We start from the raw sequence: 56,071 nt of genomic DNA, 5'->3' as shown, positions 1-56,071 counted from the left end.
CTCGTGGAATTTTCGGTAGGGCTCCCGGTTGAGGATCCAGGCGAGGAAGGGGCGGGTGGCGCGGTGGGCGTAGTCGAGGTCCTCGGTGGGGCAGACGAAGACCTTGACGACCAGTTCCTTGCCGGGCGGCTGCGGGCCGACGGCGTCGAGGATCTTCGGTACGTCCTCGGGGAAGAGCAGGTTGGTGATCGCTCCGTCCCCTTCGGTGAAGCCGAGTCGCAGCATGCCGGGCCGCAGTGCGCCGAGAATGACCTTGACCGGGTCGGCCGGTGGATGCGGCAGCCGGTAGCCGGTGATGGAGAAGGTGTCGAAGTCGCCCGCGATGTGTTCGCCGCGCAGCGCCCGGGTCACGAAGCGGAGCACGTCACGGGTCCGCTTGAAGGGGGCGTCGAAGGGGATTCCGTTGATGTCGGTGACGTGCGCGGGGACCGATGCGCCGAGGCCCAACAGCAGTCGCCCTGGCGCGAGTTGGGCCAGCGTGGCGGCGGTCTGGGCGAGGACGGCCGGTCCGCGGGTGTGCACGGGAACGATTCCGGTGGCGATCCGCAGCGTGTCCGACCAGGCGGCGGTGACGGCGAGCGGGGTGAAGGCGTCCGTGCCGCCGCCCTCCGCGCTCCACACGTCGGTGTAGCCGAGGTCGGGCAGGCGTTCCACGAGGAAGCGGTGCCGGTCGATGGTGAGGCCCGGCAGGGGCAGGGTGATGCCCCACTTGGGCGGTTGCCGGTCGTCGGTCATGCGGACGGCCGTCCTTTCGTACGTCGTCGGAGCTGGTCGGTCACTTGTCGTACGTCGTCGGAGCTGGTCGGCCACTTGTCGTACGTCGTGGGGGGGGCTGGTCGGTCACTTGCCGACCCACACGGTGGTCAGGTCCAGGAACCAGGACTGCGGTTGGACGAGTCCGTGGACCGCGGGGGAAAGGGCGCGTGGATTGCGGTCGTTGACCACGAACAGCCAGGGTGCGTCCTGGGTGACCTTGGCGAGCGCCTGCCGGTAGTCGGTCTGTCGGGTGGTCCTGTCGGGTGAGGCGGCGGCCTCCGCGAGAAGTCTGTCGACGGCGGGGTTGCTGTAATGGCCCGTCCAGAAGGGGCTGTTGCTGCCGATGAACAGCGGCAGCAGCGCCTCGGACTGGAAGAGCGTGGTGGACTGGGCGATGGCGTCCGAACCGAGGGCGACCTTGCCCTTGGCCTCGGCGCCGATCAGGGTGGACCAGTCGGTGGTGCGGATGGTCACCTTGATGCCGACGGCGGCCAGGTCGCGCTGCAGGGCCTCGGTGATCGGTACGGGCAGCAGATTGCCGGAACCGCCGGTCGGCACGGTGACGGAGGTGCTGAAGCCGTTCGGGTAGCCGGCCTCGGCGAGCAGCTTCCTGGCCTTGGCGGGGTCGTAGGAGTAGGTGTTGCCCTGGGGGTCGTAGGCAAAGGTGGCGCGCGGGGCGGCCTGGTACGCGGGGTCGGCGGTGCCGTGCAGGAGGTCGTCGGCGATGGCCTTGCGGTTGATGGCGTAGTTGGCGGCCCTGCGCACGTCGGCGTTCTTCCAGGGGCCCTTGGTGGTGTCGAGGATCCAGTACCAGAGGTGGTCGTAGCTGTTGGTGAGGATCTGTGCGCCGTCGGCCTTGAGGCTCGCGAGGTCGTCCGGGTTGGGGTACTCGATCCAGTTGACGGAGCCCGAGCGCAGGGCGGCGGTACGGGCGGCCGGGTCGGGGAGCGCCTTGACGATCAGGCGGTCCAGTTTGGGTGCGCCGCGCCAGTAGTGCTTGTTGGCGACGAGCTCGATCTGCTCGCCGGAGGTCTGGGACTTGAAGGTGAACGGGCCGGTGCCGACGGGGTGTTGGGAGAAGTTCGCGGAGCCCGTCCTGCGTACGGCGGTGGGGCTGGCGATCAGGACGTGGGCGAGGTCTTCGGGGAAATGCCCGTTGGGGGTCTTGGTGACCAACTGGACGTGACCTGAGTCGAGTTGACGGTACGTGACGATGTCTCCGGCGTACTCGCTCGCGGCGGCGCCGAGGACGGTGGTGTAGTAGGCGCTCTTCTTGTTGAGGTAGCGGTCGAGGTTGAAGATCACGGAGTCGGCGTCGAAGCGGGTGCCGTCCTGGAAGGTGACGCCCTTGCGGAGGGTGAAGGTCCAGGTCTTGTGGTCCTGTGCGACCTTCCAGGAGGTGGCGAGGGCGCCGGTGATCTCGGGCGGCGCGTCGGTCTTGGACAGGTCGTAGCGGGTGAGGCCCTCGTACAGCTGGAAGGACACCAGCCGCTTGCCTTCAAAGCCGGCCCCTCCGATGACCGTGTCGGGGTTGGGGAGTCTGCCGGTCGCGCCGATGACGAGGGTGCCGCCGCGCCCGGTGGACGAGCCGGCGGCCTGACCGGCTGAGGACGAACTGCAGCCGACGGCGAGAAGGAGTAGGGCCGCGGACAGTGCGATTCTGATGCGGGGGCGGTGCTTCATGGGGTTCCCGTCGGTTCAGTGGAGCAGGGAGGGTTCGTCGGTGGCCGCGGCCAACAAGGCCTGGGTGTAGGGGTGTTGGGGTGCCGTCCAGATGCTGTCGGCCCGGCCTTCCTCGACGACGCGGCCGTGCCGCAACACCGTCACCCGGTGGGCCAGTTGTCGTACGACGGCAAGGTCGTGCGAGATGAAGAGGTAGGCCAGGCCAAGGCGGTCCTGGAGTTCGGTGAGGAGCTGGAGGACCTGGGCCTGCGTCGTGGGATCGAGGGCCGACGTCGGTTCGTCGCAGATCACGAGCCGGGGCCCGGTGGCGAGCGCGCGGGCGATGGCGACGCGTTGCAGCTGGCCTCCCGACAGTTCGCCGGGGTGGCGGCGGGCGAGCAGTGGATCCAGCCCGACCTGGCGGAACAGCTCGGCCACCACGGCGGGCCGCTCCCGGCGCGGCGTGCCGTGGGTGCGCAGCGCGAAGTTCACGGCTTCCCCGGCCCGCAGGCTCGGATTGAGCGAGCCCCGGGGATGCTGGGGCACGAACTGCAGGCGGGCCCGGACCGCCCGCCCGGCCCGGCCGCGCAGCCGACCGGGGTCGTGCCCGGCGAACCGCACCGTCCCGGCACTGGGCGCGATCAGGCCGAGGGCGAGGCGGGCGAGGGTGGACTTGCCGGAGCCCGACTCGCCCACCAGGCCCAGGGTTTCGCCGGGAGCGACGGTCAGGGTGACGTCGTCGACGGCGACTTGGCCGCGCGGGTAGCGCTTCGTCACATGGTCGAGGATCAGCAGAGGATCCTGGGAGTCGGTCATGGGCTGTCTCCGGGCGATGCGGTGGGCAGTTGTGTTGCCGGGCGGGCGGAACCGGCGACCACCTTCTCGGCCGGCGCCTTCTCGACGATCGGTCCCTCGCGCACGACGGGCACGCGGCCACCGACGCGCCGCGCCGCGGACAGGTCGTGGACAACGAGCGGCACCAACACGGCGATCGACAGAACTCCGAAGACGGTCATGGACGATCCCCCGGCCGTACGGCAAGCACTTCGACGACCGAGCGGTCCGAGCGGCCCAGCACCTTCCCCGCCGGCCCAGCCTCGACGACCCGCCCCACGTGCAAGACAGCCACGCGACCGCCGACACAACACGCCGCGGACAGGTCGCGGGAAACGAGCGGCACCAACACCGCGAGCAGCGGAACCCCGAAAACGGTCATGGACGATCTCCCCGCGGTGCGGCGAGCGCCTCGGCACCAGGGCCGGCCGAGCGGCCCAGCACCTGCCCGGCCGGCCCCGCCTCGACGACCCGCCCCTCGCGCATGACGGCCACCTGACCGCCGATGCGGCGCGCCGCCGTCAGGTCGTGGGTGACGATCAGCAGGGAGATGCCCCGCTCGGTGCGCAGGGTGTCGAAGAGGTCGAGGACGCGGCCTCGGACGAGGGCGTCCAGTGCGGTGGTGGGCTCGTCGGCGATCAGGAGTTCCGGGCCGCACGCCACGGCCAGGGCGATCGCCGCCCGTTGTCTCAGGCCGCCGGACAGCTCGTGCGGGTATGCGCGTGCCACGCGCTCCGGGTCCGTGACGCCGGCCGTGGTGAGCAGGCCGGGGACGGCGGCTCGGGCGGCTCGCCGGTTGGCGGCGGTCCGGTGGCGGAGGAGGACTTCGACGATCTGCGGGCCGATGCGGCGCAGCGGGTCGAGGGCGCCGGTCGGGTCCTGCGGTACGTAGCCGATGCGGCGTCCGCGGATGCGGGACAGCTCGGCCTCGCCGAGCGTCCTCAGGTCGGTGCCGCCGAGCCGGATCCGGCCGGTGAGGTGTGCCTCGCGGCCGGGCAGGCCCAGGACGGCGCGGGCGACCGTGGTCTTGCCGCTGCCGGACTCCCCCAGGAGGACCAGGGCCGCGCCCTCCTCCAGGGTGAGCGACACCTCGTCCACCGCTCGCACCGGGCCGTCGGGCCCGTCGTAACGCACCGACAGGTTCTCGATGTCGAGGATCACCGCGCCCCCTGCGGGAGCCGTGCCGCGCGGTCGCCTACGTGGTGGCGCAGGGCGTCGCCGAGGGTGTTGAAGACCACCGACACGACGAGGACGGTGAGCGCGGGCAGGACCGCGACGTAGGGGTGGGTGAAGATGCTGGGGCGCAACTCGTCGAGCATGGCGCCCCATTCGGCGGCCGGCGGTGAGACGCCGAGGCCGAGGAAGGACAGCCCGGCGGCGTACACGACGGAGAGGCCGACGAGCGAGGACGCGTAGACGAGGACGACCGGTGCGACGACGGGGGCTACTTGGCGCAGGGCGATCGCCGCGCTCCCGGCGCCGCTGACCCGGGCGGCTTCCAGGTATTCGGCGGTGCGGACGCGCTGCACCTCGGTGAAGACCACTCGGGCGACGGCCGGGGTGAGGACGACGGACAGGGCGAGGACGGTGGCGGTGAGACCGGGCCGCAGCAGGGTGGCGACGGCGATGGCCAGCAGGACGCCGGGGAAGGCGTAGAGCACGTCCAGGGTGCGCAGCAGCGCCTGTTCGGTGATCCGGCCGCCGAGTCCGGCGGTGATGCCCAGGACGCTCCCGGCGGTCGTGGCGACCGCCACCGGCAGTAGTCCGCCGGTCAGCGAGGGCCGGGTGGCGAGGATCAGCCTGCTGAGCATGTCGCGGCCCTGGGAGTCGGTGCCGAGCGGATGGCCGGGGCTGCCGGGATCCAGCAGCCGGTGCTGGAGCGACCCGGCGGTGGCGGTGTACGGCGCGAGGAACGGGCCCGCGAGGGCGAGCAGGAGGAGCAGTCCGGCGCAGGCGGCCGGGATCAGCAGGCTCGCGTCGCGGTACAGGGAACGATTCATGCCGTCCTCCGTGCACGGGGGTCGCCGCAGGCGGCCGGGATCAGCAGGCTCGCGTCGCGGTGCGCGGAACGGGTCATGCCGCACTCCGTACGCGGGGGTCGACGAGCGCGTGGGCGGCGTCGACCAGGATGTTGACACCGACGAAGGCCACGGCGACGACCAGTACTCCGCCCTGGACCAGGGGCAGGTCGCGGGCGGTCAGCGCGTCGTAGAGGAGCCGTCCGATGCCGGGCCAGGCGAACAGGGTCTCCACGAAGACCACCCCCTCCAGCAGGTAGGCGAGTTGCAGGCCGCCGATGGTGAGCAGGGCGGGTGACGCGTTGTGCGCGCAGTGGCGCAGGACCGCCGTCCGGCTCAGGCCGCGGGCCCGGAGGCCGTCGGCGAGGTCCGAGGCGAGCGTGGCGGCGAGCGCGGTGCGGAACACCCGGGCGGTGAGGCCGAGCGGCACGAGGGCGGCCGCGGTCGCCGGCAGGACGAGATGCCGCAGCAGGTCCGGTGTGCCGCCGGGGCCGAACACGTCGTGCGTGCCGCCGGCCGGGAGCCACCGCAGCCGTATCGCGAACACGGCGAGGAGCAGCAGGGCCACCGAGTACTGCGGGGCGGACACCGCAAGGGTGCTCAGCGCGCCCGACAGCCGGCCGGTCGCGCCTCGTGGGCGTACGGCGCCGAGTGCGCCCAGCAGGACGCCGCCGGTGACGACGAGGAGGAACGCGCTGCCCGCCAGGATCAGGGTCTGGCCGAGGGCGGGCAACAGCAGTTCCCCGACCGGCCGTTGGGCGGAGATCGAGGTGCCCAGGTCACCGTGTGCGGTGTGCCAGAGCCAGTTGGCGTAGCGCGCGGGCAACGGGCGCCCGGTGCCGAGGCGTTCGGCGAGTCGCTCCCGGGCCTCTGCGGGGGCGCCGGGGCCCAGCAGGGCGGCGACCGGGTCGCCGGGGATCAGGGCGACGGTGGCGTAGACGACGGCGCTCACCCCGAGCAGTGTCGGTGCGGCGAGCAGCAGTCGGCGCAGCAGGAACCGGGTCATTCCGGGGCGCGGTGGTGCGGGGGGCCGGGCATGGGGGTGGTTCCTTCCTCGGCGGGCGAGTTGCGGCGTGAGGAAGGGTGCGGGGCGGGCCGGGGCGGCAACCAGCCAGGCATTCGTGCTGATACCGGAGGTCATAGGATCGCCGGGACCCGGCAGACCGACCTTGACCCGGCACAAATTGGCCAATTACCCTTCCTGTATGGCCCCTTGGCGAACCGACTTCACCCTGGTCGGTATCGGCGGCTCGTGGCACCGCAGGTGCTTCGACGAGATCTGTCGTCCACGCGCACGACGCTGACCGCCCGGCCTGTTCGCCGTCCCGGCAGCGTCCTCCTCAGCCATCCCCGCCGGTCCCGGTCCAGGGCTCGGCGCCGCCGTATCCGAGGGGACCGCGACACGATGCCACGCACCGTCGACGTACCGATCGAACTCCCGGCGCCGCCGCGCCAGCCGGCCGTCCGCAGGGGGCCCGGCACCCTGCGCAGGTCGCCCGGTGCGGCCGCTCTGCACGCCGAGATAGACAATCCGTTGGATCTGATAGCCGGTCACCAGTTGCTGGCCGAGACCGAGCACCGGCGCCCGCAGGCGCCATCGCGGGGCCGGACCGCCTGCGACTGCGGCCACCCCGCGTGCGGGACACCGGCGAGCGGTCCCGCCGCCGGGACCCGGGTGTTCCTGGTGGAGCGGCATCCGGTGGCCAGGGCCGGGCTGCGCAGCGTGCTGTCGACGGTCCCCGGGCTGACCGTGGTGGGCAGCACGGGCGATCCGGCGCACGCCCTGGGCAGCGTGCGGCGGGTGCGGCCCGACGTCATCCTGCTCGGGCAGGGTGACTCCCTCGGCGACGATCTGGCCGCGGTGGTGCGACTGCGCGGTCCGGACGGCGCGCCGGACACGCGCGTGCTGCTGCTGCGCCGGGCCGAGACCACGGCCGAGGCCAACCGGATGCTCCTGGCCGGCGCGAGCGGCTGCTTCCCGCTGGAACTGGCGGAGGACCGGATCATCGGCGCGGTGACACTGGCCGCCGCGGGGGGCTCGGTGTTCCTGCCGGCTCCGCCGGCCGCCCGGGTCCGGGCCGCGAGCGCGGCCGGGCACGCCACCGAGCCGCTGCCCCAGCACTGCGGGCTCACGGACCGCGAACGCGATGTCCTGGCGCAGCTGGCCCAGGGGCTGAGCAACGCGGAGATCGGCCGTGAACTCGCCCTGGCCGAGGCCACGGTGAAGAAACACCTCACGCAGGCCATGCGCAAGACCGGCCAACCGGACCGGCTGCGGGCGGCGTTGTACGCCCATCGGCACGGACTGGCGGGCTGACTCCCGTACGGCCGAAGGCAGGGCGGGCCCCGATCGGGGCCCGCCCTGCGGCGTACCGGGCCCACGGCCGCGGGCGACCTTCGGAGCAGTCCGGGTGCGCCGATGGTCGCCCCCGCCGCATCCCTTCGGGGCTTCTGGGTGATCGGGCCGACGCATAGCGTTGCCGACGACCTGGAACCCGAGGTCAGCACTCCCCCACTGCCGAAGGAGATCCCATGAGCGATGCGCCCGACGCAGGCATCGCACCCGCGGGCGCCGACGTACTGCACGATCCGTACGCGGAACCCCGCACCGAATCCCCCCTGTCCCACTCCCCGTACCGCGGCATGTCCGACGCCGACCGGTCGGCGCTGTGGCAGCAGCGGCTGCACGAGGCCGAGGCGGGCCTGACCCGGCTGCTCGCGGCGCGCGGCGACGAGGTCCACCTCACCGACTGGTTCGCGCTCCAGGCCGAGATCTTCGCCGACCTGCCCGACCCGCTCACCGCCGAACCGCCCGCCTGGCAGCGGGTGTTCTTCCGCGGCCAGGCCCTGATGGAGCGATTCCTGGTGACCCGCTACGGCGAGGAGGTCCTCGCCGACTGGGCGCGCGCCAACGCCGAGATACACCGGCAGGTGGAGCCCGACCACGGCCGGGGCGCCGCCGACCCCATCCACCGGATCGCACGGCAGGCCGAACTGTACGGCTCCACCTACGAGTTCGACGACGCGCCGCCCACCGCCGAGCGGGCCGCGCTGGCCATCACGCACTGCTCCATCTGGGACTACCGCGAGCAGGCGCGCCGCACCGGCGTCCGGATCACCCTCGCCTCCCCGTGCACCTACTGCACCGAAGCACTCTCCGCCAACATCCGCGCGAAGGGCTTCCGGCCCTCGCACCAGTTGCGCAGCGGCCCCACCGGCCACGGCTGCCGCTGGGAGGCCACCGACGAACGGCAGGAGCCCTGATGTGCGGCGTCTCCGGATGGGTCGACTGGGAGACCGATCTGCGCACCCGGCAGCGGACGGTACTGGCCATGGCCGAGACCCTGGCGTGCCGGGGCCCCGACGCCGGCGATGTCTGGCTGTCCCGGCACGCCGCCCTCGGTCACCGCAGGCTCTCCGTCATCGACCTCGAAGGGGGCGCCCAGCCGCTGCCCGACGAGGACACCGACACCGCGCTCAGCTACAACGGCGAGCTGTACAACTACCGTGAGCTGAGGCGGGAGTTGCAGTCCCTGGGACACACCTTCCGCACCCGCTCCGACACCGAGGTCGTGCTGCGGGCCCACCTCCAGTGGGGGCACGACGCACCGCGGCGCTTCAACGGCATCTTCGCGTACGCGCTGTGGGACGGCCGGCGACAGGAACTCCTCCTGGTGCGCGACCACTTGGGCATCAAGCCGCTGTACTGGCACGCCCACCGCGACGGGGTGCTGTTCGGCTCCGAACCCAAGGCGGTGCTCGCCAACCCGCTGTTCCGCGCCGAGTTGGACTCCGAGGGCATCGCGGAACTCTTCGCCCTGCCGGCCGCCCCGACCGCTGGGCACGGCATCTTCCGGGGGCTGCGCGAGCTGCGCCCCGGCCATCTGCTGACCGTCGGCAGGACCATGACGCGTGAACTGCGGTACTGGCACCTCACGTCGGCGCCGCACACCGACGACGCCGCGACCACCCGCGAGCGGGTCCGCGACCTGCTCGCCGACACCGTCGAACGCCAGATGCTCAGCGACGTCCCGCTGTGCACCCTGCTGTCCGGGGGCGTCGACTCCAGCGCGATCACGGCCCTCGCCGCGGCTGCCCGGGAACGGGCCGGGCACTCCAAGGTGACCAGCTTCTCGGTGGACTTCCCCGGCAGTGCCGATCGCGCGCCGGACGCCTGGCGCACCAGCGCCGACGCGCCGTTCGTGCGGGCGGCCGTGGACCACATCGGCACCCTGCACACGTCGGTGGTGGTGCCCGACGACGACCTGCTCGAGGCCCGCGACGCCGTGCTGCGCGCCCGCGACCGGCCCGGCTGGGGCGAGATGGACGCCTCGCTGCACCTGCTCTTCCGCGAGGTGCGACGGCGCTCGACGGTCGCCCTGTCGGGTGAGGCCGCCGACGAGATATTCGGCGGCTACCCCTACTTCCACGATCCCGCGGCGCTGGCCGCCGACACCTTCCCGTGGCTCCACGGCCGTACGACACCCGCCGCCCTGCTGCGGCCCGACGTACGCGCCGACGTGCGTCCCGACGAGTACGCGGCCGAGCAGTACCGCCGCGCTCTCGCCGAAGTGCCGTCGCTGCCCGGCGAGTCGGGCGCCGACCGGCGGATCCGTGAGGTCTTCCATCTGGCGCTGACCCGCTGGCTGCCGCCGCTCCTCGACCGGGCCGACCGGGTCAGCATGTCGGTGGGTCTTGAGCTGCGGGTGCCGTTCTGCGACCACCGGCTCGTGGAGTACGTGTGGAACGTGCCCTGGGCCCTCAAGGCTCCGGGCGGACGCCCCAAGGGGCTGCTGCGCGACGCCGTACGGGATCTGCTGCCGCCGCAGGTCACCGACCGCCCCAAGAGCGGATACCCGTCCACACCCGCCGTCCACTACACCGAGGTGCTGACGGCCCGGGCGCACGAGTTGCTCGCCGATCCGAACGCCCCGGTCTTCGACCTGGTGGACCGGGCCGCCGTCCGTACCGCCCTCGCCGAGGGCCGGCCGCTGCCCAGTCCGCGCACCGCGCCGAACCCCGTGGGCGGCCTCGATCACCTGCTGCAGGTGGACGAATGGCTGCGGGCCTACCGCGTGGGCCTGCGATGAGCGCGCCGGCCCTCGACGCCTTCCGTGAGGCCGCCCGGCGGTGGACGACCGGGGTCGCGGTGCTCACCGCGCGGCACGGCGAGGAGGTGTTCGCGAAGACGGTCTCCTCACTGTGCACGCTGTCGCTGGATCCGCCGTTGGTCAGCGTGGCCGTGGACCGGCGCAGTCCGCTGGTGGGCGCGGTGCGCGCCGACGCGCGGTACGCGGTCTGTGTGCTCGGCGCCCGCCAGGAGGCGCTCGCCCGGCGGTTCGCCGCACCCGGGGCCGGCCGGGCACTGGGCCTGTTCACGGGGGCGCCCCTGCGGATCGCGGCGACCGGGGCGCCGGTCCTGGAGGAGTGTCTGGCCTGGTTCGACTGCCGACTGCACGCCGTGCTGCCCGGGGGCGACCACGCGCTGCTGGTCGGCCGGGTCGTGGCCGCCGGGGACAGCGGGCCGGGCGACCCCCTGCTCTATCACGACCGTACGTTCCGTTCCCTCGCCTCTCTGCCCGCACCGACCCCCACGGGAGTCAGCACATGACCCTGACCGACCCCACCCCCAGGGGCCTGCTCACCGGCGACCGCTACCGCGCGGAGCTGAACGACGGCCGCGAGGTCTATCTCGACGGCAAGCGGGTCAGCGATCCCGTCATGCATCCCGCCTTCCGGCCGGCCGTGGACGAACTGGCGCGGCTGCTGGACCTCCAGCACGAGCCCGCCCACCACGACCTGCTCACCTACAAGGATCCCGAGAGCGGTCGCCGCATCGCGCGCGGTTACCAACCGCCGCGCACCATCGAGGAGTTGCGCCTCCAGCGGCGCAGCGCCGAGTTCTGGCACGCCGAGTCGCTGGGCCAGCACGGCCGTTCTCCGGCCTTCATGTCCTCGATCGCGCTGGGCGTCTACGACTTCCGGCACCAACTGGAGCGCGGTCATGCCGGGTTCGGCGCCAACGCGGAGGCCTGGTACCGGCACTGCGCGGACAACGACCTGGTGCTCTCGCACGCGCTGGGCGATCCGCAGATCGACCGCTCCGCGGACCCGGTCGACGATCCCGACCTCGCGCTGCGGGTGCTCGCCGAGAACGACGAGGGCATCGTCGTACGCGGAGCCAAGCAGCTGACGACTCTGGCGCCGTTCGCGCACGAAGTGCTGGTGTATCTGTCGGCGTCCTTCACCCAGCGTCGCGGTGAGCAGTTCGTGGTGTGGTTCGCGCTGCCGCTCAACACCCCGGGTCTGATCACCCTGTGCCGCGAACCGCTCGGCGACACCCCGTGGGGGCACGCGCATCCGCTCGGCGCCCGCTTCGACGAGCAGGACGCCATGCTGTTCTTCGACGACGTGACCGTGCCGTGGGACCGCGTGTTCCTGCTGCGCGACGGCGCGTTGGCGCGCACCGGGCTCGCCCGGATCAACGCGTGGAGCGCCTACATCGGCCATGTCCGCTACCGGGAGCGGCTGCGCACCCTGCTGGCCACCGCCACCCTGGTGGCCGAGAGCATCGGCGTCGACCAGTTCCGCAACATCCAGGAGGACTTGGGCCGTCTCGCCGGGTACGCGGAGCTGACCGAACTGTTCCTCGACGCCGCCGAGGCCCGCGCCCGGGTCACCGACAGCGGACTCCTCGCCCCCGGCGACACCGCCGCCAGCCGGGTCTGGTCGGCCGAGGTCGCGGGCAGCGCGGTGGAGATCCTCCGCACGATCGGCGCCTCGGGCCTGCTGATGCAGCCCACCGCGAACGACCTCGCCCACCCCCGGCTGCGCCCGCACCTCGACCGCTACATGCGCGGCCGGGGCATCGACGCCGACCACAAGTCCCGCCTGTTCAGGCTCGCCTGGGAACTGACCGGGGACGCCTTCGGACAGCGCCAGCACCTCTACGAGTACGTCCACCGGGGCGACCTGGCCCGCAACCGGATCAACCTCTTCAAGCGCTACGACCAGAGCGGCACCCGGGAGCGCCTGCTGCGGCTGCTCGAGCCGGCCGCCGCCACCGACTCCGCCCAGGAGGCCCGCACATGACCGCGTCCGCCGCCGAGATCCAGGCCCGTACCCTGGCCGGCTACGCCGATGCCAGCAGGCTGCGCCAGGTGCACGACCGGGACTGGGTCCTCGACCAGGTCACCGGCGACCCCCGTGTGCTGCTCGATCTGGGCAGCGGCATCGGCCAGTTGCTCGGGACCGCCCTCGACCGCTTCCCCTCGCTGCGGCGGGCCGTAGGCCTGGAGCGCTCCCCGCACCGGATCGCCGAGGCCACCGAGCGGCTTCGCCCCTACGGGGACCGCGTCGCCCTCCACGAGGCCGACCTCACCGCGCCCCGGACACTCCCCCACCGCCCGGACGTCGTCACCATGACGTCGGTCCTGCACTGGCTGTACCCGGACGAGCGGCGGATCTTCGAGTGGACCCGCGACCACCTCGCGCCCGACGGAGCCTTCCTGCTGACGACCTACCACCCGACACGCGACGAGCACGGCCTGGGCGGCGAGGACGACCTCGTCCGCACGGTCCTGGAAACCCAGCACGCCGATGTACCGGGCCTGTTCGCGGCGCACGGCGTGCTGCCCATAGCGACCCGAACCCGCACGACGGAGGAGCTGAAGCCGCTGCTGGAGCGGTACTTCCGCATCGAGGCGACCCTCGACCGCGACGCGGTGGTGACCGTGGAGAGCGCCGGGCAGTACGAGCACTTCCACGCCGCCACCTTCGGCGACTACTACAGCCGGCTCGTCGCACCCGAGCACCGCGCCGGGTTCTTCCGGGCGGTCGGCGACACCGCGTGGCGACGGCAGGCCGAGACCGGACATGTCAGTCGCATGACGGTACGGCTGTGGCGGCTCGTGGCCGCGTAACCTGGGACGATCCGCACGGCCGAGGAGCCACCCACCATGTCAACTCCCGTTCCCAGCCCGGAACTCGGCGCTTTCCTCCGGGCCCACCGCGAACTGCTGAAGCCCGCCGACGTCGGGCTCAGCGCGACCGCCCGCCGGCGGACACCCGGGCTGCGCCGCGAGGAGGTGGCGTCGCTGTCGGGGGTGGGCCTGGCCTGGTACACCTGGCTGGAGCAGGGGCGGGTGACCGCCTCGCGCCAGGTGCTGGGCGCGGTCGCGCGGGCGCTGCGGCTGGACGCGGCGGGGCTGCGGCACGCGATGCGGCTCGCCGGTTACCACGAGCCGGTCGCGGCGGCGGACGACGGACGCGGCGGACTGGTGACGGCGGTGCAGCCGGTCCTGGACTCCTGGCCCGCCAGTCCGGCCGTACTGCTGGACCGGTACTTCGATCTGCTGGGCTGGAACGCCGCCTGGAGCGCGCTGTGGGGTTCGCCGGAGACCGTCCCGGCGGACCGGCGCAACCTGATGTGGCTGATGGTGGCGGACTCCCGGCTGCGGACGGTGCTGCACGACTGGGAGCCGCTGGCCATGAACGTCTTCCAGCACTTCCGGGCCCAGGCCGGGACCGCGCTGGCCGACGCCCGCACCGGTGAGGTCTATCGCCGGCTGGAGGAGGACGCGCCGCAGCTCCGCCACTGGTGGGGGTGCCACTCGGTGGCGGAGCTGACCGCGCGCACGGTGACCGTGGAGCCCGCGGGAACCGGCCGGATCGAGCTGTCGCTGTCCTCGTTCCACCCGGTGGACGACCCGTCCGCGCTGGTGCTGCTGTTCACTCCGCGCGCGGAGGCGGACCGGGCGCGGATGGCCGGGCTCAGCGAGCGTCCGCTGCGCTCGGTCGCCTCCTCGCACTGACCAGCAGTGCGCCGAGGGCGGCCGACAGGGCGAGGCTCACACCGATGGTGAGCATGCCGGTCGTCACGTCGGCGAAGGCGCCGACGGCCCAGGCGCCCAGGCCCGTACCGGCGTACATCGTCGAGGTCAGCCAGGCGCTGGACGTGGCGCGCAGGGCGGGCGCGACGGTGCCGGCCAGGGTCTGCTGATCGGTGACGAAGGCGCCGCTGGCCACGAACCACAGCGCCACTCCGATCACCGCCACCGGCAGCCCCGGGCCCGCGACGGCGAGGCCGATCCCGGCCGCCAGCAACACGCCCCACAGCGGCAGCAGCGGCGCGGGCGCACCGCCGGCCGCCCGCGCCCGGTCACCCAGCCACCCTCCGGCCGTCGACCCCACCACGCTGCCCGCCCCGACCACCACACCGATCAGGCCCAGTTCGGAGACGCCGAGGTCGAACCGGTGGACGAGTACGGCGCCGAGGAAGGTGTACGCACCGAGATTCGCCGCGTTGAACACCGTGTTGACCAGCAGGGCGTTGCGCAGCGACGGGTCCGCCCACCCCGAGAGCACAGCCTTGACGGCGCCGACGGGAGCGGGCTGCGGCGCGGTCGGCCGGACCTGACGCAGCAGCAGCGGTACGGCCGCCGCGGTGCCGATCGCCAGCGCGAGGAACGCCGATCGCCAGCCCGAGATCCCCGCGAGCAGACCGCCCAGCGGGACGCCGACGACCTGGCCGCACGAGAACAGGGCCATGCCGAGGCCCAGCGCCCGGCCGCGCACCCGGTCCGGCGCGGTCTCCGCGATGTGCGCCCAGATCGCCGGGCCGGCCGACGCGGCCGCCAGTCCGGCGACCGCCCGGGACACCACCAGCAGCGCGAGCCCGGTGGACACCGCGGCGCCGACATTGGACACGACGAACAGCAGGGAACCGGCGACGAGCGCGCGGCGCCGCCCGAACCGGTCGCTCAGCACACCGAGGAACGGCGCGCACACGGCGTACACCAGCACGTACGCCGTGACGCTGGAGGCCGCGGCAGCCTCGCTGACGTCGATGTCCTTGGCGATCGTCGGCAACAGGGGCGAGACCAGGAACGTCTCGGTGCCGAAGAGGAACAGCAGCATGAACACACCGGCGTAGCGCAGCCGGTCGAGCCGGTCGGGGGCGGCGACGTCCGCCGCGTGGGACGGCGCGTCGGGGAGGCTGCTCAAGCGGATCACAACCGTTCGGTCGGGCGAGGAGAGGGGACCGGGTCATCGTCGGCCCCTGGGCGGGGAGCAACCAGACAGGCGATCGTGCTGTGACCACAGCTCACAGGCTGACGGGGCGGACATGGCAGTCGTGTTTCAACTCCCCACGCCACGCTGGTTCTCCGGCACCGGCTGTGGTTCTCTCACTGCATGACCGTGCTCGTGACCCGCCGCCACATCGACCATGTGCGTGTCACCACCACGGCGTGTTCCACCGTGAGCTGACGTCCCGCTCCGCTTCCTCCTCCTTTCCGGACCCCGCTGCCCGCCGCCCTGCCCCGGGGCGGTGCACGGCCCTGCGGTCCCTGATCGACTTCACCCCGCCTCCACGACCCACAGTCAGCTGGACGAGGCCCAGTTGGCGGCGACCGGCACCTCGCCGGGTCTGGTGCGTCTCTCGGTCGGCATCGAGAACCTCGCCGATCTGAAGGCCGACCTGGAGGCCGGGTTCCGCGCGGCCAAGGGCGCGTCCTGAACGCCGTTCCGACACCGTCAGCGGTTCCCCTTCCGCCGGCCTCCGGGGCCTGGCGGGAGGGGGACCCGCCCGGGCGCCGTCAGTGGCACGTCCGGGAGAAGCCCCTCGGACTGGAAGCGGGCGGTGAACTGCCCGGTGTGCGGCTGGCGTTCGAGACCTGGGGACGGCTCGCGCCGGACCGCTCCAACGCCGTACTGGTGCTGCACGCGCTCACCGGCGACAGCCATGTCGCCGGACCGGCCGGGCCGGGGCATCCGACCCCCGGCTGGTGGGACGCGCTCGTCGGGCCCGGTCAAGTCCTGGACACGGACCGCTGGTTCGTTGTCGCGCCGAACGTGCTCGGCGGCTGCCAGGGCAGCACCGGCCCGTCCTCGCGCCGCCCGGACGGGCGGAGTTGGGGCGGGGGCTTCCCGTTCCTGACCCAGCGCGACCAGGTCGCCGTGGAAGCCGGTCTCGCCGATGAACTGGGCGTCGAACGTTGGGCGTTGGTGGTCGGCGGGTCCATGGGCGGGATGCGGGCGCTGGAGTGGGCCGTGACGCATCCGGAGCGGACGGACGCGCTTCTGCTGCTCGCCACCACCGCCGCGGCGAGCGCCGAGCAGATCGCCTGGACGAACATCCAGCTCCACGCCATCCGCTCCGACCCGCACTGGCACGGCGGCGACTACCACGACACCGGCCGGAGCCCCCGTACTGGACTCGGCCTGGCCCGGCGCCTGGCCCATGTCACCTACCGCAGCGAGCCGGAGCTGGCGGTCCGCTTCGGCCGTACGCCACAGGACTCGGAGGATCCGTGGAACGGCGGCCGGTACCAGGTCGAGTCGTATCTCGGCCACCACGCCGCGAAGTTGGTACGCCGTTTCGACGCGGGCAGCTATGTCACCCTCGCCGAGGCGATGAACAGCCACGACATCGGCCGCGACCGCGGTGACACGCGCGCGGCGCTGCGCCGGGTGACCGCGAGGACCCTGGTCGCCGGAGTCGACTCCGACCGGCTCTATCCGCCGTACCAGCAGGCCGAGTTGGCGGCCGGCATCCCCGCCGCGGACCGGCTCCGGCTCATCGAGTCACCCTACGGCCACGACGGGTTCCTGATCGAGACGGAGCAAGTGGCCGCGCTCGTCCGCGAATTGGTCGGCTAGCAAGGCTGCCTCAGCGCCGGCGCCAGGGCAACGCCTCCTGATCGATCCCGGCGTCCTCCTCGCGGTGGAGCGCGGCGTTGATCGCCTCGCCGATCTCCGCGAACTGGCGCACCTGCTCGGGTGTCAGCGCGTCGAAGACAGCCTGTCGTACGGCCTCGACATGGCCGGGTGCGGCGCGTTCCAGGAACTCCCGCCCTTGCGCGGTGAGCACGGCGAGTTGGCTGCGCCGGTTCTCGGGGTCCTGGTGGCGGTCCAGGTAACCGGCCTCCTGCAGGCGGGTCACGGCGTGAGTCAGCCGACTCCGGGTGATCTTGAGGCGCTCGGCCAGCTCCGACATGGTCATGGTGGCCCGCGGAACCGAGGACAGGTGGGCCAGCAGGATGTAGTCGGCGTGCGTCATCCCCGCGTCGCGCCGCAGCTGACGGTTGAGGTGGTCGGAGAGGAGCGTGGAGAACTCGACGTAGGCGAGCCAGGCCCGCATCTCCTCGGCATCCAGCCAGCGTGGCGTCGTGGTCATGGTCGCACTTTAGGCCCAGTCGTTCGCACCACCCGCCACCGTGACGACCACCGTCCGACCGGCCACAACCGCTGGATGGACCAACCGCTCCGACCGACGGTTTCCAGCCACCCCGGGCCGGAGAACTGAGCGGCCCGCACGGGACGTTGCGGCATGTTCCCCACAGGCGGCGTTCTTGACGTGCACGCAACCACTTCGTAACCTGCTGCAACTAATGACGGCAGCAGGCCCAGGACTCGCCCCTCCTATTCAAAGGATGAAGGCATGGGTGTGGTACGTAGGCGCACGGTCATCACGGCACTCGGCGGTACGGTCGCCGCCGCGGCCACCACGGGGACCGCTCGGGCCGAGGAGCCCGGTTCGGTGGCGGACGCGAAGCACAAGGCCGGTCCGTACGAGACGAAGGTCAAAGCCCTGTTGGGCCGGATGACCGTCGAGGAGAAGCTGGGGCAGTTGCAGCAGATGTCTTGGACGGGCGACACCGGCCCCGGCGGCGGGCAGACGGACCAGGCGGAGCAGGCCGCCCGCACGGGCCGCCTCGGGTCCGTGTTCAACATCTATGGGGCGAAGCACACCAACGACCTTCAGCGCCTCGCCGTCGAGGAGTCGCGGCTGGGCATCCCGCTGCTGTTCGGCCTGGACGTCATCCACGGCTTCTGGACCACGTTCCCCATCCCGCTCGCCCAGGCATCCAGCTTCGACCCGGCGGTGACCCGCACGGACGCCGAGGTCTCGGCCGCGGAGGCGCGCTCCAACGGGGTGCGCTGGACCTTCTCCCCGATGATGGACGTCACCCACGAGCCGCGCTGGGGCCGCATCGCGGAGGGCAGCGGCGAAGACCCCTACCTCGCGGCGGCCTTCGCCGCGGCCAAGACCCGCGGCTACCAGGGCGACGGCACCCACCTGGACGCCGACAACCGTCTCGCGGCCTGCGCCAAGCACTTCGTCGCCTACGGAGGCGCGGAAGGCGGCCGTGACTACAACACCGTGGACACCTCCGAGGCCCACCTGCGCAACCACTACCTCCCGCCCTTCAAGGCTGCCCTGGACGCCGGGGTGGCCACCGTCATGGCCTCCTTCAACACCGTCAGCGGCGTCCCCGCCCACGGGAACGGGCACACGCTGACCGACATCCTCAAGGGCGAGTGGGGCTTCGACGGGTTCGTCGTCAGCGACTACACCGGCGTCCAGGAACTGATCGTCCACGGCTTCGCCGCCGACGGGGCCGACGCCGGCCGGCTCGCCCTGAACGCGGGCGTGGACATGGAGATGGTCAGCACCAACCTCGGCGACCACGGCAGACAGCTGCTCAGGAGCGGCCGGATCACGGCCCGCCGTCTCGACGACGCGGTCTCCCGCGTCCTGCGCCTGAAGTTCCGGCTCGGGCTCTTCGACAACCCCTACGTCGACGAGGACGCGGCGATCACGAAGCCGACCCAGCAGGCCCGTGCCGCGGCGCGGGCGACCGCCGCGCGTTCCATGGTGCTGCTGAAGAACGACAAGGGCGCCCTGCCCCTGCACCCGGGGGTCGGCTCCATCGCCGTCGTCGGCCCGTTCGCCAACTCCACGGACCTGCAAGGGACATGGTCCGGACCCGGGGCGGGGCCCTTCCCCGCGGTCACCGTGCTGGCGGGCATCAAGGCGGCAGCCCCCCGGGCCGAGGTCACCTCCGTCACGGGCGTGAACGCGGACGGCACGGACACCTCGGGAATCAAGGACGCGGCAGCGGCGGCCCGGGTGGCCGACGTCACCGTCGTCGTGGTCGGCGAGCCCCCGGCCATGAGCGGCGAGGCCAGCTCGCGCAGCGACATCACCCTGCCGGGGGCGCAGGAGGACCTGATCACCGCGATCGCCGCCACGGGCAAGCCGTTCGTCGTCGTCCTGGTCAACGGGCGTCCCCTCACCATCGGCGGATGGCTGGACTCCGCCCCCGCCGTCCTGGAGGCATGGCACCCCGGCATGGAGGCGGGCAACGCCGTCGCGGACGTGCTGTTCGGCACCGTCAACCCGGGCGGCAAGCTCCCTGTGACCTTCCCCCGCACCGTCGGACAGGTCCCGATCTACTACAACCACGAGAACACCGGTCGCCCCTACGACGCCGGCAACAAATACACGTCCAAGTACCTGGACCTGCCCGACGGACCGCAGTTCCCCTTCGGACACGGCCTGAGCTACACCACGTTCACCATCGGCGACCCCGCTCTGAGCACCCGACGGATCTCTTCCCGCGCCCTGCGCAAGGGCGACACCGTGGAGGTGGCGGTCACCGTGCGCAACACCGGCGGGCGCGCCGGCGACGAGGTCGTCCAGCTCTACCTCCACGATCCGGTGGCGAGCATCGTCCAACCGGTACGCCGACTGCGCGGCTTCCGCAGGGTGAGCCCGGCCCCGGGCAGGAGCACCACCGTCCGCTTCCGCCTCGCCGCCGAGGACCTCGGCTTCTGGACACACGACACCGGCGGACGGTTCGCGCTCGAAACTGGTGACATCGACATCTACGTGGGCAACAGCTCACTCGCGACGGCCAAGGCGACGCTGACGATCGACTGACCGTCCGACGCGGCGACCGCCCCGCCCACAGCCCCGTCGGGCCCAGACCCCCCTTTCGCCCGGCGGGGCCCCTCGCATCAGCCCCTCGCACGGACGGCTCGGCCAACCCCACAGCCCCCGGACGTTCTCGACCTCGGACACCAACCTGACGAGGACGGCGCTACGGTCACTGCCGCCGGAGGCTACTTGACGTGGCGCGCGGGCCGGGTGGCCGTGTACAGCAGGTGTTCCAGGGGCCCGCGCCTGAAGTGGCGGGTCCAGGCGGTGGCCGACAGCAGGGCGGCTGCCATGACTGCGAGCAGTACCGGCAGCCCGGCCATCGTGTCGTCCTCGACGGCAGCCACGTGCCAGACGTCGGTCAGCAGCCAGAGGGCGACGATGTGCAGGACGTAGGCGGTCAGTGCCGTTGTGCCGACCGCGGAGACGGGTGTCGCCACGCGGATGAGGCGAGGCATCCTGTCGGCGACGACCAGGCACGCGGCGACCACCGCAAGGGCGACGCCCGTGTTGCCGAGGATCGAGAAGGTCGTCTGGCTGTGCGGCGCGGCCACGAGGAGCCAGGCGAGCGGGGTGCCGTTCTCGGGTTCGCCGACCGTGTCGGACCACCAGGCCGACGACGCCGGACCGCCGCCCGTGGCCGACGCGATGGTGGTGAGTGCGTGCGGGACGAGGTGCAGGGCCAGCCAGGAGCCTCCGTAGCCGAGGACGGCGAACGCACCGCCGGTCAGTGCGAGCCTCGACCGGGTCCCGGGCCGGGTGAGGTCGAGACGGGTCACCGCCATGCCCGCGATCAGGAACGGCGCCCAGGTCAGGGCCGGGTAGTCACCGGTGAACAGCAGCTCTACGACGCCGTCCGTACCGCTGATCCGGGCCAGCGGGTCCACCTGGACGACGGCGTCCGCCCAGGTGCCCTCTTCGATGAACTTCCTTACGGCGTAGAGGATTTGCGGCAGGACAAGTGCGCCGACGGCGGCGACGAGCGCGAGCGTCGCGGCACGCAGCCGGTGCAGCGGGAGGACGGTCAGGAAGAGCAGGCCGTAGCAGCTGAGGATCACGTCGACCTCGGAGCCCAGGGCGGTCAGCGCGTAGCCGAGCACCATCAGGACGGCGGCGCGGATCACGACCCTGACCGCCGCCTGCCGTCCGGCACGACCGGTCCGGGGCCGGGGACGGCCGGTGATGATGACCAGCGAGAACCCGGCGAGCACCGCGAACAGGGCGGAGGAGCGGCCTCGTGCGGTCTCCAGCAGGAAGCCGACGGGTCCGCCGACCGTGACGTCGGGGCCGACATGGACGGAGAACATGCCGAGGACGGCGAGTCCGCGCGCCAGGTCAATACCGATCAGCCGCCCGGTCGTTGGAGCGTCGGAGGGGACGGTCCGCCGTTCGGGCGACGCGGCTGCCGGCGCGGCCGGCGATGCGTCGTGTGTCATGCCGTCAGGATTCGCGGGCCGCGGGGAACAGCACACCCGGCAACCGTCCGAAGCCGGCCCGCCGACCGGCCGGAACCGCACCGGCCGACCGGACGGTCCCGGCCGACGACAGGCCGGAGCCGAACCGATTCCCGCGGACGGGCGCCGTTCGGCGTGCTACCCCTCGAACGGCGGGCAGTTGAGGAGTGGAGCACACATGATCCGTGTAGTGGTGGTCGACGACGAGGCGCTCGTCCGTACGGGCTTCACCCACATCCTCAACGCCTCCCACGACATCGGAGCCGTGGCGGCGGTGCCCGGCGGCCAAGCCGTCCGCACCGTACGGGAGTTGCGTCCCGACGTCGTCCTGCTCGACATCCGGATGCCCGACGTGGACGGCCTGACCGTCCTGGCCGAGCTGCGCCTGCTGCCGGACCCTCCCGTGGTGGCCGTGCTGACGACGTTCGACACCGACGAGTACGTCGAGGCGGCGCTGCGCTCCGGCGCCGCGGGTTTCCTCCTCAAGGACACCGACCCCGAGCAACTGCCGTATCTGATCCGTACTTTGGCCGACGGGGGAACCGTGCTGTCGTCGCAGGTCATACGGACGGTGGTGGACGGCTTTCTCGACCAGGGCGGGCGCGATCCGTACGCCGTCAGGCTCGTCGACCGGCTGAGCGGGCGCGAGCGTGCCGTCCTCGCGCTGATGGCCGAGGGCCTGTCCAACACCGACATCGGCGACCGGCTCCATCTGAGCACCGGCACCGTCAAAGGCCATGTCAGCGTCGTCTTCGAGAAGTTGCAGGTCGACAACCGTGTGCAGGCCGCGCTGGTCGCCGAACGGGCGGGGCTGCTCCGGCCGCCCGGGGACGGAGCCGTCCGATGAACTCCCCACGCCCGCCGGCCCTGTTGCTGGACGCGCTGCTGGTCTGCGCCGCACTGCTGGACGTGTGGGTCAACGCCGACGGCGAGAACCACCCGGTCGTCGCCTGCGGTCTGCTCGCCGCCCTGGCTCTCACCCTGCGCCGCCACCGGCCGCTTCTCGCCTTCACCCTCACGCTCCCCTCCGCCCTGATCGGCGACGCGGCGTTCGCCACGATGGCCGCGCTCTACACCCTCTCCTCGCTCTGCCGCCACCGCGCCCTGCTCGCGGGCTGCGCGCTGGCCTTCGCCACCGTCGACTTCATGCCCTGGCCCTGGACATCCCTCGATGTCGACCAACTCGCCGAGACCTACAGCCTCGTCCACCTCACCTACACCCTCGCCACAGCCGCCGCTCCCGTCTTCCTCGGCCAACTCGTCCAGGCCCGACGCGAGTTGACGTTTCGGCTCGCGGAGATCTCGGCGGCCCGCGAGCACGAGCAACTGCTCAGCGCCCAGGCGGTACTGGCGAAGGAACGCGCCCAGCTCGCCCGCGAGATGCACGACGTCGTCTCCCACCAGGTGAGCCTCATCGCCGTCACCGCCGGCGCACTCCAGGTCGGCAGCCCGGACGCCGAGGCGAGGGCGGCCGGGGCCACGATCCGCCGGCTCAGCGTGCAGACCCTGGAGGAGCTGCGGCACATGGTCGGCGTCCTGCGCGCCTCCGGCATACGCCCCACCGAACTCACCCCCCAGCCCTCCCTCGCCGACCTGCGCCACCTGATCGGCGCCAGCGGCATCGAGACGGAACTGGAGACCGACCTGCCCGACCGACTCCCGCCCACCCTCCAACGCGCCGTCTACCGCACGGTCCAGGAAGCACTCACCAACGTCCGCAAACACGCCCCCGGCGCCACCGCGACCGTCCGCATCCACCACCGAGACGGCACCCTCCGCACGACCGTCACCAACACCGCCGCCACCCGCCCCGCACTCCCCCTGCCCGGCGCCCACCACGGCCTCGTCGGCCTGCGCCAGCGCGCCGACCTCCTCGGCGGCACCATCACCTCCGGACCGACGACCGACGGCGGCTACGAACTCCGCCTGGAACTGCCGGCCGACGACCCGCCGTGATCTCCTCATGCGCCGGCGCCGTCCCTGGCGCCCAGGTCGTCCCTACGGCGGGCCAGCCTCCGGCCCCACCGCCGGCTCGGTGCCTCGATGTACCTGTGCGTCAGGGTGCACAGCGGCAACAGCACGGTGACGAACGCGATTTCGGCGACGAGATTGTCCTGCCGCCACCGGCCGATCGTGGCGTCGGTCACCGCCAGCAGCACGGGATGCAGCAGATAGAGCGAGTAGCTGATCGTTCCCAGTCCGGTCAGCCGGCGGGGAATCCGGCGGCGGCGCGACACCAGGCCCGTGCCGAAGGTGAGCACCGCCAGAAGGAAGGCCACGATCCAGCCGCGCCGGGTGAACTGGGACCCGTCCTCGTTCCCGTACGCACTCCCCACCGCGCAGGCGACCACGACAGCGGCCGTGCAAGCCGCGTACCGCCAAGTACTCTGACCGTTCTCGGCCCGGTGGACGGCGGTGCCGAGGAACATGACGGCGAGGATCACCAACCCCTCCCACAGGGGCACCGTGCCGTTGAAGCAGACCAGGACCAGCGCCAACGCCCCGCCCAGCACGCCCCCGAACACACGCAGCGCGGATGACCCGGCGCTCGCACAGCCGATGGCGACCACCATGGCGACCGAAGCGAACGTGATCAGGGGGCCGGTGCCGATCGCGCCGGAGAGGGCCGAGGGCGGCAGCACACCCCCTGCCGTCGCACTCACGGCGGCGAGCACGGCCAGGGTGATGGCGACCGCCGCCGACCGCTGGTGGAGGCGGACCGTGAACAGGGCGACGACCAGCAGGTAGAAGGCCATCTCGTACGAGAGCGTCCACAGCACCAGGAGGACGTTGGGCGTCCCCAACAGCTCCTGCAGCAAGGTGACATGGGCGGCGACCACCGCCACAGCACTCCGCTGACCGAACTCGGCGCGAATCTCGGCGTACCCCGCCAGATGGAGAGTCAGAACCGCCGCGACGGCGACCGCCAACAACGGGTACACGCGGAAGACCCGTCCGATCCAGAACGTCCGCACGCACCCCCGGCGTTCAAGCGATGCGGGGATGATGTAGCCGCTCACCAGGAAGAACACCATGACGCCGTACCGGCTGGTGTTGAACTGCGGCATCAACTCCCGCCGAAACGCCGCCATGAAGGCGTACGACGTGTGGTCGAACACCACGACGAGTGCCGCGATACCGCGCAACGCGTCGAGCCAGCCCCACCGTGACGACGGATCGGCCGACATGTCAACTACAGGTGATTGCGCAAACACGAAGAGTGATTTCCCTTGCGATGGCCGACTCGGCGTACCGCGTCCGCGAGTCGAACGTGGCGGACGTGCGCCTCACAGCAGTGCCGCGACGGTTCCTGATGACCTGTCAGGTCCTAGTCGTCCGGCAGGACCACCTTCTTCGGAACGCAGGGTTCGGCTTCGCTCCTGGTCGCGTAGAGTTCGACCGCGCGCGGCCGGGACCGGCCCCTGGTGTTCTCGAAGGCCAGCACGTTGCCCCGGCGCAGTGTGAGTTCCCAGCTGGACTGCACGGGGATGACGGGTACGCGGTTGCCGTGCCGATCCACCCCCACGAGCGGGGTGACGTCGCTGCGCTCGCAGACGTAGCCGCGAGGGAGCAGGTCGATGGTCACCTTGATGCCCCACGGGCGTACTTTCCTCGCGAGTTCGCGCTGGGCCACGACGCCGAGACTCGGGTCGTGGACGGTGAGCGTGACGCTCTCGTCGCCGTGGGGCTCCACCGCGTACGCCTTCGAGGCGGCCGGTGAACCCGGCACGATCACCACGGCGAGCCAGGCTGCCGCACAGGCCGCCACCACGACGGCGATCCGGCGCGGAGTGAAGAGACGGCGCACGGAAGCGTTCTCACCGGCTTCGGCCGCCCCGCCCTCGGCCACCCTGCTCTCGCGCAGCAGGATCTCCCGCTTCAGCTCGACCAGCAGGCGGTCCTCGAACGTCGTCCTCGTGCTCATGCCTCTCTCCCTACGACGTGCGCCAGTGACGCGTCCGACGTCTCCGCTCTCGTGGAGCCCGCCCTCGTGGTCGCGGGGCCCGTCTCCGCGACCGCGGAGTGCGCCTCACCCCGAAGTGCCTTGCGCGCCCGGTGGAGTCGGACCCGGGCGGTGACCTGGCTGATGCCGAGGACGGCCGCCGCCTCGGTGACGGTGAGCTGATCCACCGCGATGAGCTCGATGACGGCCCGCTCACCCTCGGGTAGCCCCGCCAGCGCGGCCAACGCCCGCCGGGCCGGTCTCTCCGCGTCGAGCCTGTCCTCGATGCGGACGATGTCGTCGGCCTCCAGCAACCGCCGTCCGGAGAAGCGCAGATCGCGTGCGGCCTCGCGGGCGACCCTGCGGCGTTCCGACGACACGACGTTGCGTGCGATGCCGTACAGCCAGGCCGTCTCGCTCCCGAGGCGCGGCCGGTAGGAGTGGGCCGAGTCGAGGACGGCCAGGAAGATCTCGGCCGTCAGGTCAGCCGCTGTGTGCGGGTCGTTGACACGCCTCGCCACGAAACGCATCACCGCGTCGACATGGCGCCGGTAGAACTCTTCGAACAGCTGCGGGTCACGTACCGCCGCGGCGGGCCCGCCACCCCGTAACCGTTCCACGCCATCCACCGGCGGCTCCTTCTGGTCTGAGGCTCCACGGTCCTCCTCCTCGTCGTGGGAGGTTCGTGGAGTTCTTCCACGGCACTTCACCTGTTCTTGGACCGGGGCGCGAAAAGCGTTACAGCGCCGCCGCTTCCCCGGCCGGGAGCGGCAGTTCGCGTCCCCCGGATCCTCCGCCGTCCTGCCGCTCCCCGGAATTGAAACCGTTCAATCCACTCGCGCCGACGACCCCGACCGACCCCGCCCGGACCGACCGCGAAGCAGCCTCGTCACAAAAACCCACTGCACAACGATTGACCCCCACCCCACCCGGCTCTACGTTACCCACGCCTCTCCAGTGTGAATCGATTCATCCATTCCGTGCGAGTGAGGAGTCGTAGTGATCAGCAGGAGGAACATTCTCGCGGGTGCGGTCGCCACGGTCGCGGCAGCGACCGTCGACGGCGTACCGGCGATGGCCGCGCCGATGTCCGGGCAGGCCCAGGCAGGGACACAGGCCCAGCGCGACGGACTGCGCGTCACGGCGCCGACCGTGGAGTACGTCCAGCACCCCTTGGGGATCGACGCGCAACGGCCCCGGCTGAGCTGGCCGTTGGCCTCCGACGGGGTGGACGCGCGCCAGAGCGCGTATCAGATCCGGGTCGCCACCACCGCGTCGGGCCTGTCCCGGCCGGACGTCTGGGACAGCGGGAAGGTCGTGTCCGGCGAGTCCGTCCTCGTGTCGTACGGAGGTCCCGGGCTGAAGCCCCGGACGCGCTACCACTGGTCCGTACGCGTGTGGGACGCCGGCGGGCGGGTCTCCGGCTGGAGCGCGCCCTCGTGGTGGGAGACCGGGCTGATGGACGCCGGGCAGTGGAGCGCCGACTGGATCTCCGCACCGGCGGGCCTCGCGGACGCGCCGTCCTTCGAGGGCGGTTCCTGGATCTGGTTCCCCGAGGGCGATCCGACGAACAGCGTTCCGGCGGCCACCCGTTGGTTCCGCGGCACCGCCCGGCTCCCCGACGGGATCACGTCCGCCACGCTCGCCATCACCGCCGACAACGTGTACGCCGTCTCCGTGAACGGGTTCGAGGTGGGCCACACCGACCTCGACACCGACAACGAGGACTGGAAACGCCCGGCGGTGATCGACGTACTGGACCGGGTCCGGACCGGCGACAACGTTATCGCCGTCGCCGCCACCAACGCGACCGTGGGCCCGGCGGGACTCATCGCCGCCCTTGTCGTCCGTACCGCCTCCGGTGAGCAGAAGGTGTTCACCGACGGCTCCTGGAAGGCCACGGACCAGCAACCTGCCGACGGGTGGCGGGAGTCGGGGTTCGACGACGGGGGCTGGCCGGCGGTCCGGGTGGCGGCGGCCTGGGGTGCCGGACCGTGGGGGCGAGTCGTCCCGGTGTCGTACGCCGTCACCCAACTCCGGCGCGAATTCAGCCTCCCCCGCAGGAAGGTGGCCCGTGCCCGCCTCTACACCACGGCGCTCGGCCTGTACGAGGCCCACCTCAACGGCGGCCGGGTCGGCCTCGATCACCTCGCTCCCGGCTGGACGGACTACCGCACGCGCGTCCAGTACCAGACGTACGACGTCACCGCGCAGCTGCGGCCCGGCGTCAATGTCATCGGGGCGTATCTGGCGCCCGGCTGGTACGCCGGCAACGTGGGTATGTTCGGGCCCGGTCAGTACGGCCAACACCCGGCGCTGCTCGCCCAGTTGGAGGTGGAGTACGCGAACGGGACGAGCGAGCGGATCACGTCGGACACCGACTGGCGGGCCTCCTCCGGACCGATCGTCGCCGCCGACCTGCTGAACGGCGAGACGTACGACGCGCGCAAGGACACCCCCGGCTGGGCCTCCCCCGGCTTCGACGACACGGGCTGGCTCGGCGTCCGCGCCGCCGGTGACGTCGGACCCGGTCTGATCGTCGCGCAGGTGGACGGTCCGGTGCGGGTCGAGCGGGAGCTGACGCCGACGAGCGTGACCCAACCCGGGCCCGGTGTCTACGTGTTCGACCTGGGCCAGAACATGGTCGGCTCGGTGCGGCTGCGCGTGGCGGGCGACGCGGGCACGGCCGTCCGGCTCAGACACGCCGAGGTGCTCAACCCCGACGGCACCGTCTACACCACCAACCTGCGGACCGCGGCGGCGACGGACACCTACACCCTCAAGGGCGGCGGGAAGGAGGAGATCTACGAACCGCGCTTCACCTTCCACGGGTTCCGCTACGTCGAGGTCACGGGATTCCCGGGCACTCCCACCGCCGAGGCCGTCACCGGGCGGGTCATGCACACGTCCGCCCCCTTCACCCTCGACTTCGAGACCGACGTTCCGATGCTCAACCAGCTGCACCACAACATCACTTGGGGCCAGCGCGGCAACTTCCTCTCCGTGCCGACCGACACGCCCGCGCGTGACGAGCGCCTGGGATGGACGGGAGACATCAACGTCTTCGCGCCGACGGCCGCGTACACGATGGAGTCGGCCCGCTTCCTGTCCAAGTGGCTCGTCGACCTCCGGGACTCGCGGACCTCGGAGGGCGCGTTCACGGACGTGGCGCCGATCGTCGGCACGGTCGGCAACGGCACGGCCGGCTGGGGCGACGCGGGGGTCACGGTCCCCTGGGCCCTCTACGAGGCGTACGGCGACCGCCAAGTCCTCGCGGACGCCTGGCCGTCCGTGCGGACCTGGCTGACGTACCTGGAGAAGAACAGCGACCGGCTGCTGCGCCCGGCACAGGGGTACGGCGACTGGCTGAACGTCGACGACGAGACCCCCAAGGACGTCATCGCCACCGCGTACTTCGCGCACGCCGCCGACCTCGCGGCCCGCATGGCCGACGCACTCGGCGCGGACTCCGCCCCGTACCGCGATCTCTTCGGACGGATACGGACAGCCTTCCAGGGCGCCTACGTCGCCTCCGACGGCCGTGTCCAAGGCGATACGCAGACGGCCTACGTCCTGGCGCTGTCGATGGACCTCCTGGCGGACGCGTCGCGGAAGCCCGCGGCCGACCGGCTCGTCGCGCTGATCGAGGCCAAGGACTGGCACCTGTCGACAGGCTTCCTCGGCACGCCCCGGCTCCTCCCCGTCCTGACCGACACGGGCCACACCGACGTCGCCTACCGCCTGCTGCAGCAGCGCTCCTTCCCCAGCTGGGGCTACCAGATCGACCGGGGCTCCACCACGATGTGGGAGCGCTGGGACTCCATCCGGCCCGACGGCAGCTTCCAGGATCCGGGCATGAATTCCTTCAACCACTACGCCTACGGCTCGGTGGGGGAATGGATGTACACGAACATCGCCGGCATCTCGGCGGGCGGGCCCGGCTACCGCGAGATCGTCATCCGCCCCCGGCCCGGCGGGGACGTGACCACCGCCGGCGCCACGTTCACCTCGGTCTACGGCCCCGTCTCCACCCGCTGGCGGCAGCGCTCCGGCCGGTTCACGCTGACCTGCACGGTGCCGCCCAACACGACCGCCGAGGTGTGGATCCCGACGTCCGCCCCCGACACGGTGACCCGCACGCACGGGACGTACCTGCGCCAGGAGGACGGTTCCGCCGTCTACCGGGTCGGCTCGGGCACGCACCGCTTCACCACCTGAGCAGGGCGATGCGGCTGCCCGGGACGGTCACCGGCCCGGGGAGCCGAACGCGCGTTTAAGGCAGTTGACTTCATGTCTCGCCCATGCTTCAGTTTCCGCTGAACGGAAATGCAGTTCTCTTTTGCGCGCAACTTGCCTCTCTGAGGGGTGTGGTGTGTCGTGACGTCCTCGTCCGTCAAGGAACAGATCGCCCTGGCCGCGGAGCGGCTGTTCGCCGAGCACGGGCTCGACGGGGCGTCCCTGCGACAGATCAGCGCAGCCGCCGGGAACGGCAACAACACCGCGGTGCAATACCACTTCGGCTCGAAGGACCGTCTGGTCCAGGCGATCTTCGAGTACCGGCTTCGGGATCTCAACGCACGGCGTGACGCACTGGTCGCCGAGCGGCGCCCGAACGACCTCAGGTCCTGGGTGGAGTGTCATCTCGTGCCGGTGCTCGAACAGAGCGAGCGGGAGGGCAGCCGCTACCTGAGTTTCGTGGCGAAGCTCCAGCAGCACGGCCGCCGGGACGTTCTCGCTCGCCTCTCCCCCGAGCTGCTGGCGCCCACCCACCGCTTCCGTTCCCGGGTGGGCGCGCTGCTCCCTGCTGTTCCCGGGCCGCTGCGGGCGCACCGCATCGCCCAGGCGACGGCCTTCAGCGTGCACGTGGGGGCGGAGCGGGAGCAGAGCCGCGCCCGCGACGAGCAGGTGCTCCCGTACGCCGTCCATGCGGGCGATCTCCTCGACGGTGTCGTCGGATTCCTCGCGGCCCCGGTGTCCGCGGCGACGCTGGCCGCACTCGACACGCCGATGCCGTACGAAGCCGCCCTGCCACTCCATCCGTAGTCACGGGAGTTCTCCGGTCCCGGCGAGTCCCGCCAGGGTCACGTACCTCCCAAGTCCCTACAAGGACACGTCCCTTCCAAGGATTGGTCGTTCGATGAGCGTGGATCTGCACGATGCCGTCGCCGTGGTCACCGGCGCGGGCAGCGGGATCGGGCGGGCCGCCGCGCACGCCTTCGCGCGACGCGGTACACGGGTGGTGGTCACCGATCTCGACGCCGAGCGGGCACGCGCCGTGGCCGGCGAACTCGGCGGCCCGGCCGTCGCTGCCCCTTGCGACGTCACCCGTGTCGAGGATCTCGTGGCTGCCCGGGATCTGGCGCTCGACCGGTTCGGACGCGTCGACCTGGTGATGAACAACGTGGGGATCCTGGCCGTCGGCCCCGTCGAGGACATCCCGCTCGACGCATGGCAGCGCGTGATCGACGTGAATCTGCTGGGCGTGGTGCGCAGCAACCTGGTGTTCCTGCCGCTGCTCCTGGAACAGGGCTCGGGGCACGTGGTCAACACCGCCTCCACGGCGGGCCTGTTGCCCTACGGCTTCGACCGGCTGCCGTACACGGCGACGAAGCACGCGCTCGTCGGCCTGTCCGAGGCGCTCGCCCTCTATCTGCGACCGCGCGGTGTCGGGGTCACCTGTCTGTGCCCGGCCGGAGTCGCCACGAACATCGTCGAGCAGATCTCCTTCTACGGAGAACCGGCGCCGCCGCAAGGGCCGGCGTTCCCCGTCGTGGACGCCGAGTCGGTGGGCGAGCTGGTCGCCGACGGCGTCAGCGAGGACCGGTTCCTGCTGCTCACCGCGCCCGAAGCCGCCGACGAACTGCGCGCCCTGGGCGCGGACGTCGACCTGTATCTGTCCCGGTTTGCGTCCCGGCATCCGTCCCGACCGACGCAGGACCCGCACTGAAGAAGGTAGGTCTCCATGAGCAACCCCCTCGACCGTATGCGCCTCGACGGCAAGGTGGCCGTCGTCACCGGTGGCGCCGGAGCCATCGGCCAGGTCTACGCCCGGGCCCTCGCCGAGGCCGGGGCGCGGGTCGTGCTCGGCGACCTCGACGCCGAGGGCGCCGACCGGGCCGCCAAGTCCCTTGCCGCCGACGGGCTGGACGCACTGGGTGTGCCGGTCGACATCACGGATCGCGCCTCGGCCGCCGCCATGGCCGCGCGGGCCTGCGAGGCGTTCGGCGGGATCGACATCCTGGTCAACAACGCGGCGCTGATGGCGGACATCCCGCAGGTGGACCTCCTCGACCTGCCGGTGGAATGGTTCGACCGGGTCATGCGGGTCAATGTGTTCGGCGCGATCGTCTGCGCGGGCGCGGTGAAGCCGTCGATGGTGGAGCGCGGCGGCGGGCGGATCGTCAACCAGGTGTCGGCCGGGGCGTTCATGGGCGGCGGTGTCTACGGCGCGAGCAAGCTGGCACTGGTCAACGTGACGGTGGGGCTGGCCCGTTCGCTGGGCCCGCTGGGCATCAATGTCAACGCGATCGCGCCGGGCCTCGTCGAGAACGAACCCGGGTTCAAGAGCCTGCCCGCCGACCATCCCGCACGCGCCGCGCTCGGCTCCGCGATCCCCGGCAAGAAGCAGGCACCCGCCGAGGACCTGCTCGGCACACTGCTCCTGCTGGCCTCGCCCGCCGGTGAATGGATCAACGGCCAGACGATCAACGTCGACGGCGGCTGGGTCACCCGGCTCTGAGAGCCGTCCGGCGCCGTGCCCGACCCATCGCGGCGCCACGGCCGACCCACTGCGGCGCCACACCCGAACCGGCCCGGCACGGCGAGCGGCTCCCCGGCCCGAGCACGCGAGGTGCTCGCCGTCCCGAGGCACGCCCCCGCCAAGTGCCCGACACCCCCCACGCACCCGCCCCCAGAACCCGTACCAGACGAAGGCGGCTCCGACATGACCACGACCACGACCCCCTCGCCCACGACCGCCGAACTCGGCGTCACCGGCCCCCTCATCGACGGCACCTGGCGCGACAAGACCTCCGTCGGCGCGGTGGACCACGTCAACCCCGCCACGGGCCGCGTCAACGGCTCCGTCCTGCTGAGCGGCCCTCAGGAGGTCGACGAGGCCGTGGCCGCCGCACGGGCCGCCCACCCCGAGTGGCGGGCGATGTCCCCGGCGCTGCGCCGCCGCATCCTCCAGCGGATGGAGGAGCTGATGCTGGAGAACGTCCCGGACCTCGGCCGGCTCACCACCCTGGAGATCGGCGCGCCGCTGACGATGGCGTCGGCGCTCGCCCAGCTGTGCGCCGGCTGGTTCGGCTACTACGCGGGCTGGGCCGACAAGATCGAGGGCCTGACGAGCCCCTCGAACCCGGTCATGGTGCCGGGCCTCGGCTACACCGTCCCCGAGCCGTACGGCGTGGTCGGCATCATCCTCACCTGGAACGGCCCCGTCATGTCGACCGGCATGAAGATCGCCCCGGCGCTCGCGGCGGGCAACTGTGTCGTGGTCAAGTCGCCCGACCTGGCGCCGTTCGCCGTGGCGCGGTTCGGCGAGATCGCCCTGGAGGCAGGGCTGCCGCCCGGCGTCATGCACATCCTGCCGGGTGGTCCGGAGGCCGGTGATCACCTGGTGCGCCACCCGGACGTCGACATGATCTCGTTCACCGGCGGCATTCCCACCGCGCAGAAGATCCTCGAAGCGGCACGCCACACCCTCAAGCCGGTCCTGCTGGAACTCGGTGGCAAGACGCCGAGCGTGGTGTTCCCCGACGCCGACCTCGACGCGGCCGTCGCCGAGACGGTCCGCTCGTGCATGACCCTCGCCGGACAGGGCTGCAACCTCAGTACGCGCCTGCTGGTCCACCGCGACGTCTACGACGAGGTCGTACGGGCCGCCGCGGCGGCGGCCGGCGCGGTGACCGTCGGCGACCCCTTCGCACGGACGACGACGCTCGGCCCGGTGATCGGTCCGGCGGCCAGGGACCGGATCCTCGGGGTGATCGACCAGGCGGCGGCCGGCGGCAGGCTCGTCGCAGGCGGCCACGCCGTCGCCCCGAGCAGCCTTCCGGCCCAGGTCCGGGGCGGCTACTTCGTCGAACCGACCGTCCTGGCCGACGTGGATCCGGGCAGCGAGGTGGCCCGGCACGAGGTGTTCGGCCCCGTGCTCTGTGTCCTCCCCTTCGACTCCGAGGACGAGGCGGTGGAGCTCGCCAACTCCACACCGTACGGACTCGGAGCGGTGCTCTACACGCGCGACGTGACGCGGGTGCAGCGCCTGGTTCCCCGGTTCCAGGCGGGCACGGTGCACGTCAACGGGGCGTCCGGGCAGCCCGCGAGCGCGCCGTTCGGCGGCTACAAGCACAGCGGGCACGGGCGCGAGGGCGGCAAGGAGGGCCTGTTCGAGTTCCTGCAGACCAAGAACGTCTTCATCCGCGCGTGACCGTCAGGAGCCGACGATGAGCAGTTTCCCCGAAGTCATGGCCACTACCGGGCGCGAACTCCCTTCACCGGACACCCCGTTCGGCCGCGCCGCACGCGACTTCCTCTACGGCGAGGTGTGGGCGCGCCCGGGACTGAGCCGGCGCGACCGCCGCTGGGTCACCCTGACCTGTGTGGCCGCCGCCGACTCCCCCGAGCCGATCGAGCAGCACGTGTACGCGGCTCTCGCGAGCGGCGACATCGAGCTGGCCGAGATGCTGGAGTTCGTGCTGCACTTCGCGGTCTACTGCGGCTGGCCCAAGGCGTCGCACGTCGAGGGCGCCGTCGCCCGCCAGTGGGACCGCATCCACCGGGAGCGCGGCGAAGAGACCCCGCCCTGGCCGGAGTTGACGAGCGACACGCTCGGCCCGCAGGACCACGAGAAACGTCTGGAGCGCGGCACGCACGAGTTCGTCGACGTCAATCTCACCCCGGCCCCGCCGCCGAACTCGCCGTACCGGCAGGCGGGCATCCTGGGCTTCGTCTTCGGCCACGTCTGGCAGCGCCCCGGCCTCGGCCGCCGCGAACGCCGGATCGTCACAGTGGCCAGCGTCGCCCTCGACGACTCCCCGGTCCCGCTGCGTACGCACGTCACGTCGGCGCTGCACTCCGGCGACCTCACCAAGGACGAGATGGACGAGATCGTGCTCCAGTTCGCGGCCTACTACGGCTTCGCGAAGGGTGAGGCGCTCGCGGACGCGGTGGAAGCTGCCTGGGCTGCCAGGCCTCAATGACCGTACGCCGTCCGGAAGTTGCGGGCGGCTCGGCCGGACACGGGTGCGGGGCCGACAGTCATGTCGGCCCCGCACCCGTTGTGGTGGTTACTTGAGCATGGCCCCCGCGTCGATGGTCTGCGTGCTGCCCGTGACGTAGCGGCCTTCGTCCGAGGCGAGATAGAGGATGGCGTTGCTGATGTCGCGCGGCTCGACCCAGGGCGTGGGCAGGAGGTGCATTCCCTGCGACACGGCGGCGAAGTCGTCGATGGTGGGGTGCTCCAGGTCCGGGCGGAACATCCGATACGTCTTCTCGTGCATGACCATGGGAGTGTTGACCTGGGTCGGGTGGACCGAGTTGACGCGGATGTTGTGCTCGCCGAGTTCCCAGGCCAGCGTGCGCATGAGGCCCACGACGCCGTGCTTGGCGGCGATGTAGTGCCCGATGTTGGCGTGGGCCCGCAGGCCGCCGACGGAGCTGGTCAGGATGATCGAGCCGCCCCTGCCGCCCGCGATGATGTGCGGGATGGAGACCTTGGCGGTCAGCCACACGCCGGTGAGGTTGACGTCGATCATGTCGCGCCAGGTCTTCTCGTCCATCTCGTGCATCCGCGAGCCCTCGCTGCCGAGTCCCGCGTTGGCGCAGACGATGTCCAGGCGCCCGAACCGTTCCACGCCGTCGGCGACGGCGGCGTCGAGCGCCTGGAGGTCGCGTACGTCGGCCTGCACGGCGTGGATGCGCCGGCCCAGCTTCTGCACCTGCTCGACCGTCTCCTCCAGGTCTTCCGGTGTCGACATCGCGAACGTGACGCCGTCGAGCTGCTTGCACACGTCGACGGCGATGATGTCGGCGCCCTCCTCGGCGAGCCGCACGGCGTGGCTGCGCCCCTGGCCACGCGCCGCTCCCGTGATGAACGCCACTTTGCCTTCTACTCGTCCGGGCATGGAGTACCTCGTTCCTGGTGAAGGTGGAGCACGGTGTTGAGTACGCGGAATCACGTACGGGACGGGTCTGGCCGCGCCGAGGAAGGCGTGTCGGGCGCGCCACGCGCTGAACGACTGTTCAATCAAGATGCTGAACGACTGTTTAACACCCGCGCTTCGCGACCGTCAAGCACAATGACCGCATGACTGCCGCACCTCGCCGAATGGGCACCGAGAACTCCAAGACGCGCCTGCTGCTGCTCGACATCGCGGAGCGGCTGATGCTGGAGGAGGGGTACGCGGCCGTCGGCGTACGGCGGGTGGCGCGTGAGGCCGAGGTGGCCCCGGCGCTGGTCCTGTACTACTTCCGCGCGCTCGACGACCTGTTTCTCGCCGTACTGCGGCGGCGCGCGGAGCAGGAGTTGGAGCGCGTGGTCCGCGCGCTCGACGGCCCACAGCCGCTGCGCACGCTGTGGAAGCTCAACAGCCACCCCGGCAACGCGCTCACCACGGAGTTCACCGCGCTGGCCAATCACCGCAAGTCGATCCGCGCCGAACTCACCGCCCACGCGGAGCGCTACCGGGAGGCCCAGGTCGAGGCCCTCACCCGCAGGCTCGCGGAGACGGGCGTGGAACTGCCGCCCGGGATGTCCCCGGCGGTGCTCCAGATACTCGCCAACGCGCTGGGCAGGACCCTCACGATGGAGACCACCATGGGCATGTCGACCCGGCACGCGGAGACCCGCGCCTTTGTGGAGAACCTTCTCGGCCGGTACGAGAACGGGAGTGCGCCCACGGAGTCCGGCGAGTAGCCTGCCGGTCTCCACCCGGCCCGTTGCCCTTCGGCGGGCGGGCGTTCACCGCAGGACGCAGGCCGACACCCTCCATACCGATCCGGATATACGGCTGCGAAGCCGGTTATCCGCTACAGCATCGTATAGACGGATTTCGTCTTCATATAGGCCTCGATGCCGTCGATCCCGTATTCAGCTCCCCAGCCGGACTGCTTGTGGCCACCAATAGGCAGGGCAGGGTCCCAGACCATCTGACAGTTCAGTGTGACCATCCCCGCATCCAGGCGTTTCGCCAGACGGTGGGCGCGGCCGACGTCGCGTGTCCAGGCGGTCGCCGCCAGGCCGTAGACCGAGTCATTCGCCAGAGCGAGCACTTCGTCATCGTCGTCGAACGGCGTGACCGCGACCACGGGACCGAAGATTTCCTCTTGGACCAGCCGCATGTCGGGCCGCACCTGCGTGAGGACGGTTGGCTCGACGAAGTATCCGGGCCGGTCGCGGCGGTTCCCGCCGGCGACCACTTCGGCGCCGTCCCTCTTGCCCTCCTCGATGTATCCCGTGACACGGTCGAGCTGCTTCTGGCTGACGACGGGGCCGATGTCGATGTTGTCGTCATGGCTGCCGCCCTGGCGCAACGCCCGGGCGATCTGGGCGATGCCGCCGACCACCCGGTCGTAGATTCCGCGCTGCACGTAAACACGCGATCCGCAGATGCAGCCCTGTCCCGAGTGAACGAAGATCCCCATGGCGGCTGCCGGAATGGCCTGCGCCAGGTCGGCGTCATCGTAGATGAGCACCGGTGATTTTCCGCCGAGCTCAAGCATGACCTTCTTCAGGTTGCCGGCCGCCGCATGAACGATCTTCTTGCCCACCTCGGTCGATCCCGTGAAGGAGATTTTGTCGACGTCGGGGTGCTCCGCCAGAGCGGCACCGGCAGTGTGCCCGTAACCGACAACGATGTTGACAACACCATCGGGCACTCCGGCCTGGGCCAGGATCTTCTCCATCACCAGCGCGGAGAGCGGCGTCTGCTCCGCGGGCTTCAACACACAGCTGCAGCCCGCGGCGAGTGCCGGCGCCAGCTTGATGGCCGCAACATGGAAGGGCCCGTTCCACGGTGTGATGAGCCCGACCACGCCGACAGGCTCCTTGAGCGTGTAGCCATGGATCTCCGCGGATTTCCCGGAAAGCCCCCCGGCCATGTTCACATCATGCGCAATGCCGTTGATCTTCGTGCACCAGCCGGCGCAGTAACGGAAGAATTCCGCGGAAGCGAACATGATGTTGCGGGCCTGCGACACGGGCATGCCACCGTTGCGCGCGTCGAGCTCCGCGAGTTCATCGGCGCGCTCCTCGATCAGGTCGGCGACGCGCCACAGGATCCGGGAGCGTTCACTCCCGGTCTTGCCGCGCCACACCCCGGACTCGAACGTCGCACGGGCCCGCGCGACCGCTTCGTCGATCGCGGCCGCACCGCCATCGGCGAATTCGCCGATCTGTTCCCCGACCGATGGATTGAAGATCGGGACCATGTCGGAAGTCCCCGGCCGTTTTCCGATCTCTTCCAACACTGCCGAAAGCGTCATCTCGAAGCCCCTTCAATCTGAACGGACATAGGAACCCGACCTGTGGACCCACGCGGAGTCGATTGCCTCTGCCGGGACGTCAAGGAGGCAGGCACGCACGCATCTTCACGAACAGACCGACACCGCCGACAGTGGCGCATCTCGTCCACCTGCCCGGCGCGGGCCGTGTCGTGATCGGTACCTACTGTCTGTGGAACGAAAGCCGAGACCGTGCTGGACGCGGGACTCACGGTCGGCCACACCACCCGCTGAACAACCGTTCAACAACCGCGCTGTACACTGTTTAGCATGGGCTCTGAAACACCGTCAAGCACAATGACGGCGTGACCGGCCCCCGCCGCATCGGCCCCGAGAATCCCCGAACATGCGGGCGCCCGATGCTCTACCACCGCTGTACCGGTGTCTCCGCCAGGCTCAGTGGCCGGGCGTATGAAGGGTCTTCCCGGTCCCAGCTGCCCTGGATGAATCCGGTCAAGGCGCCAGAGGTGAGGAGTGCGGTGTCGCCGCGGGACGTCCACTCGACGGTGCAGCGTCGCAGAGCGATCCGCCACTGTCCGTTCCGCCGCTCCAGGCGGTCGAGATAGCGGCCGCCGATGAGGTGCACGTCCTTGCCGTCGCGGGCGCGCATCGCGCCGATCACATAGCTCTCGCAGTGCGCCACGTCGCCGTCGATCTCGCAGGTGTGCGTGGTGATGTGGTGCAGGTGGTCGGCGAAGACGGAAGCGTGTGCCTCGTTGGCGTACGCCCCGTACCCGGGGCCGGGCTTCACGACGGGACCGTGCTCGTCCGTACCGTCCTGGTGGTATGCGCTCGCCATCAGTTCCTCGTCGTGCCGGTCGTGGCCGCGTGCATGGTTCATGACGCAGTCGAGTACCGCGAGACGGTCCCTGACGTACCTGAGCTCGCTGCGGAGCTCGGCGAGTTCGTCCTCGACGGACATTTCGTTCCTCCCTGCCTTGTCGGTCAGTCGTGCTTCGGCGGCGTGAGGGGCCACGCCGACCGGAGTTCACGCCTTTTCGGGTGGAAGCGGTGGCAGCGGTGGCAGCCGCCGGGCCGGACCTGCGGATCGGCCACGCCCCGGCCTGCCGGAACCGGGCGGCACAGGTGACGGCCTCGTCGCGGAACGTCTCCGCGCCGCCCGTGTCGATGAAGGCCGCTGGAGGATTCCCCAGGTCGGTGGCAGGGCGTGGGCCACGTAGGGGAATACGTCCGAGCCGCCCCGGGCCTCGCCCGGCAGGGCCGTCCGGCCGCCGCGGTTCGCCTGCCGGCCCACAGGTCGCGGCCTGTCATCCTTAGTGCCGACGGCGTGTCGTTGCGGTCGTCGTGCATCGGGCGGGCCGACATCCGACCGGTCGTGCACGGACCGCCCGGTCGCGGGCGAGCAGGCCCACCGCCGCCCGCGCTGCCACCCTCCACAAGGATGCTGCCGCCCTCCACGAGGATTCCGTCCCGGTCGATGCCCAGCTCCTCGGGTGTGCGCGGCAGACGGCAGCAGCCCCGCGCAGCAGTCCTCGTCGGCCGGGCGGTACGGGTTCTCCGGCGCGAGTCGGCAGTCGACCGAAGGGGGGTGACGGACCGGCATGGTCAGTTCGCCCGCCGGGTTCGGTCGGTGAAGGATGCACGGCTGATGCCTCCAAGCCGGTTCGTCAGGCGGCGAGTTGCCGCAGGAGGCCGCGGGTGCGCTTCAGTGACCCACGTTTGTCCTCGCCGACCGGGACGATGCTCGCGTGGATGTCGGTGGCCCCCGCGTCGAGCAGCCCGCGCAGTTGGGTCTCGACGGATTTCTCGTCACCGACGACGGCGGCATCGGCCGGGCCGTCGGCGCCACCGATCGCCATGATCCGGCGGTAGGCAGGGGAGTTCGCGTACATGACCGAACTCGCCGCCACCGCTTCCCGGGCCTCCTGCTCGTCATCGTGCACGGCCACCGGCAACCCGGCCACGATGCGCGGCGCCGGCCTGCCCGCCGCCTCGGCCGCAGCCGTCAGATGGGGGACGACATGACGCTCGATCGCCGCCGCCGGGGCCATCCACAGCACCACGCCGTCCGCGTACTCGCCCGCCACGCGCAGCAGTCGCGGGGAGAGCGCGGCCAGGAGTACGGGAACGTTCTCGGCACCTCGGACGGTGCCCGCGGGGGCGTGGGCGGTCCATTCCTCGCCCGCGAAGTCGACCGCCTCACCGCGCCGTACGGCGGTGAGAATGCGGAGGTACTCCTCGGTGTTGCGACCGGGCCGGGCGTAGGACATGCCGTACATGCCCTCGACGACGGCCGCGTGCGAAGGGCCGAGCCCCAGGGTGAAACCGGGGCGGCCCATGCCGGTCGCGACCGAGGCCGCTCGCTGCGCCTGGAGCAGCGGGTGGCACGGGTAGGTCTGCAGCACCGCCGTGCCCAGCTCGATGGTCGAGGTCTCCCGTCCCGCCAGCGCCAGCGCGACGAGCGGATCGCCCTGGACGATGCTCGCGTACCAGAGGGAGTGGAAGCCGTCGGCCTCCGCCTGCCGCGCTTGCGCGACGAGTTTCTCCGGCGTCGAGGCGCCGCCGGTCAGTCCGATGCGCATGACGGGTTCACGCTCCTGGTTCTCGGGTCGGGACGGGGATGTGGCCCGCCAGTAGCCGCTCCGGGATCACTGTCCTGAGTTCGTCCAGCGTCCAGGGAGCGCCGTCCTTGGTGACCTCGGCGGCCGTGCTGATCTCGGAGTAGAGGGCGATGCGTCCGCCGGCGGTCACGGTGAACACGGCGCCGTTGATGTACGCGGCTTCGTCGGTGGCGAGATAGGCGAGGAACGGACCCAGTTTCTCCGGCTCCTGGTGGTCCTTCTCCTCCTCGTCGAGCAGCTTCTTCAGGGCGTCGATCTCGGGGCCGCCGACGGCCAGCCGCTGCCGCATCGAGGCACGCCAGTTGATGTGGTTCCGGGACAGGGAGCGCGGGCAGAAGGCGTTGCAGGTGATGCCGCTTCCGTCGAGCTCTCCGGCCACCGCCCGGGTCAACGCGGCGATGCCCGCGCAGGCGGCGCTGTAGGGCGCGAGCATCGGCTTGCCGGGCAGCGCGTCCGACGACGCGTTGAGAATCCGGCCGAACCCCTGCCGTCGCATGATCGGAAGCACATGGTGCATGACGTTGTACGTGCCGGTGAGCTTGGTGTGGGTCTGGAGCAGCCAGTCCTCCGGCGTCACCTTGTGGAAGGGGCCGAAGCCCGAGCCGGCGGCGCCGTTGACGACGATGTCGACCCTGCCCCACTCGTCCATGGCCGTCTGGATCAGGTCCCCGGCCACCTCGAAGTCGCCGGGGTCACCGAAGAACGGGATCGCCTCGCCGCCCTCCGTGATGATGGTGTCCGCGGTCGTACGGGCGTCACCGCTGATCGACGCGATCAGCCGCCGGTCCTCGTCCGTCAGGAGTCTCTCGGTGGCGTCGGCGTCGGACCAGGCCGTCAGGCCGACCGACCCGGGCTTGCGGTTGTTCGTGACGACCTTCGCGCCCTCGCGGGCCAGTCCGATCGCGACGCCCTTGATCGCGCCCATTCCGGAGCCCGTGACCACGGCCACCTTGCCGTCCAGCCGTGTACTCATCCGCTCGCCTCCTCTGACGGGGCCTGCGTGGCCAGGCCGAGCGAGCGGGCGAACCAGCTCACCGTTTCGTAGCAGCCGGCCGCGAAGAGCACGTCCAGGAGCTGGCGCCGGTCGAGTGCGTCCGACAGGGCGTCCCAGGTCGGTTGGGCGACGACACCGTCCTCGACCAGTTCGTCGACGGCCCGCACGAGCGTGCCTTCCAGCGGGTCGGGGAACGTCGCCTCGGGCCCGCACGCGATGCGGGCGGTGTCGGGGTCGGTCAGGCCGGCGGCACGGGCGCCGAAGAGATGGTGGTCCCGGAGATACGCGCAGTCGCGGCGGGCCGCGATCCGCAGGGCGATGATCTCGACCTGCCGGGGGGTCAAGGTGGTGTCGAAGAGGACGTGCCCGTTGAACTCGAAGAAGGCGCGGGCGAGTTGGGGGTGGTGGGCGAAGGAGCCCAGGATGCCGTCGGTCGGCGGGCGGTCTTCCGGCGGGCGCGGTGGCAGGCCGCGTTTCCTGGGGTCCAGCGCGTGCAGGGCCTGGTACATGTCGCCCGGCCAGGAGGCCGGTGGGAGCGGTGCTATCCGGGCGTTCAAGCCGTCTCCTCGCAGATGCTCCGACGGGGATGTTCCGGGGCGGGGGTCGTTCCGGGAAGCGAGTCGTTCCAGGACGGGGGGTCGTTCCAGGACGGGGATTTCCGACGACGGTGACGACGACGGAGAGGTCAGACGATGACCCGGCCGCCGTTCACGCCGACGACCTGGCCGGTGATGAAGCCTGCTTCGTCGCGTGCCAGGTAGGCGCAGGCCGAGGCGATGTCCTCCGGGCGTCCCACCCGGCGTACGGGGGTGCTCTGTACGTGCGACTCGACACCCGCCCCGAGGAATCCGGCTTCCGCGCTGCCCCGCAGGCCGGGTGTGTCGATGAAGCTGGGCGGGACGATGTTGACGGTGATGCCCTTGGGGCCCAGTTCCTGGGCCAGCGACCGGCTGAGCCCGATGACACCGGCCTTGGAGGCGGCGTAGTGCGCCTGCCGGGTGTTTCCGGTCTGTGCGCTGGAGGAGGAGATGTTCACGATCCGCCCCCAGCCGGCCGCGATCATGTCCGGTACGACCGCCTGGCAGCAGTGGAAGGTACCGGCCAGGTTGACGGCCATGACCTGTGCGAAGTCCTCGGCGGAGATGTCGAGGAAGCGCTTGAACGGAGAGATGCCGGCGTTGTTCACCAGGATCGTCACGGGTCCGAGGAGCGAGCGGACTTCGGCGAGGGCCTCGTCGATCCGGCTCCGGTCGGCGACGTCGACGGGCAGACCGACGGCCGTGCCGCCGGCCTCGGTGATCCGTTCCGCGGCTGCCTTGGCGGAATCACCGTCGAGGTCCCATACGGCGACCGCGGCCCCTTCGGCCGCGAGCCGCATCCCCGTCGCCAGGCCGATGCCGGAGCCGGAGCCTGTGACGAGCGCTGTGCGTGGTTCTGACCATGCTGGAAGACCACTCATGCTGAACGACCGTATAAGGCCGTGGTGATCCTGACAAGGGTCGTGCGTACGAGGAGTTACGCCTCGGCGGCGCGGTCACCCGTGCCGGCGTCGAACCGCGACAGCAGCTGTTCCACGAGTGCCCGGGTCTCGGTGTGGCCTTCCGTGATGCCCAGTTCGCCCTCCATCACCAGGCCCCGCGACAGGCAGGCGAGGACGACCAGCAGCGCGGGCAGCGGCACCTCCTGCCCGGTTCGCTCCGGCTGCGCCCAGCGTCGGCTCTCCAGGAGTGCCAGTTGCAGCCGGCGGAACCGCATCGCGTACTCGGCGATCTCGCTCCGGATGCTCTTGCGGTGGTTGGCCAGCGCCATGAACTCTGTGAGCAGCGCCGTTCCCGAAGGTTCGATGCTGAACTCCCACAGCGCGTGCAGTGGTTGCGGAGATTCCAGCACCCGGGCGTGCCTGCTCAGGTTCTTCTCCGCGCCCTGGCGGAAAACGGCGAGGAACAGGTCGTCGAGGGTGGCGAAGTAGTAGTGGACCAACGCGGCCGTCACCCCGGCCTCGCGGCCCACACGGCGCGAACTCACCGCCGCGTAGCCCTCTTCCCGCATCAGGCGCTCGGTCACTTCGATCAGTGTCCTGCGCGTCTCGGAGTTGTCGGTCTCACTGCGGCGTGTGCCACTCACCGTCATCATCTCCTTGACGCTCATGGGGCGTTGTGTTGAACTCCTGTTCAGTGCTGAGCCTAGCGGACCAAGGGCGAGCCATGCCAACCGGTCGACGACAGCGAGGAGCCCGCGATGGACGTCAAGACAGAGACCGGCATCGGAGCGCTGACGGGCCGCCTGGGCGCGAGCCTGTTCCAGCAGGCGTGGGTGGTGTCCGACCTGGAGGCCGGTGAAGAGGCCATGCGCACGGCGCTCGGCTGCGGCGAGTTCACCGAGTTCCGGATGGAACAGAAGTGGACCCTGCGCGGCGAGACCGTCCCGGGCGGACTCGCGCTCGGTTACGCCCGCAGCGGCAACATGCAGATCGAGCTGATGCAGCCGTTGGCGGGTACCAGCATCCAGCACGAGTTCTTCGCCGAACACGGTGCCGGACCACACCACTTCGGGTATCTCGTCGCCGACCTCCACTCTTCTCTGGCCGCGGCCCGGCGCGACGGCTTCGGCGTGGCGATGTCCGGCCGGTTCGGCAGTGTCCGGGTCGCCTTCCTCGACACCTATGCCGAGCTCGGCCTCTATCTGGAACTCATCGAGGACCCCGACGATCTGTACTGGGCCACCCGGGCGTGGCGGGATGCCCGCGATCAGATCCACGTCGCCTGAAGCCGGCCGAAGAGTGGTTGAAGGAGTTCATGCCCGGCCACGGTGAGCGGCGATCCAGTCCGCCACCTGCCGTACGTACTCCCGGTATCCGTCCCGCGCGGCGGCCACGACCCCGGCGACCTCATCGGGTTCCGTGTCCAGGTACAGCTGCACCAGCACGTTGTGCGGACCGTCCGCCGGTGCGAGCGCGGTCGCCAGTTCCGCGTCGATCATCCCGGCCCGCTCCGCCGCGCCGAACGAGGCGGCGGATGTCGGCGGCGGCACCTCGCCCCACACCTCTGAGGACACCTGCCCGTTGATGGCGACGGCGAGGTCGTGCAGGAGCGCCAGGACGCGCTCGACGGCCAGTCCGGTGCCCGGATCGTTCTCCAGGCGCGCGCCGTCCAGCGGTCCGAGAGAGTCGAGTTGTACGACCGACTTGCGCATGGTGATGAGCCGGTGCTCGATCGACGCCCGGTCCACAGCGACCCGCGCCGCCCCCGCACTGGATGTGGTCATCGCCGCATCGTGCCACCCGGGATGCGCGCCGCCGGCCCCCGATTCCGTCTGGTGGGACATCCGGTGGACGACCGCGGGCGGCGGGCGGACAGTCGTTCCCCGTGGTCAACCGGGCCATCCAGAACCAGGGGGTGCCGAGTGCGGTCGTTGAGTGACCTCTTCCGTAACTTCATGCAACTCGGGTACGTGACGGACGACATCGACGCCGCGGCCTCGTTCCTGGAGTCGCGGCTGGGGACGGTCGCGTGCGTCAAGCACTTCAAGTCGTCGCTGGGCGGCGGCCGGCCCCGATCCGGTGCGGGGGATCCGCGCACCCCGTTCGTGGTGGTGGACGGTGAGCCCGCCGACGAGTGGGTCATCGACGTCGCCCTGGTCAACGCCGGTCCGACGAACCTGGAGATCATCCGTCCGGTCGGCGGCAGGGTCGACCTCTATCGCGGCGCCGTCAGGCCCGCGCAACCGGCGACTCTGCATCATCTCGGCTTCCGCGTCGACGACTTCGACGAGGCGTCCGCGGTCGTCGCCGCGAGCGGCAGGACCTGGAAGCAGTTCGGGGACAGCGGTGCCATCCGCTTCGGATACCTCGACATGACGGCCGAGTTGGGGCACTACGTCGAGATCATGGAGCTCGACGAGGAGGCCGCCCAGGGGTTCGCGCACCTTGAGGCGGCGTCGAACGCGGGCCGGGACCAAGCGCACTGAATTCCTTCGGCACGGTCCGCTTCATCACGACCCGGACCGTGTCCAACCGATGCTCGACACTTCACGAGAGGGACCGTCATGAGCGGCGAAGGCACAGCTGATTCCTACGATGTCATCGTCGTCGGCTCGGGTGCGGGGCTCGTCGGCGCGTACGCCGCGGCGTCGCGTGGGCTGCGTACGTTGGTCATCGAGAAGACGGAGTACGTGGGCGGGACGACGGCCTATTCGGGCGCCGGTATCTGGCTCCCCGGCAACGCGGCCGAGGAGCGGGCCGGGGTCGAGGACGGCCCCGACGTCGCCCGCCCCTACCTCGACGCGATCGTCGGCGACGACTCACCGGCGTCGCTGCGGGAGGCATTCCTCCAGGCGGGGCCCGTCCTGATCGACGAGTTGGAGAAGAATCCGCGCTTCGGCCGCTTCTTCTGGCAAGGGGTGCCCGACTACTTCGCCGGACGCCCGGGGAGCCTGCCGCAGGGCCGCACGGTCTTCCCCGAGAACGTCGACCGGTCCGAACTCGGCGATCTGGAACCGCTGGTGCGCAGGCCGCTCTGGACGGAGCGCTGGGGTGTCGATCCCGGCTCGGAGATGATCGGCGGGCAGGCCCTCATCGGCCGTGCGCTGCTCGCGTTCATGGAGACGGGCAACGGGACCGTGCGGACGAACACCGCGTTGCGGAGCCTCGTCGTCGAGGACGGCGCCGTCGTGGGCGTGGAGGCCCTGAGCGAGGGCGAGCCGGTGACGTTCCGCGCCGACCGGGGCGTACTCCTGGCCGCCGGCGGTTACGAGCGGAACGGCGCGCTGCGTGAGCGGTTCCAGCCCGGAGTCACCGACGAGTGGACCCAGGGCTGCGCGGGCAACACCGGCGACGCCCTCACCGCGGGCATCGACATCGGCGCGGCGACCGACCTGCTCGACGAGTCGTGGTTCGCGCCGGGCCTCGTCGTACCCGACACGCGCCCGGTGTTCTACACGTCGGTGTGGAGCGGCATCTGGGTCAACGCCGCCGGGCAGCGCTACCTGAACGAACGTCTCCCCTACGACCGCGCCGGCCACGAGATGCTCAGGGCGCACCGGTCCTCGCACGTGTCGCACCTTCCCACGCACTGGGTGTTCGACCAGCGCCAGCTCGACAACGAGAGGGCCTTCGCCGGGCTGCCGGTCGCGCCGCAGGTTCCCGGCTGGTTCGACGTCGAGAAGTTCCTCGCCGCGGGTGTCCTGAAGCGGGCCGACACCCTTGAGGAACTCGCCGAGTTGCTCGGCCTGCCCGCGGGCGCGCTCACCGAGAGCGTCGAGCGGTTCAACGGGTACGCCCGCAACGGCAAGGACGAGGAGTTCGGCCGCGGCGAGGATCCCTGGGACCTGATGATCACGCACATGGCGGGGGCGCACACCGACGGGCCCAACCCCTGCCTGGGCGTGATCGACAAACCGCCGTTCTACGCGGCCACGATCGTGCTGTCGGACCTGGGGACCAAGGGAGGCCTGCGGACGGACGACCACGCGCGCGTACTGAGGCCCGACGGCTCGGTCATCACCGGCCTGTACGCGTCGGGGAACACGATGGCGCCGATGTCCGGCCGGATCTACCCGGGCGCGGGAGGCCCGGTGGGTTCGTCGATGGCGTTCTCCTACCTCGCCGCCGTCGACATGGCGGGCGAGGACCGCTAGTTCCGGGCGTTCTCAACTCCCTCTCGAAGCACGGCTTTTCGAGAGGGAGTTCGCGTTCACGCGGACTCGGTCGAGTGACCGGGGAAGAGGGACAGCGCGGGGTCCAGGGCGACGGCGGCGTTGTTGACGGCGGTCGCGACCTCCCCGAAGCCGACGGACATCAGGCGGACCTTGCCGGGGTACGCGGTGACGTCACCGGCGGCGTAGATCCGCTCGACCGTCGTGCGCATCCGGGTGTCGACGACGATCGTGCGCCGCTCCAGTGCGACGCCCCAGTCGGCCAGTGGTCCGAGGTTGCTGACGAAGCCGAGGGCGGCCACGACCGCGTCCACCTTCAGCACCCGGGGTTCGTCCTCCCCGTCGACCCGTAGCTGCGCCTGGCGCAGCAGGTCGTCGCCGGTCAGGGTCTCGACCTGCGCGTGGGTGACGATGCCGACTCCGCACGCGTGCAGTTCGCGCACGCTCGCCGCGTGGGCCCTGAAGGTGCCGCGCCGGTGGACGAGGGTCACCGAGCGGGCGATCGGGTGCAGGGCGAGGGCCCAGTCGACCGCGCTGTCCCCGCCGCCGACGACGAGGACGTCCTGGTCCGCGTGCTCGGCCGGGTCCGGGACGAAGTAGCTCAGTCCCCGGCCGAGGAACTCCTCACCGGCCGGGAGGCTCCGCGGGGTGAACGTGCCGATTCCGGCGGTCAGTACGACCGCTCCGGCGTCGACCGCGGTGCCGTCGGAGAGGGTGACCCGGGGACGTCCGTCGGGCGTGTGGGTGAGCTCGACGGCCTGCCGTCCGAGGAGGTAGGTCGGGTCGAAGGCGTCGGCCTGGTCCTTGAGGGCGGTGACGACATCGCGGCCCCGGGTGCCGGGGACGGCGGCGATGTCGCGGATCTCCTTCTCCGGGTAGAGCGCGGTGATCTGGCCGCCGCACTGCGGCAACGCGTCGACCAGCACGGTCCGCAGTCCGCGGAAGCCGGCGCAGTAGGCGCCGTAGAGCCCGATCGGGCCCGCGCCGACGATGAGGATGTCTGTGGTCACGGTCTCGGCCACGGGCCGGCCTCCTGGGGAGATGGGTGGGCGGTACGGGACCGCGACGGGCGCGAGGGCCGAGAGCCCGGCTCGGTGGGTACGGACGGTCGGCGGGGGTCGGCCGGGCGAGTCTAGGGCGGGCCTGACCAGGGGCGTCCGCTCCGGTCCCGGCTGATGGGACGGCCGGTGGACGGTCCGGGACACCGCGGGGAGAGTCGTCCTCACCGCCACCGTGATGACGCGCGGCATTCCGTACACGAGGAGGGCGAGGCCCGTGAGCGATGAAGTGCGGGTGTGGATCGACCAGAAACTGTGCACGGGCGACGGTCTGTGCACCCAATACGCCCCCGATGTCTTCGAGTTCGGCGACGACGGACTGGCCTACGTCAAGAACGCCGCCGACGGTGAACTGCTGACGCCACACGGCGCGCAGGCCGATGTGGCGGACCGGCTGCGCCTGGACGTGATCGACGCCGCCGACGAGTGCCCGGGCAACTGCATCCACGTGGTGCGGCGCGCCGACGGGACCGAGGTCGCCGGCCCCGACGCCGGCTGACATCAGCTTGCGGCCGCCTGGAGCCGTACACGCAGGTCGAGTTGAGGAGTGGTGATCGGTGTCTGCCGTAGTGGAGCCGCGAGTGGACCGTCGAGTCCCCTGGTTCGAGGGCGATGTGCCCGCCGAGAAGGTCCCGGAGAAGTACCGGCTCTCGCGTGCGTTCGTGCCCAAGAGCCGTTATCTGGACCCCGAGTTCCTCAAGCTGGAACTGGAGAAGGTCTTCACGCGGACGTGGCTCATGGCCTGCCGCCTGGAGGAACTGCCGGGCGTCGGCTGTTTCGTGGAGTACGAGATCGGTGGTCATTCGATCCTGATCGTGCGGGAGGGCAAGGACTCGGTCCGGGCCTATTTCAACGCGTGCCGGCATCGCGGTACGCGGCTCGCGCGGGGCCGGGGTCGGGTCGGTTCGCTCATCTGCCCGTTCCACGGCTGGCGTTGGAACCTGGACGGTTCGATCAGGCTGGTGCTGGACCGGGAGGAGTTCGTGCCGCGCTCGGACGACGACCTGGGCCTGGTCCAGGTGCGGGCGGAGCAGTGGGGCGGGTTCGTGTTCATCACCATGGACCCCGACGCGAAACCGCTCCTGGAGTACCTGGACCCGATCCCGCGGATCTTCGCGCCGTTCCAGTTCGAGCACATGCGGTACCGGTGGCACAAGAGCGTGCCGCTGCCGTGCAATTGGAAGACCGCGCTGGACGGATTCCTTGAGGCGTACCACGTGGCGGGCACGCATCCGCAGCTCTACCGCTTCGACAAGTCGAACACGAACATCGCCTCGATGAAGGAACTCGAGAACCGGATGTGGGCGCCCACGACCGTGTACGAGCGGCACGCCCACTATTCGAGTGTCGGCCCGAAGAAGAGGACGGATCCCGGCAATGCCGCCAAGGATCCGACGGACCGGGGCGGCACGGGAGGCATCACCGACGAGCGGCTCGCGGTCGCGTTGAGCGTGCAGTACATCGCCGACGACATGCGGGGCCTGGAGAACGAGCGGAGCTGGCGGGCCGCCGAGGCGCTGAAGACCGCGGATGTGCCGGAGGGGATGACCGCCGGTGAGTACTACCTGCAGCTGTACCGGGAGTTGTCGCTCGCCGAGGGCTACGACTGGCCGGTCGTCACCCCGCAGCAGTGGGCGGAGGCCGGTACGGCGTGGAACGTGTTCCCGAACACGATCCTGCTGCCCAACCAGGGTTCGGTGTTCGGCTACCGGGCACGTCCCGACGGACTCGACCCGGACAGCTGCCTGTTCGAGATCTTCAGCCTGGACCAGGTCCCGGTCGCCGACTACGACAAGAAGCGGGACTTCCAGCCCCAGTTCTTCGAGGACTTCCGCGAGGCGGACCTCGGCGAGATCTTCACCCAGGACCTGCTGAACGCCAAGGAGGTGACCGTGGGCATGCACTCCCCCAGCTTCGACGGCCACCGGCTGAGCGAGGAGCAGGAGATGACCATCTACAACCACCACCGGGTGGCCGACCGGTTCCTCTGGACGGACTGACCCGTCCCCGTCGATCCGTGTCCCGGCCCTCAGGGGCCGGGACCCGACCGCCCGGACGCCCTACCGGCGGACCCACCCGAAGTCGTGCCAGTACGTCTCCAGTTGGGTGACCGGCTTCGGCCAGGTCTCGATGTACGTGACACCCTCGGGCCCCGCCGTCATCGTGTACGGCGTGCCGGCCCGGCTGAGGAAGACGTCCCCCGGGCCGACCCGTACGGTCTGCGGCTCACCCGACTCGTAGTGCTCGATGTGGTACTCGCCCGCGAAGACGAAGAGCATCTCGTCGACGTTGTGGTGGTGCCGGGGCACCGTGAAGTGCGGGCGCACGCGCAGCGGGTTGCGGTTGAAGCGCGGTATGTCGATGGGCTTCGTGGTCACCCACATCGCCCCGTCGAACGTCGCCGCGAAGTCCACGGGCGCGTCCCGGAGCAGGCCGCCGTCGTTCCAGAAGTACTTCGGATGGCCCTGCTGCTCCAGGCCCATGGGAACCCAGTCCGCGTCTTCCACCAGATCACCGAAAGTAAGAGTCACGCGGCGACCGTACGCACGGCCGCCCGCGGTGTCGTCGAGAGGTTCCGCTCATCGGGACGCACCGGCAGGGGTGGCGACGACAACTCCGGTCCCGGCCAACGGGATTCACGTATGACACGCCCCACCTCGGTGCCGAGTATCGGGACATGGGAATCGAGTTCTTCAACCTGCTGTCGGACGAGGGCTGGATCGAGCTGCCGGTCGACCAGTCCGCTCCCACGTATCTGTGGCACGAGGGCGGTCTCCTGGCCGACGCGCCGGTCGACATGGAGCAGACCTTCAAGGGGAACATGTGGTGGTCGACGAAGGTGGACCCGTCGTTCAATCTGAACGGGCTGCGGTGCGCACCGCACTTCGCGGTCCCCCGCCACCATCACAACCTCGACGAGCTGATCATCGTCTTCGGCGGCGCGTTCCACGTCGCCTGGGGCAAGGACGGGGAGGAGGGCGGCCGGACCATCGGTCCGGGCGAGTTCTGGATCAGCGAGGCCGGCACCCCCTATCTCATGACGGCGGGACCCGAGGGCGTCACCTACGTCGAGACCTGGCCGGAGCCGATGGAGAACCTGGAGACGTACTGGCACGACGCGGGCTGGGTCCATCGAGGCCACTGACCGGCACGACTCTAATTTCGGCCCCTCATTCCAGGCGCGATGCCAGATGGGGGGCTGATTACATGGACAAGTCCCGCACGACCCATTCCAGGCTGACTCAATTACGTATACTCTTCTTGCTTGCGGCCACCGCTTGCGGGGATCGGCTGCCCCTCGCCCTTCATCGGAGCGGGGTCCGTCTCATCGCCGGTCGTGGAGTCCTCGGCAAGCCCTCCGCGCACCGGCCGGCATGGTCTGCCGCAGTGCTCGGCCCTCGTGCCGTTCGACCTCCACTCGCGGCTCTCTCTTCACTTTCTCGGACGGCAGCGTCGCCGCACGGCGCCGCCGGTCGCTGATCGCAGCGAGTGCCGGGCACTCGCCGACACGTTGGGACGCAGACATGATCGAGTCGGTCGGACGAACCCTCTCCTCACCCCGGTCGCGCGCGGCGGTCGCGCTGGTGTCGACCACGGTCCTGCTCGCGGGATGCGGCGGCAGCGGGGGTGGTTCGACCACCGCCGCAAGCACGGAGATACCGGCCGCCCTGGCGAGCGCGTTCCCGGGCACGAAAGCCACCGGAGCGCCGGTGAGGATCGGCCTCGTCACCAATGAGGGCGGCTCCGCGATCAGCCAGCCCGAGACCAGGGAATCCGCCCAGGCGGCCATGAAGTACGCCAACGCCAACCTCGGCGGAATCGCGGGCAGGCCGATCGAGTTCGTGATCTGCAAGACGAAGGAAGAGCCGGCGACGGCACGGGACTGCGCGAACCAGATGGTCGAGCAGAAGGTCGACGCGGTGGTCCTGACCAGCAGCGGTCTGGGCGACTCCATGGTGCCGATCGTCACCCGGGCCGGCATTCCCTGGACCACCTCCATCGCCGCCAGCGGCTCCGAGGGCACCACCGCCAACGCCTTCTCCTGGACGGGCGGTTTCCCGACGACCATGACGTCGATGGCCGCGTACGCGAAGGAGAAGGGCTACAAGAAGGTCGCCGCGTTCGTGATCGACGCGCCGGCCGCGGTCAGCGGTGTCGAGGCCATCGGCAAGCCGGTCTTCGCCAGGGCCGGTGTCGGCCTGCAGATCGTGACGATAGCGGCGGGCACACCGGACGCGTCTCCTCAGGTGAGTGCCGCGCTGCGGAACAAGCCCGACGCCGTCGCCGTCGTAGGAGAGTCGACGGTGTGCACCTCCGTGCTCCGGGCGATGGGCACGCTCGGGGCAGGCATCGCGCGGATGAGTGTCCAGTCGTGTGTGGCCCCCGAGGTCGTCGACGCGGTGGGCGCGGGCATGGACGGCCTCCAGGTGTTCAGCAGCTTCGACGTGGCGAGCGACGACATCGAGGCCCAGCTCTACCGCCAGGTAATGAAGGAGTACAGCCCCAGCACACCGACCCAGGGGTACGCGGCGATCGGATACCAGGGCGTCCTTGGTCTCGTACGCGCCCTGCACGGCCTGACGGGCACGGTCTCGTCGAAGACGATCACCGCAGCCCTGCGCTCGGCCAAGAACGTGGTGCTGCCCGCGGGCCACGGCATCACGTTCACCTGTGACTCCAAGGCGGTACCGGGCCTGACGGCCGCGTGCTCCGCGAAGGAGGTCACCGGCACGGTGTCCGACGGCACGTTGGGCAAGATGCGGGTCGTCGATCCCAGTCCGTTGTTCGCGCGGTAGTCACAGCAGCCGGAAGGGACGGTCTCGCCGATGAGCCAGTACGTCGTGTTTCTGTTGCTGGGACTGGGAAGCGGTGCGGTGTTCGGCGCGCTCGCGCTGGCACTGGTGCTGACCTACCGCAGTTCCGGGGTGGTCAACTTCGCCACCGGGGCGATCGCGTTGTACAGCGCGTACACCTACGCGTTCCTGCGCCAGGGCGAGTTGCTGGTGCCGTTGCCGGGCCTGCCGAAGAAGGTCGGGCTCGGCGGACCGCTCGGCCTCTTCCCGGCGGTGGTCATCTCCCTCGCTCTGGCCGCCCTGTTGGGGGTCGTGCTGTACGCGCTGGTCTTCCGGCCGCTGCGGACCGCCCCGCCGGTGGCGAAGGCCGTCGCCTCGATCGGGGTGATGCTGGTGATCCAGGCCGTGCTCGCCGCCGGGGTGGGTACGGGTGCGGTGTCGGTCAGGGCCATCCTGCCCAACGACCCGGTGTCCTGGGGCGGTTCACTCATTCCCGGCGACCGGCTGTGGTTCGCGGCGGTGATCGTCGTGCTGACCGTGGTCCTGGCGCTGGTGTTCCGGCTGACCCGGTTCGGTCTCGCGGCCCGGGCGGCGGCGGAGTCGGAGAAGGGCGCGCTGGTCAGCGGGTTGTCGCCGGAGCGGATCGCGGTGGCGAACTGGGCGCTCAGCTCGGCCGTCGCCGGTCTGTCCGGCATCCTGATCGCGCCGATCGTGCCCCTGGTCCCGGTCTCCTACACGCTGTTCATCGTGCCGGCCCTCGCGGCGGCGCTGGTCGGCAACTTCACCGCGCTGCTGCCGGCCGTGGGAGCGGGTCTGGTCATCGGGATGCTGCAGTCGGAACTGCAGTTCCTGCAGGGCAAGTGGTCGTGGCTGCCCCAGGCCGGTCTGGCCCAACTGGTGCCGCTGGCCGTCATCCTGGTCTACCTCGTGGTCCGGGGACGGCCGCTGCCCACCCGCGGCTCACTGATCCAGCAGGCGTTGGGCCGGGCACCACGGCCCGACCGCGTCCTGGTCCCGGCCGCCGCGAGTACGGTCCTGGGCGTCGTCGTGCTCTTCGCCACCACCGGGAGCATCCGCGCCGCGGTGATCACCTCGCTGACCCTGGCGGTGATCTCGCTGTCGCTGGTGGTCGTCACCGGGTTCGCCGGGCAGGTCTCGCTGGCTCAGCTGACCCTGGCGGGAGTCGGCGCGTTCAGTCTCAGCAGGCTGAGCGTGGAGTGGGGTATCCCCTTTCCGTTCGCCCCGTTGCTCGCGGCTCTGGCGGCGACGGTGATCGGGGTGGTGATCGGGCTTCCCGCGCTGCGGATCCGCGGCCTGCCGGCGGCGGTGGTCACGGTCGCGCTGGCGGTGGCGCTGGAGGCCTTCTGGTTCCGCAACACCCAGCTCAACGGCGGTCTGGGCGGCTCGAAGGTGCCCTCGCCCCGCCTGTTCGGGATCGACCTGGGCATCGGAGCGGGTGCGGACTACCCGCGTATCCCGTTCGCGTTGCTGTGTCTGGTGGTGCTGCTGCTCGTCGGCCTGGGCGTGGCACGGCTGCGCCGCAGCCGCCTCGGCGCCGCGATGCTCGCCGTACGCGCCAACGAACGGTCGGCCGCGGCGGCGGGGATCGACGTGGCCCGTACGAAGATCGTCGCCTTCGCGATCGGGGCGTTCGTCGCCGGGCTCGGGGGCGCGCTGCTGGGCTACCAGCAGACCGTCGCCGACGCCGAGATGTTCACCGCGATCGGCGGTCTCGGCCTGTTCGCGACCGCCTACCTGGCCGGCATCACGTCCCTGTCCGGCGGCCTGGTCGCCGGGGTGATGGGAGCCGGTGGTCTGCTGCCCGTCCTCCTGGACCGGGCCCTGTCCATCGGCGAGTGGTACGACGTGATCATGGGCATCGGTCTCGTCCTCACCGTGATCACGAACCCGGAGGGCGTCGTCGGCCCGGCGCACGAACTGACGGCCCGGCTACGGCGTTTGCGCCACCCCGCCGCCGTCGACACCGCGGACGACCGGGACGCCGAGGTCCTGGCCGGGTCGGCACCGGCCGCCCGACCGCCGGTCCCCGATCCGGGCGAGGTGGTCCTCGCGGTGCGTGATGTGGGGGTGCGCTACGGCGGTGTGGTGGCCGTCGACGCGGTCTCCTTCGATGTGCGCTCGGGCGAGATCGTGGGCGTGATCGGCCCCAACGGCGCCGGGAAGACGACCCTTCTCGACGCGATCAGCGGATACAACCGCAGTACGGGAACAGTCGAGTTCGACGGCCGGGTGATCTCCTCGCTGACACCGCACCAGCGGGGCCGGGCCGGCCTCGGGCGCACCTTCCAGGGCATCGAACTCTACGAGGACCTCAGCGTGGAGGAGAACGTGCTGGTCGGGGAGGCGGCGGCCCGGCACGGCGGCGACCATGTCGGCACCATGCAGGGGCTTGAGCTGCGGAACCGGCTGTTCGAGACGCTGCACCTGAGCCGCTTCCGGGCTCAGCCGGCGCGTGAACTGTCCCAGGGCAGGCGGCAGTTGGTGTCCATTGCGCGCGCCCTTGCCGGTCGGCCCAGGATGCTGCTGCTCGACGAGCCCGCGGCCGGCCTGGACAGCTCCGAGAGCCGCTGGCTGGGCGACCGCCTGCGGGCCGTGCGGGCCGACGGCGTGACGGTCCTGCTCATCGACCACGACATGGGGCTGGTGCTCGACGTGTGCGACCGGATCGTCGTCCTGGACATCGGCAGGGTCATCGCGGACGGAACTCCCGCCGAGATCAAGGCGGATCCACGGGTGGCCACCGCCTACCTCGGCGCGACACCCGTCGATTCGGACCAGGTGCGCGGGGAGGTCGTCCAGTGACCGGGCGGGAACTCCTCACCTGCGAGGGCGTGCGGGCGGGCTACACCAAGGGACGGCCGGTGGTACGCGGCTTCGACCTGAAGCTCCGCCCCGGCGAGGTCACCGCCCTGCTGGGGCCCAACGGGGCCGGTAAGACAACCCTGTTGCTGACCCTCGCCGGGCTGCTGCCGCGCCTCGGCGGGTCCGTGACCCTCGACGGCCGGGAGATCCGTGGCGGACGTGCCCGTGAGGTCGCCCGGCGCGGACTGGTCCTCGTACCCGACGACCGGT

The 56,071-nt window shown here is 71.0% G+C and carries 52 protein-coding genes and 1 pseudogene (2 of these 53 cut by a window edge); 28 read left to right on the top strand and 25 right to left on the bottom strand.

What is annotated here, in order from left to right:
• The 8 genes from ACIQBL_RS29605 to ACIQBL_RS29570 all read right to left on the bottom strand — a co-directional run.
• On the bottom strand, window positions 1-735 hold the 5' portion of the coding sequence (locus ACIQBL_RS29605; RefSeq protein WP_401946518.1) for an LLM class F420-dependent oxidoreductase. The gene continues 267 nt to the left of window position 1, outside the view; 735 of the gene's 1,002 nt are visible here — the first part of the coding sequence; its start codon is at window positions 733-735; its stop codon lies off the left edge, out of view.
• Window positions 736-840: 105 nt separating this feature from the next.
• The gene (locus ACIQBL_RS29600) at window positions 841-2,439 is read right to left on the bottom strand and encodes an ABC transporter substrate-binding protein (RefSeq protein ID WP_401946516.1); all 1,599 of its coding nucleotides are present in this window, start codon (window positions 2,437-2,439) and stop codon (window positions 841-843) included.
• 15 nt (window positions 2,440-2,454) lie between these two features.
• Complete coding sequence (locus ACIQBL_RS29595; protein WP_401946513.1) at window positions 2,455-3,234, bottom strand: ABC transporter ATP-binding protein; 780 nt, start codon at window positions 3,232-3,234, stop codon at window positions 2,455-2,457.
• Window positions 3,231-3,434, bottom strand: coding sequence for a hypothetical protein (locus tag ACIQBL_RS29590; protein ID WP_401946511.1), 204 nt, complete (start codon window positions 3,432-3,434; stop codon window positions 3,231-3,233). The genes ACIQBL_RS29595 and ACIQBL_RS29590 overlap by 4 nt, the downstream gene beginning before the upstream one ends.
• Window positions 3,431-3,634: a hypothetical protein gene (locus ACIQBL_RS29585; RefSeq protein WP_401946509.1), complete on the bottom strand. Its 204-nt coding sequence runs from the start codon at window positions 3,632-3,634 to the stop codon at window positions 3,431-3,433. Before ACIQBL_RS29585 ends, ACIQBL_RS29590 begins: the two co-directional genes overlap by 4 nt.
• Window positions 3,631-4,413, bottom strand: a complete 783-nt coding sequence (locus tag ACIQBL_RS29580) for an ABC transporter ATP-binding protein (protein WP_401946507.1) — start codon at window positions 4,411-4,413, stop codon at window positions 3,631-3,633. The genes ACIQBL_RS29585 and ACIQBL_RS29580 overlap by 4 nt, the downstream gene beginning before the upstream one ends.
• Window positions 4,410-5,252: an ABC transporter permease gene (locus tag ACIQBL_RS29575; RefSeq protein WP_401946504.1), complete on the bottom strand. Its 843-nt coding sequence runs from the start codon at window positions 5,250-5,252 to the stop codon at window positions 4,410-4,412. The genes ACIQBL_RS29580 and ACIQBL_RS29575 overlap by 4 nt, the downstream gene beginning before the upstream one ends.
• Window positions 5,253-5,325: 73 nt before the next feature.
• A complete protein-coding gene (locus ACIQBL_RS29570; protein ID WP_401946502.1) occupies window positions 5,326-6,276 on the bottom strand; it encodes an ABC transporter permease in 951 nt (316 codons plus the stop codon).
• A 399-nt stretch (window positions 6,277-6,675) separates the two neighbouring features.
• Between ACIQBL_RS29570 and ACIQBL_RS29565 the strand changes: the two genes are divergently transcribed.
• The 7 genes from ACIQBL_RS29565 (at window position 6,676) to ACIQBL_RS29535 (ending at window position 14,083) form a co-directional block, all read left to right on the top strand.
• On the top strand, window positions 6,676-7,587 hold the full coding sequence (locus tag ACIQBL_RS29565; protein ID WP_401946500.1) for a response regulator transcription factor: 912 nt from the start codon (window positions 6,676-6,678) through the stop codon (window positions 7,585-7,587).
• Window positions 7,588-7,802: 215 nt separating this feature from the next.
• Window positions 7,803-8,534, top strand: coding sequence for a hypothetical protein (locus ACIQBL_RS29560; protein WP_401946497.1), 732 nt, complete (start codon window positions 7,803-7,805; stop codon window positions 8,532-8,534).
• A complete protein-coding gene (gene asnB, locus ACIQBL_RS29555) occupies window positions 8,534-10,360 on the top strand; it encodes an asparagine synthase (glutamine-hydrolyzing) (RefSeq protein WP_401946494.1) in 1,827 nt (608 codons plus the stop codon). The genes ACIQBL_RS29560 and asnB overlap by 1 nt, the downstream gene beginning before the upstream one ends.
• A complete protein-coding gene (locus ACIQBL_RS29550; protein ID WP_401946491.1) occupies window positions 10,357-10,881 on the top strand; it encodes a flavin reductase family protein in 525 nt (174 codons plus the stop codon). Before asnB ends, ACIQBL_RS29550 begins: the two co-directional genes overlap by 4 nt.
• On the top strand, window positions 10,878-12,362 hold the full coding sequence (locus tag ACIQBL_RS29545; protein ID WP_401946488.1) for a 4-hydroxyphenylacetate 3-hydroxylase family protein: 1,485 nt from the start codon (window positions 10,878-10,880) through the stop codon (window positions 12,360-12,362). The genes ACIQBL_RS29550 and ACIQBL_RS29545 overlap by 4 nt, the downstream gene beginning before the upstream one ends.
• The gene (locus ACIQBL_RS29540; RefSeq protein WP_401946485.1) at window positions 12,359-13,192 is read left to right on the top strand and encodes a class I SAM-dependent methyltransferase; all 834 of its coding nucleotides are present in this window, start codon (window positions 12,359-12,361) and stop codon (window positions 13,190-13,192) included. Before ACIQBL_RS29545 ends, ACIQBL_RS29540 begins: the two co-directional genes overlap by 4 nt.
• Window positions 13,193-13,228: 36 nt before the next feature.
• Window positions 13,229-14,083, top strand: coding sequence for a helix-turn-helix domain-containing protein (locus ACIQBL_RS29535; protein WP_401946483.1), 855 nt, complete (start codon window positions 13,229-13,231; stop codon window positions 14,081-14,083).
• Here the strand turns inward: ACIQBL_RS29535 and ACIQBL_RS29530 are convergent.
• Window positions 14,043-15,275 (bottom strand): MFS transporter, encoded by a 1,233-nt coding sequence (locus ACIQBL_RS29530; protein ID WP_401946480.1) that lies wholly within the window; start codon window positions 15,273-15,275, stop codon window positions 14,043-14,045. The two genes, ACIQBL_RS29535 and ACIQBL_RS29530, sit on opposite strands and share 41 nt — an antisense overlap.
• Window positions 15,276-15,627: 352 nt before the next feature.
• Here ACIQBL_RS29530 and ACIQBL_RS29525 point away from each other — a divergent pair.
• Window positions 15,628-15,789: pseudogene (locus ACIQBL_RS29525) on the top strand (PLP-dependent transferase); the annotation flags it as partial.
• On the top strand, window positions 15,786-16,931 hold the full coding sequence (locus ACIQBL_RS29520; RefSeq protein WP_401946883.1) for a homoserine O-acetyltransferase: 1,146 nt from the start codon (window positions 15,786-15,788) through the stop codon (window positions 16,929-16,931). The pseudogene ACIQBL_RS29525 and the gene ACIQBL_RS29520, both read left to right, overlap by 4 nt.
• A 10-nt stretch (window positions 16,932-16,941) precedes the next feature.
• On the opposite strand, the gene ACIQBL_RS29515 is transcribed toward ACIQBL_RS29520, so the two are convergent.
• Entirely contained in the window at window positions 16,942-17,448 is a 507-nt protein-coding gene (locus tag ACIQBL_RS29515; protein ID WP_401946478.1) for a MarR family winged helix-turn-helix transcriptional regulator, read from the bottom strand.
• A 264-nt stretch (window positions 17,449-17,712) separates the two neighbouring features.
• On the opposite strand from ACIQBL_RS29515, the gene bglX reads away from it, so the two are divergent.
• On the top strand, window positions 17,713-19,998 hold the full coding sequence (gene bglX / locus ACIQBL_RS29510; protein ID WP_401946475.1) for a beta-glucosidase BglX: 2,286 nt from the start codon (window positions 17,713-17,715) through the stop codon (window positions 19,996-19,998).
• Between the two features lie 182 nt (window positions 19,999-20,180).
• On the opposite strand, the gene ACIQBL_RS29505 is transcribed toward bglX, so the two are convergent.
• Window positions 20,181-21,431, bottom strand: coding sequence for a DUF418 domain-containing protein (locus ACIQBL_RS29505; RefSeq protein WP_401946472.1), 1,251 nt, complete (start codon window positions 21,429-21,431; stop codon window positions 20,181-20,183).
• A gap of 196 nt (window positions 21,432-21,627) precedes the next feature.
• Here ACIQBL_RS29505 and ACIQBL_RS29500 point away from each other — a divergent pair, with 196 nt between their 5' ends.
• Window positions 21,628-22,296, top strand: a complete 669-nt coding sequence (locus ACIQBL_RS29500) for a response regulator (RefSeq protein WP_401946470.1) — start codon at window positions 21,628-21,630, stop codon at window positions 22,294-22,296.
• A complete protein-coding gene (locus tag ACIQBL_RS29495) occupies window positions 22,293-23,405 on the top strand; it encodes a sensor histidine kinase (RefSeq protein WP_401946467.1) in 1,113 nt (370 codons plus the stop codon). Before ACIQBL_RS29500 ends, ACIQBL_RS29495 begins: the two co-directional genes overlap by 4 nt.
• Before the next feature lie 5 nt (window positions 23,406-23,410).
• Here ACIQBL_RS29495 and ACIQBL_RS29490 read toward each other — a convergent pair whose 3' ends face one another.
• The 3 genes from ACIQBL_RS29490 to ACIQBL_RS29480 form a co-directional block, all read right to left on the bottom strand.
• Entirely contained in the window at window positions 23,411-24,637 is a 1,227-nt protein-coding gene (locus tag ACIQBL_RS29490) for an acyltransferase family protein (protein WP_401946465.1), read from the bottom strand.
• 140 nt (window positions 24,638-24,777) lie between these two features.
• Entirely contained in the window at window positions 24,778-25,374 is a 597-nt protein-coding gene (locus ACIQBL_RS29485) for a hypothetical protein (protein ID WP_401946462.1), read from the bottom strand.
• Window positions 25,371-26,021, bottom strand: coding sequence for an RNA polymerase sigma factor (locus tag ACIQBL_RS29480; protein ID WP_401946459.1), 651 nt, complete (start codon window positions 26,019-26,021; stop codon window positions 25,371-25,373). Before ACIQBL_RS29480 ends, ACIQBL_RS29485 begins: the two co-directional genes overlap by 4 nt.
• 370 nt (window positions 26,022-26,391) lie before the next feature.
• On the opposite strand from ACIQBL_RS29480, the gene ACIQBL_RS29475 reads away from it, so the two are divergent.
• From ACIQBL_RS29475 to ACIQBL_RS29450, 6 genes are all read left to right on the top strand, one after another.
• Window positions 26,392-29,610, top strand: coding sequence for an alpha-L-rhamnosidase (locus ACIQBL_RS29475; protein WP_401946456.1), 3,219 nt, complete (start codon window positions 26,392-26,394; stop codon window positions 29,608-29,610).
• 159 nt (window positions 29,611-29,769) lie between these two features.
• Entirely contained in the window at window positions 29,770-30,435 is a 666-nt protein-coding gene (locus ACIQBL_RS29470) for a TetR/AcrR family transcriptional regulator (protein ID WP_401946453.1), read from the top strand.
• Between the two features lie 94 nt (window positions 30,436-30,529).
• Complete coding sequence (locus tag ACIQBL_RS29465) at window positions 30,530-31,339, top strand: SDR family oxidoreductase (protein WP_401946450.1); 810 nt, start codon at window positions 30,530-30,532, stop codon at window positions 31,337-31,339.
• 15 nt (window positions 31,340-31,354) lie between these two features.
• Window positions 31,355-32,131: an SDR family oxidoreductase gene (locus tag ACIQBL_RS29460; RefSeq protein ID WP_401946448.1), complete on the top strand. Its 777-nt coding sequence runs from the start codon at window positions 31,355-31,357 to the stop codon at window positions 32,129-32,131.
• Between the two features lie 204 nt (window positions 32,132-32,335).
• A complete protein-coding gene (locus tag ACIQBL_RS29455) occupies window positions 32,336-33,826 on the top strand; it encodes an aldehyde dehydrogenase family protein (protein ID WP_401946445.1) in 1,491 nt (496 codons plus the stop codon).
• Window positions 33,827-33,842: 16 nt separating this feature from the next.
• Window positions 33,843-34,598, top strand: a complete 756-nt coding sequence (locus ACIQBL_RS29450; protein ID WP_401946442.1) for a carboxymuconolactone decarboxylase family protein — start codon at window positions 33,843-33,845, stop codon at window positions 34,596-34,598.
• A gap of 87 nt (window positions 34,599-34,685) precedes the next feature.
• On the opposite strand, the gene ACIQBL_RS29445 is transcribed toward ACIQBL_RS29450, so the two are convergent.
• On the bottom strand, window positions 34,686-35,522 hold the full coding sequence (locus tag ACIQBL_RS29445) for a mycofactocin-coupled SDR family oxidoreductase (protein ID WP_401946439.1): 837 nt from the start codon (window positions 35,520-35,522) through the stop codon (window positions 34,686-34,688).
• Window positions 35,523-35,704: 182 nt separating this feature from the next.
• Here ACIQBL_RS29445 and ACIQBL_RS29440 point away from each other — a divergent pair, with 182 nt between their 5' ends.
• Window positions 35,705-36,313: a TetR/AcrR family transcriptional regulator gene (locus tag ACIQBL_RS29440; RefSeq protein ID WP_401946436.1), complete on the top strand. Its 609-nt coding sequence runs from the start codon at window positions 35,705-35,707 to the stop codon at window positions 36,311-36,313.
• Window positions 36,314-36,426: 113 nt separating this feature from the next.
• Here the strand turns inward: ACIQBL_RS29440 and ACIQBL_RS29435 are convergent, their stop codons facing one another.
• The 7 genes from ACIQBL_RS29435 to ACIQBL_RS29405 form a co-directional block, all read right to left on the bottom strand.
• The gene (locus ACIQBL_RS29435) at window positions 36,427-37,881 is read right to left on the bottom strand and encodes an aldehyde dehydrogenase family protein (RefSeq protein WP_401946433.1); all 1,455 of its coding nucleotides are present in this window, start codon (window positions 37,879-37,881) and stop codon (window positions 36,427-36,429) included.
• A 382-nt stretch (window positions 37,882-38,263) separates the two neighbouring features.
• A complete protein-coding gene (locus tag ACIQBL_RS29430; RefSeq protein ID WP_401946430.1) occupies window positions 38,264-38,821 on the bottom strand; it encodes a nuclear transport factor 2 family protein in 558 nt (185 codons plus the stop codon).
• Between the two features lie 706 nt (window positions 38,822-39,527).
• The gene (locus tag ACIQBL_RS29425; protein WP_401946427.1) at window positions 39,528-40,442 is read right to left on the bottom strand and encodes a TIGR03564 family F420-dependent LLM class oxidoreductase; all 915 of its coding nucleotides are present in this window, start codon (window positions 40,440-40,442) and stop codon (window positions 39,528-39,530) included.
• 7 nt (window positions 40,443-40,449) lie between these two features.
• Window positions 40,450-41,454 (bottom strand): SDR family NAD(P)-dependent oxidoreductase, encoded by a 1,005-nt coding sequence (locus ACIQBL_RS29420; RefSeq protein WP_401946424.1) that lies wholly within the window; start codon window positions 41,452-41,454, stop codon window positions 40,450-40,452.
• On the bottom strand, window positions 41,451-42,032 hold the full coding sequence (locus ACIQBL_RS29415; RefSeq protein ID WP_401946421.1) for a carboxymuconolactone decarboxylase family protein: 582 nt from the start codon (window positions 42,030-42,032) through the stop codon (window positions 41,451-41,453). The genes ACIQBL_RS29420 and ACIQBL_RS29415 overlap by 4 nt, the downstream gene beginning before the upstream one ends.
• Before the next feature lie 128 nt (window positions 42,033-42,160).
• Complete coding sequence (locus tag ACIQBL_RS29410) at window positions 42,161-42,934, bottom strand: SDR family NAD(P)-dependent oxidoreductase (protein ID WP_401946418.1); 774 nt, start codon at window positions 42,932-42,934, stop codon at window positions 42,161-42,163.
• Between the two features lie 56 nt (window positions 42,935-42,990).
• A complete protein-coding gene (locus tag ACIQBL_RS29405) occupies window positions 42,991-43,623 on the bottom strand; it encodes a TetR/AcrR family transcriptional regulator (RefSeq protein WP_401946415.1) in 633 nt (210 codons plus the stop codon).
• A 90-nt stretch (window positions 43,624-43,713) separates the two neighbouring features.
• Between ACIQBL_RS29405 and ACIQBL_RS29400 the strand changes: the two genes are divergently transcribed.
• Window positions 43,714-44,241: a VOC family protein gene (locus tag ACIQBL_RS29400; protein WP_401946412.1), complete on the top strand. Its 528-nt coding sequence runs from the start codon at window positions 43,714-43,716 to the stop codon at window positions 44,239-44,241.
• A 27-nt stretch (window positions 44,242-44,268) separates the two neighbouring features.
• Here ACIQBL_RS29400 and ACIQBL_RS29395 read toward each other — a convergent pair whose 3' ends face one another.
• Entirely contained in the window at window positions 44,269-44,739 is a 471-nt protein-coding gene (locus ACIQBL_RS29395; RefSeq protein ID WP_401946409.1) for a DUF86 domain-containing protein, read from the bottom strand.
• A 171-nt stretch (window positions 44,740-44,910) separates the two neighbouring features.
• Here ACIQBL_RS29395 and ACIQBL_RS29390 point away from each other — a divergent pair, with 171 nt between their 5' ends.
• The gene (locus ACIQBL_RS29390) at window positions 44,911-45,441 is read left to right on the top strand and encodes a VOC family protein (RefSeq protein ID WP_401946406.1); all 531 of its coding nucleotides are present in this window, start codon (window positions 44,911-44,913) and stop codon (window positions 45,439-45,441) included.
• A 78-nt stretch (window positions 45,442-45,519) separates the two neighbouring features.
• Entirely contained in the window at window positions 45,520-47,109 is a 1,590-nt protein-coding gene (locus tag ACIQBL_RS29385; protein ID WP_401946404.1) for an FAD-dependent oxidoreductase, read from the top strand.
• A gap of 56 nt (window positions 47,110-47,165) precedes the next feature.
• On the opposite strand, the gene ACIQBL_RS29380 is transcribed toward ACIQBL_RS29385, so the two are convergent.
• A complete protein-coding gene (locus ACIQBL_RS29380) occupies window positions 47,166-48,149 on the bottom strand; it encodes an NAD(P)/FAD-dependent oxidoreductase (RefSeq protein ID WP_401946402.1) in 984 nt (327 codons plus the stop codon).
• Between the two features lie 214 nt (window positions 48,150-48,363).
• Here ACIQBL_RS29380 and ACIQBL_RS29375 point away from each other — a divergent pair, with 214 nt between their 5' ends.
• Both ACIQBL_RS29375 and ACIQBL_RS29370 read left to right on the top strand, forming a co-directional pair.
• Window positions 48,364-48,684 (top strand): ferredoxin, encoded by a 321-nt coding sequence (locus tag ACIQBL_RS29375; protein WP_401946399.1) that lies wholly within the window; start codon window positions 48,364-48,366, stop codon window positions 48,682-48,684.
• Window positions 48,685-48,766: 82 nt separating this feature from the next.
• On the top strand, window positions 48,767-50,185 hold the full coding sequence (locus ACIQBL_RS29370; RefSeq protein ID WP_401946397.1) for an SRPBCC family protein: 1,419 nt from the start codon (window positions 48,767-48,769) through the stop codon (window positions 50,183-50,185).
• A gap of 60 nt (window positions 50,186-50,245) precedes the next feature.
• On the opposite strand, the gene ACIQBL_RS29365 is transcribed toward ACIQBL_RS29370, so the two are convergent.
• Window positions 50,246-50,716 (bottom strand): cupin domain-containing protein, encoded by a 471-nt coding sequence (locus ACIQBL_RS29365; RefSeq protein WP_401946394.1) that lies wholly within the window; start codon window positions 50,714-50,716, stop codon window positions 50,246-50,248.
• 146 nt (window positions 50,717-50,862) lie between these two features.
• On the opposite strand from ACIQBL_RS29365, the gene ACIQBL_RS29360 reads away from it, so the two are divergent.
• From ACIQBL_RS29360 to ACIQBL_RS29345, 4 genes are all read left to right on the top strand, one after another.
• On the top strand, window positions 50,863-51,330 hold the full coding sequence (locus tag ACIQBL_RS29360; RefSeq protein ID WP_401946392.1) for a hypothetical protein: 468 nt from the start codon (window positions 50,863-50,865) through the stop codon (window positions 51,328-51,330).
• Between the two features lie 379 nt (window positions 51,331-51,709).
• On the top strand, window positions 51,710-52,981 hold the full coding sequence (locus tag ACIQBL_RS29355) for an ABC transporter substrate-binding protein (RefSeq protein WP_401946390.1): 1,272 nt from the start codon (window positions 51,710-51,712) through the stop codon (window positions 52,979-52,981).
• 30 nt (window positions 52,982-53,011) lie between these two features.
• On the top strand, window positions 53,012-55,801 hold the full coding sequence (locus ACIQBL_RS29350; RefSeq protein ID WP_401946387.1) for an ATP-binding cassette domain-containing protein: 2,790 nt from the start codon (window positions 53,012-53,014) through the stop codon (window positions 55,799-55,801).
• On the top strand, window positions 55,798-56,071 hold the 5' end (the start) of the coding sequence (locus ACIQBL_RS29345) for an ABC transporter ATP-binding protein (protein ID WP_401946384.1). 458 nt of this gene lie beyond the right edge of the window; only the first 274 of its 732 coding nucleotides appear in the window; its start codon is at window positions 55,798-55,800; its stop codon lies off the right edge, out of view. The genes ACIQBL_RS29350 and ACIQBL_RS29345 overlap by 4 nt, the downstream gene beginning before the upstream one ends.

Origin of the sequence: Streptomyces sp. NPDC088350 (assembly GCF_044753545.1) — a bacterium.
Taxonomy (GTDB): Bacteria; Actinomycetota; Actinomycetes; order Streptomycetales; family Streptomycetaceae; genus Streptomyces.
This window is presented reverse-complemented; position numbering and strand designations above follow the sequence as displayed.

Coding starts and splice junctions, on each gene's coding strand:
- ACIQBL_RS29600 (WP_401946516.1), bottom strand. CDS start 2,439: ATGAAGCACCGCCCCCGCATCAGAATCGCACTGTCCGCGGCCCTACTC.
- ACIQBL_RS29595 (WP_401946513.1), bottom strand. CDS start 3,234: ATGACCGACTCCCAGGATCCTCTGCTGATCCTCGACCATGTGACGAAG.
- ACIQBL_RS29590 (WP_401946511.1), bottom strand. CDS start 3,434: ATGACCGTCTTCGGAGTTCTGTCGATCGCCGTGTTGGTGCCGCTCGTT.
- ACIQBL_RS29585 (WP_401946509.1), bottom strand. CDS start 3,634: ATGACCGTTTTCGGGGTTCCGCTGCTCGCGGTGTTGGTGCCGCTCGTT.
- ACIQBL_RS29575 (WP_401946504.1), bottom strand. CDS start 5,252: ATGAATCGTTCCCTGTACCGCGACGCGAGCCTGCTGATCCCGGCCGCC.
- ACIQBL_RS29570 (WP_401946502.1), bottom strand. CDS start 6,276: ATGACCCGGTTCCTGCTGCGCCGACTGCTGCTCGCCGCACCGACACTG.
- ACIQBL_RS29565 (WP_401946500.1), top strand. CDS start 6,676: ATGCCACGCACCGTCGACGTACCGATCGAACTCCCGGCGCCGCCGCGC.
- ACIQBL_RS29560 (WP_401946497.1), top strand. CDS start 7,803: ATGAGCGATGCGCCCGACGCAGGCATCGCACCCGCGGGCGCCGACGTA.
- asnB (WP_401946494.1), top strand. CDS start 8,534: ATGTGCGGCGTCTCCGGATGGGTCGACTGGGAGACCGATCTGCGCACC.
- ACIQBL_RS29550 (WP_401946491.1), top strand. CDS start 10,357: ATGAGCGCGCCGGCCCTCGACGCCTTCCGTGAGGCCGCCCGGCGGTGG.
- ACIQBL_RS29545 (WP_401946488.1), top strand. CDS start 10,878: ATGACCCTGACCGACCCCACCCCCAGGGGCCTGCTCACCGGCGACCGC.
- ACIQBL_RS29540 (WP_401946485.1), top strand. CDS start 12,359: ATGACCGCGTCCGCCGCCGAGATCCAGGCCCGTACCCTGGCCGGCTAC.
- ACIQBL_RS29535 (WP_401946483.1), top strand. CDS start 13,229: ATGTCAACTCCCGTTCCCAGCCCGGAACTCGGCGCTTTCCTCCGGGCC.
- ACIQBL_RS29515 (WP_401946478.1), bottom strand. CDS start 17,448: ATGACCACGACGCCACGCTGGCTGGATGCCGAGGAGATGCGGGCCTGG.
- bglX (WP_401946475.1), top strand. CDS start 17,713: ATGGGTGTGGTACGTAGGCGCACGGTCATCACGGCACTCGGCGGTACG.
- ACIQBL_RS29505 (WP_401946472.1), bottom strand. CDS start 21,431: ATGACACACGACGCATCGCCGGCCGCGCCGGCAGCCGCGTCGCCCGAA.
- ACIQBL_RS29500 (WP_401946470.1), top strand. CDS start 21,628: ATGATCCGTGTAGTGGTGGTCGACGACGAGGCGCTCGTCCGTACGGGC.
- ACIQBL_RS29495 (WP_401946467.1), top strand. CDS start 22,293: ATGAACTCCCCACGCCCGCCGGCCCTGTTGCTGGACGCGCTGCTGGTC.
- ACIQBL_RS29490 (WP_401946465.1), bottom strand. CDS start 24,637: ATGTCGGCCGATCCGTCGTCACGGTGGGGCTGGCTCGACGCGTTGCGC.
- ACIQBL_RS29485 (WP_401946462.1), bottom strand. CDS start 25,374: ATGAGCACGAGGACGACGTTCGAGGACCGCCTGCTGGTCGAGCTGAAG.
- ACIQBL_RS29465 (WP_401946450.1), top strand. CDS start 30,530: ATGAGCGTGGATCTGCACGATGCCGTCGCCGTGGTCACCGGCGCGGGC.
- ACIQBL_RS29460 (WP_401946448.1), top strand. CDS start 31,355: ATGAGCAACCCCCTCGACCGTATGCGCCTCGACGGCAAGGTGGCCGTC.
- ACIQBL_RS29455 (WP_401946445.1), top strand. CDS start 32,336: ATGACCACGACCACGACCCCCTCGCCCACGACCGCCGAACTCGGCGTC.
- ACIQBL_RS29450 (WP_401946442.1), top strand. CDS start 33,843: ATGAGCAGTTTCCCCGAAGTCATGGCCACTACCGGGCGCGAACTCCCT.
- ACIQBL_RS29445 (WP_401946439.1), bottom strand. CDS start 35,522: ATGCCCGGACGAGTAGAAGGCAAAGTGGCGTTCATCACGGGAGCGGCG.
- ACIQBL_RS29440 (WP_401946436.1), top strand. CDS start 35,705: ATGACTGCCGCACCTCGCCGAATGGGCACCGAGAACTCCAAGACGCGC.
- ACIQBL_RS29435 (WP_401946433.1), bottom strand. CDS start 37,881: ATGACGCTTTCGGCAGTGTTGGAAGAGATCGGAAAACGGCCGGGGACT.
- ACIQBL_RS29430 (WP_401946430.1), bottom strand. CDS start 38,821: ATGTCCGTCGAGGACGAACTCGCCGAGCTCCGCAGCGAGCTCAGGTAC.
- ACIQBL_RS29425 (WP_401946427.1), bottom strand. CDS start 40,442: ATGCGCATCGGACTGACCGGCGGCGCCTCGACGCCGGAGAAACTCGTC.
- ACIQBL_RS29420 (WP_401946424.1), bottom strand. CDS start 41,454: ATGAGTACACGGCTGGACGGCAAGGTGGCCGTGGTCACGGGCTCCGGA.
- ACIQBL_RS29410 (WP_401946418.1), bottom strand. CDS start 42,934: ATGAGTGGTCTTCCAGCATGGTCAGAACCACGCACAGCGCTCGTCACA.
- ACIQBL_RS29405 (WP_401946415.1), bottom strand. CDS start 43,623: ATGAGCGTCAAGGAGATGATGACGGTGAGTGGCACACGCCGCAGTGAG.
- ACIQBL_RS29400 (WP_401946412.1), top strand. CDS start 43,714: ATGGACGTCAAGACAGAGACCGGCATCGGAGCGCTGACGGGCCGCCTG.
- ACIQBL_RS29395 (WP_401946409.1), bottom strand. CDS start 44,739: ATGACCACATCCAGTGCGGGGGCGGCGCGGGTCGCTGTGGACCGGGCG.
- ACIQBL_RS29390 (WP_401946406.1), top strand. CDS start 44,911: ATGCAACTCGGGTACGTGACGGACGACATCGACGCCGCGGCCTCGTTC.
- ACIQBL_RS29385 (WP_401946404.1), top strand. CDS start 45,520: ATGAGCGGCGAAGGCACAGCTGATTCCTACGATGTCATCGTCGTCGGC.
- ACIQBL_RS29375 (WP_401946399.1), top strand. CDS start 48,364: ATGACGCGCGGCATTCCGTACACGAGGAGGGCGAGGCCCGTGAGCGAT.
- ACIQBL_RS29360 (WP_401946392.1), top strand. CDS start 50,863: ATGGGAATCGAGTTCTTCAACCTGCTGTCGGACGAGGGCTGGATCGAG.
- ACIQBL_RS29355 (WP_401946390.1), top strand. CDS start 51,710: ATGATCGAGTCGGTCGGACGAACCCTCTCCTCACCCCGGTCGCGCGCG.
- ACIQBL_RS29350 (WP_401946387.1), top strand. CDS start 53,012: ATGAGCCAGTACGTCGTGTTTCTGTTGCTGGGACTGGGAAGCGGTGCG.